This is a genomic window from Yinghuangia aomiensis (assembly GCF_039542225.1).
Lineage (GTDB): Bacteria > Actinomycetota > Actinomycetes > Streptomycetales > Streptomycetaceae > Yinghuangia > Yinghuangia aomiensis.
In genome coordinates this window covers 114916-171978 of the sequence record NZ_BAABHS010000013.1, presented here as the reverse complement: position 1 = coordinate 171978, position 57063 = coordinate 114916, and the positions used below count along the sequence as shown (strand labels likewise).

Here is a 57063-nt window from a genome sequence, read left to right as displayed (position 1 = left end):
GGAGAACGCCTCGGCCTGGTCGGCGGCGATACCGGCCGGACCGGCCGTGTAGACCTGCACCCCGCTCGGCAGCTTGTCGTCGGCGACTTTGCGGATCTCCTTGACGGCCTTGCTGAGGTCTTCCCAACCGCCGTCCTTCACCGCGATCGGGATGGCGATCTGCGCGGTGTTCTTGGCGTCGTTGTACTGCGGTTCACCGACGTTGCCGCTGACGCCCTTGACGTTCTTGAACGCCAGGAAGTCGTCGGTGATGGCCTGCTGGGCCGCGAGGTCCAGACCGGCCGGGTTGTAGTACACCTCGTTGGCGTACGCGATGGTGTCGTCGCGGAAGTCCTTCTGGATCTCGACGACCTTGGTCGACTCCGCGCTGCCCGGCAGCCAGGACGACATCTCGTTGCTCTGCGCACCGCTCAGCTTCCCGGCGAGCGGGAACATGGCAGCGATGACGACGACCCAGAAGCCGAGTACGACCCACTTACTTCGTCGTCCGCATGGCAGTGCGGACAACCTTTTCCAGCTCTTCATGTTTTGTAGCCCCCACAAACGCGATATGTCGCGAGCCTTCACGGACACGATGTATCGCGTCTGCGCAAGGTGTCAAGGAAACAATCAGGCGGTTGGACAGTGTGCCGGATTGGTTCAGACCATGGTCATGGAAACACGCCGAAGACGCATCGGCGACAGGTCGTCGATGCGCTGATTCCGGCGGTGGTCCGACGGACAATCCAACAGGTGGGCGACACCGCCGCGCCATCCTTTTTACGCGACCCCACCGACAACGGGGCCGCACCGCACTACGGTGCGCCCCGCCCGTAGTGCAGCGGCGACCACCCGGCCAGCCAGACGAAGCCGACCGCGAAAGCGACCAGCACAGCCGCCAACACCCTTCCGCGCAACCGGACTCCGGCCGCGATGAGGAGCGGGAAGGCAGTCCACACGAACCGCGGCTTGCTGCCCTGCGCGGATGCCGTGAACGACAGCAGCAGCACACCGAGTGTGAACACCGTGACGGCGGGCGGGAACTTCTCCTGCAGGAGCCAGACGACACCGACCACGGCCAGGACGAAGAAGATCGTGTGCACGGCGTTCTGCGCGGGCTCGGCACGGACGTCGGGGTCGAGCCACAGGACGCGCTTGACGGTGTCGACGCCCCAGTCGGTGTGCTGGTCCCAGCCCTGGTCCTGGGTCTTGAACCAGAACCGCGCGTCGTCGTATCTGACGGTCCCCCAGACCAGGTACGCGGCACCGCCGATCGGCGACAGCAGCGGCGCCCACAGCGACCGCCAGTCGCGTTCCCGGTGGATCGCGACGGCGGCGGCGACCGCGCATGCGGCGCACAGGGCGACCATGTTGGGGCGTACCGCCGTACCGGCACCGGCCAGGACTCCGGCGAGCAGCCATTGCCGTTTGACGAGCGCGAGCAGGCAGAACGCGGCGAGCAGCGCGGCCAGCGGCTCCGAATAGAGGTAGCCGAACACGAACGCGCCGGGGAACAGGCAGTACAGCAGCACCGCCCGGTCGGCGACCCGGCGCCCGCGCAGGTGGTCGGCGAGCTTCCACACCGCGAACGCACTGGCCGCGCCCAGCACGACGGACACGATCAGCGCGGCGAGCACGTACCGTCCGCCGAGCGGCACGGCGACCGCTTTGACCAGCATGGGGAGGAGCGGGAAGAAGGCCGTGTTGTTGGCCTTGACCGAGCCGTCGGCGGCCAGCGGCAGGTGGTCCGGGTAGCCGAACCGGGCGACGTCGAGGTAGTTCGACGCGTCCTTGAACACGAAGTGCAGCTGCCAGCCGTGGTACTTGCGCCGCTCGACGGACGGCACTTGCGCGACGTTGCGGTCGCCCAGCCAGGCCCAGACGCCGAGGGTGAGGATCCACGTCGACGCGTAGGCGAGGAGGGGGAAGGCCCAGGGGCGCGGGAGGCGGGAACTCAACGGGGGGCGGCTGTCGCGCTCGTCGCCTGTGCGCGGGTGCGGGTCGGCGGTGGCCGTGGTGGGGGCGTTCATCGTCGGGGCTCTCCGCGGTGAGCTGGTGACCGATATCGAGGACGATAGGGGCTTCGGCCGAAAATGGGGGGATGTCGGGTGCCGGCCGCGGAGCGCGGCAACCACCCGGCGTCAGCGCCGGGGTATGAAAAGGCTTGAGCCGCCCGCGCGGCGGACGAAGACCGAGCCGAAGGGGCCGTCGAGGCGGAGCCAGCCGCCGACGGCGTGCACGGAGGCGTCGGTGCCGGCGTCGACCGAGCCGAGGAAGCCGAGCGAGGCGGCGGCGTGGGCGGCGCGGAGGGGGAGGCCGGTGCCGGGGGCGCCGGGGAGGGTCTTGCTCCAGACGTCCTCGGCGATGCGGTCGAGGGCGGCGCGGGTGCGGTCCGGGGCGGGGAGGGCCTCGGTGCGGGCGCGGAAACGGCCGACGGCTTCGGCGACTTCGTGGACCAGCGCGGGGATCGGGAGGGAGGCCTCGCGGGACCAGCCGGCGCGGGGTGGGAGGAGGCCGGTCCACGGGGGGCCGGTGATCGCCTCGGGGAGGGCGATTTCGACGTCGCCGACAGGCGGGGTCTCCGCCCGCCGTGCCGTCGCCGCGTCGTCCGCCTTCGCGAGCGCGTCGAGCAGTTGTCCCGCCGACACCGTCGCGTCGACCTGCGCGGGTGCCGCGAGTGCGCTGGTGCGCAGTGCCAGGACGCCGGCTGTGCCGGTGCCGAACGGGACGCGGCCGAACGTGGCGAGCACGTCGCCCGCGGCGCGCAGGTGGACGGCTGCCGCGCGGTCGTAGCGCAGCAGGCGGACGAGGTATCCGGCCAGGTCGGCGATTCCGGATCCGTCGGCGAGGCGGAGTACGGGCGGCACGGTCATGCTGCGGTCAGGACTCCAGGAAGCGTTCGAGGTACGCGCGTTCCTCGGCGTTGAGCCGTCGCGGCCGCGTCTCCGTGAGGTCGTAGGGGACGAGGACCGACGTCGCGCGGGCGTACACCCCGTCGTCGTCGAGGACTTCGTAGCCCAGCTGGAACCGGGCCGCTTTTATCTCGGTCACCCACGTTTCGACGCGGACCGGTTCGGGGCGCCAGACCAGCGGGCGCCGGTAGTCGATCTCGTGCCGGGCGATCACGACGCCTTCGGCGAGCGTCTTGGCGCCCTCGCGCTGGCCCAGGGTGAACATCATGTCCACGCGGGCTTCTTCGAGGTAGCGCAGGTACTGCACGTTGTTGACGTGCCGGTAGGCGTCCATATCGGACCACCGCAGGGTGGCTTGGTACACGTGCCTGGCCACGTTCGGCCCTTTCTGTGGTGGCTCGGGTGGAGCCGGCCCGCGGGCCCCCGGCCGCGATCGGCCGGGGGAACCGCAGGGACTGCTGCCGGGTCAGCCGCGCGTCAGCTTCTTGTACGTCGCGCGGTGCGGGCGGGCGGCTTCGGCGCCGAGCCGCTCGACCTTGTTCTTCTCGTACGACTCGAAGTTGCCTTCGAACCAGAACCACTTCGACTCGCCTTCGTAGGCGAGGATGTGCGTCGCCACCCGGTCGAGGAACCACCGGTCGTGGGAGACGACCACGGCGCAGCCCGGGAACTCCAGGAGCGCGTTCTCCAGCGACGACAGCGTTTCGACGTCGAGGTCGTTGGTCGGTTCGTCGAGGAGCAGCAGGTTGCCGCCGATCTTGAGGGTGAGCGCGAGGTTGAGCCGGTTGCGCTCGCCGCCGGACAGGACACCGGCCGGCTTCTGCTGGTCGGGGCCCTTGAAGCCGAACGCGGACACGTAGGCGCGCGACGGCATTTCGACCTGGCCGACGTTGATGTAGTCGTGGCCGTCGGACACGACCTCCCACAGCGTCTTCTTCGGGTCGATGTTGGCGCGGCCCTGGTCGACGTAGGAGACCTTGACGGTGTCGCCGACCTTGACGTCGCCGGAGTCCGGCTGCTCCTGGCCGATGAGCATCTTGAAGAGGGTGGTCTTGCCGGCGCCGTTCGGGCCGATGACGCCGACGATGCCGTTGCGCGGCAGCGTGAACGACAGGTCGTCGACGAGGACCTTCTCGCCGAAGGCCTTGTTGAGGTTGTCGACCTCGATGACCACGTTGCCCAGGCGCGGGCCCGGCGGGATCTGGATCTCCTCGAAGTCCAGCTTCCGCATCTTCTCGGCTTCGGCCGCCATCTCCTCGTAGCGGGCGAGGCGCGCCTTGCTCTTGGCCTGGCGGCCCTTCGCGTTGGAGCGGACCCACTCGAGTTCTTCCTTGAGCCGCTTGGCGCGCTTGGCGTCCTTCTGGCCCTCGACCTTGAGGCGGGACTGCTTGGTCTCGAGGTAGGTCGAGTAGTTGCCTTCGTACGGGAAGGCGCGGCCGCGGTCCAGCTCGAGGATCCACTGGGCGACGTTGTCGAGGAAGTACCGGTCGTGGGTGACCGCCACGACGGTGCCGGCGTACTTCTCCAGGTGCTGCTCCAGCCACTGCACCGATTCGGCGTCGAGGTGGTTGGTGGGCTCGTCGAGGAGCAGCAGGTCGGGCGCTTCGAGGAGCAGCTTGCACAGCGCCACACGGCGCCGCTCGCCGCCGGAGAGGTTGGTCACCGCCCAGTCGCCCGGGGGGCAGCCGAGCGCGTCCATGGCCTGTTCGAGCTGGGCGTCGATGTCCCACGCGTTGGCGTGGTCCAGCTCCTCCTGGAGCTTGCCCATTTCGTCCATGAGCGCGTCGGAGTAGTCCGTCGCCATCAGCTCGGCGATCTCGTTGAACCGCCGGAGCTTGCCGAGGGTGGCCTCGGCGCCTTCCTGGACGTTCTCCAGGACGGTCTTCTCCTCGTTCAGCGGAGGCTCCTGAAGGAGCATGCCGACCGTGTATCCGGGCGACAGGAACGCGTCGCCGTTCGAGGGCTGCTCCAGACCCGCCATGATCTTGAGCACGGTCGACTTGCCCGCGCCGTTCGGGCCGACGACGCCGATCTTCGCGCCGGGCAGGAACGACAGGGTCACGTCGTCAAGAATCACCTTGTCGCCGTGAGCCTTGCGCGTCTTGCGCATCGTGTAAATGTACTCCGCCATGCTCCCGATCCTAGGGTCTGTGGTTGTCCGCTCCGGAACGAGTGTCCTACGCCGCGGGGCCGGACGACGATTCCGGTCGCGGGTCGGACGGCGGCACGACCGGCCACCGGACGGGACGGCGGGGACGGGCGGCTTCCCCCGACGTTCGGTAGTGGATGCCGAACGCGGAGTACGCGGACGGCTGTGGGCTGGGGCTATGCCTGCTGCGGGGTCTTGCGGGCACGTATGAAGGCGTCGATTTCGGCGAGCTGGGCCGGCGAGTAAGCGCTCTCGGGGACGGCGGCGATGCCGCCGCCGGGCATGCGGAACATGACGAAGCCGCAGGCGCGGAAGACGCTCTTCATGGTGGCCCAGGTGACGGTGCCGGTCATCTTGCCGGCCTGTTCGCAGGTGTAGCCGGTGTCGTCCATGACCACGTGCAGCTCACCGGATCTCACCATCGTGCGGGCGAGGAAGACCACGGCGAAGACCAACGTAAGGCAGATACCGACGAAGGTCGTGAGGGACATGCCCCAGTCGGTGAAGAACCTGGCCACGGCGCACAGGACGACGCCGGCCGGCAGGGCTGCCATGGGCGTGGCGACGAAGGCCAGCCCTGCCGCCCCCAGAGCCGTTCTCCACGTGTGTGTGTAGCGCGCAGTGATCATCATGCGCGGATCCTAGGTCTCGGGCCGAACCTCCCGGCGGGCTAGGCGGCTTGGGCTGATGCCTCGGCGGGTTCCGTGGGGTCGGCGAGGCGGATGGCGGTGGCTTCCGACGGGTTCTCCAGGTCGGGGTCGGGGCGGCGGGTGCGGGTGAAGACGGAGGTGCCGCGGGTGAGGTCGTGGCCGAGGGCGGTGGCTTCGACTTCGACGCTGGTATGGCGGCGGTCGTCGCGTTGCCAGGCGCGGGCGCGGAGTTTGCCGGTGACGACGACGGGGTCGCCCTTGTCGATGGAGCAGAGGGTGTGTTCGGCGAGGCGTCGCCAGGCGGCCACGGTGTAGAAGGTGGATTCGCCTTGGGTCCATTGGTTGGTGTCGCGGTCGTAGCGGCGCGGGGCGACGGCCATGCGGAAGGTGGCCAGCGGGATTCCGCTGAGGGTGGTGGCGGAGCGGACGTCGCTGACGACGTTGCCGACGAGGGTGACCTGGGTGTCGGACACGGCGGGCCTCCGGGAAAGGGGAAGAGGGTGTGGCGGGCGCGATGCGCTCACCATCCCGGAAGCGGCCGGAGCCCGGGGCCGGCTGCGCTCAGGCTGTGGACAACCCCGGCCTGTGGACAACGGAATCACCGGATCGAGGGATTGCGGGGCTCACACCGGGCGGCTTACGGAAGGCGGGCAGGGGCCCCCGCCGCGGTGCTCAGCGCACACACAGCGCCTCCCGGCCGAACCTCAGTGCACGTGCAACGCCTCCCGTGCCGCCACGAAGAACGCGTGCGCCTCGCGGTACCGTTCCAGCTCGACCGTCGCCGGGTCGACGAGGTACTCGTCCGCGACCCCGGCCACCCGGGCCCGCAGTTCGCGTTCCGCGGCGACCCGCCGGTCCCGGTCGGCTTCCGACCGCCACGCCTCCCCCGCGTACAGCGCGCCGAGGGCGAGCAGCACCCCGGCCGCGAGCGGGGCGAGCGCGGCGTACCAGCCGTCCACGCGCCCGATCGGTTCGATGTCGGCGAGGGCCAGCGCGATCCCCACAACGCCCAGCACGGTCAGTGCCACGCCGACCCACAGCGCCACGGCCGCCGCCTGCACCCGTGCCGGTACCGCGGCCGCGGGCCCGGCCGGGGTCGCGAGTTCCGCGCGGAGTGCTTCGGGCACCCGGCGTGCCCCGTGCGCGAGGGCTTCCCGTACGCCGGACGCCCACGGGCGCGGCAGGTCGCGGACGAGGCCGAAGGCGGCGTGCCGCACGGCCAGGTCGACTTCGTGGACGTGGATCGGATACACCGCGCCCCGCTCTCCGCCGCCCCCGCCGATCCCCGCCGCGCCCGCGATCCCGTCCACGAGGCGGTCCCGCACCGGCGGGTCGAAGGTCTCCGCCCCCGGGACCACGCCGGTGAAGACCCGGTCGAAGGACGCGGTGAGGTGGTCGAGGTCGGCGGACAGCCGCAGCAGCGCGGTGCGCCGCGACGCGGCGACGCCGGCGACCGCGTCCCGCAGCTCCCGCACGCCGTCGCCGGTGGCGGCCGAGGTGGCGATGAGCCGTACGTCGGCCAGCCCGTCGTCCGCGAGGATCCGCCGCAGGTCGGTGGTGACCTGCGCGACCGCGTCCGGGCCGGGCAGCCGGTCGGTCTGGTTGAGCACGACGGTCAGCACGTCGGCGTGTTGGGCGAGGGGCCGCAGGTAGGCGTGGTGCACGAGTGCGTCGGCGTACTTCTGCGGGTCGAGTACCCAGATGAGGTGGTCGGCCGCGGCGACGTAGCGGTCGACTTCCTCGCGGTGGCCGGTCTCGACCGAGTCGTGGTCGGGCAGGTCGATGAGGACGAGCCGGGACAGCACCGGGTCGCGGAGCGGTCCGGCGTCGTCGAGGACGCCGTGCCGCGGGATCCGCCGTCCGCGCGGGAATCCGAGCAGGTCGAGGAGCGGCCCGGCGCCGTCCGGGTCCCACGCGCACGAGACCGCGCCGGTGGTGGTGGGCCGCCGGACGCCTACCGGCGACAGGTCGAGTCCGACGAGGGCGTTGAACAGCGACGACTTGCCCGAACCGGTGGCTCCGGCGATGACGACGGCGCTGTGCCGCGGCGCGGTCCGCAGCCGGGCATCCGCGCGGTCCAGCAACGCCCTGACGGGGAGCAGGCGTTCGTCCGGCAATCGGCCCGCGGCGGCTTCCGTCATCCGGTCGAGCGCCGACAACCGGGCGAGCAGCCGGGTGGGTTCCTCCTCGGTGCCGTACGCGTGTCCGGGGTACGCGCCGACGAACCGGTCGTGCACCGTGTTCATCCGCTCCGCCCCAGTTCCTCGACGGCCTGGTCGAGCGCCTGCCCGGGATCGGTGCGCAGCGCGGCGACGGCCGCCGTGTGCCGTTCGCGTTCGGTATTCACGACGGTTTCCGCGCGGGCGCGCAGGTCCTCGGACGCGGGCGCGACCAGGCCCGCAAGGTCCGTCGCGCGCCCCGGCGCCCGTCCGCGGCTGCCGCGCGCCGCGGGCACGCCCGGGCCCAGCGCGGCCCGCGCGGCGTCGTCGGCGGGGCGGTCTTCGGGGGTCACCGCGGCGACGAGCAGCAGGGCGAGGGCGCGTCCGGTGTCGCCGGTGCCCTCGGGAAGCCCGTCGAGGACGGCGGTCCGCCAGGCTTCGGCCGCCGCGGCGGCGAGGGCGGCGGGACCAGGGCCCGCGGCGGCGAAGCCCGCGAGCGCCGGGCCGGAGGCTGGCACCCCGTCCGATGCCCGGCCCCCGGGGCGCAGCGCCTCACCCCCGGGCCGTCCCGCCCAGCAATCCGTCGTGTGCTCCGCGGCCCCTTCCACGACGTCCTGCACCAGCCGCCCCACCGACGTCACGACCGCGTCCTCGATCCGCCGCGCCCCGTCGGTAGGCAGCCCGGCGGCGGCCCAGCGTGCCCACGCGGCGGCCAGTTCGCCGCCGAAGACCGCGCCGCCGGCGAGTTCCGCGGCGACCTGCCGGACCGCGGCCGAGTACGTGCGGGTCACGCACGTCGCCAGCGCCCCCGCCGCGTCGTGCTGCCGCAGCGCGGCGCGTCCGACGACCCGGGCGCGCCGGGGCACGCTCCCGAGCGCGCCGCCGAGCGTGCGCCGGGCGACGGCGCCGCGCATTGTCGGATCGGTGGCCCGGTCGAACAGCCAGGCGCGCAGCGGCGCGATGACGTCGCGGGCGAGCAGTCCGTGCGCGAGGTCGGTCTCGGGCACCGGGAAGACGGGCGCGGCGCCGAGCCCGGCACCGCCCAGCAGGGCCGCGAAGTAGCTCTGCACTTCGGGGAGATCGCCGGCGGGCACGCGGTTGAGGACGACGGCGAGTTCGACGTCGCGCTCGCGCGCCACCCGCAGCAGGTGCCACGGGACGGCGTCGGCGTAGCGTTCCGCGGTGGTGGTGAACACCCAGATGTCGGCCGCGGCGATGTGCCGCACGGCCAGGTCGTCGCCGACGGCGGCCACCGACGCCGGATCCGGGACGTCGAGGAGCGCCATTCCGGCGGGCACCCGTTCGTCGATCTGCAGGACGAGCGCGGGTTCCGCGGCCTCCCCGCGCGGGCCCGGGGCGATCCGCCGCAGCCCGGGCAGCATGCGGGCGCCCGCGAACCAGTGCCGGTCGGCGGCCCGGCACACCAGGACGGGGACGTGGGTGGTCGGGCGGAGGACGCCGTGCGGGCTGACGACGCGGCGGGTCAGCGCGTTGACGAGGGTGGAGCGCCCGGTGCCGGTGGAGCCGACGAACGCGGCGACGAGCGGCGCATCCGGGTGCCGCAGGCGAGGGAGCACGTAGTCGTCGAGCTGGGCGACGAGTTCCCGCCGGGTACGCCGCGCTTCGTCGGCCCCCGGCAGGTCGAGCGGGAGCCGTACGCCGGCGGCCGCGTCCCGCACCCACGCCGCCGCACCCGGCAGTCCGCCGCTTCCCGGGATCACCGCGCCATCACCACGAAGGGAACAATCCCCCGATCCACGGGAAAATCACCCATCCGTTCCGGTGACGATCGCGCGAACAAAAGGGGTCGACGGGGTCGTGCGGGCGAGACGGCGGCGCCGGAGCCCGGGGCGACCGGACGGCGCGGGGCGCCGCCGGACGGTTCGGCCGCTTGGCGGGGCGATGGGCCGACAGGGCAGCGGACGGCGGGTGCATCGGCGGAGCGGCGGGTCGCGGGGCTGTGGATCGTGGGGCGCGGAGCGGTGGGGTGACGGGTTGGTCGGGCGATGGGGTGGTGGTGGGGCGGCGGGCCGGGTCGGCCAACGGAGCCTCGGCGCTCCCACGCCGGACGCCCCCCGAAGCCCGCACAAGCGAGCGCCACCAACCCTGCCTCCGAGCACCCCGAGCCCGAAGCGCCGTGAGCCCGGCGCACCGCAGACCCGGAGCGGCTTGGGCCCGAAGCCCTCGGGCCGCGGAGGCCTGAAGTACCCCGGGCCCGGCCCGAAGCGCCGTGGGCCCGAAGGCACCGCAGACCCGGATCGGCCCCGCGACCACCCGGACGCAGGGCCTCGAAAAGCGCCCAAGCCGCCCGCCCCGTCCTACAACTCCACCGCCGATCCCTCCCGCGCCGACCGCTGCGCGGCTTCGATCACCTCCAGGACGGTGATCGATTCCGTGAGCGGCACCGGCGGCGGGGTGCCGTCGTGGATCGCGGCGGCGATGCCGGTGTAGAAGTCCTGGTAGGCGCCGGGGAGCGTGGGCACGGGCACGGTTTCACCGGGGGTGCCGATGCGGCCCCACGCGCCCGGTTCCTCCGTGCCCCAGTCCGGGCCCGCGGCCGGGGTGCCCGCGCGGAGGGCGGCTTCCTGGACGTCGAGCCCGTACTTCACGTAGGCGGCTTTGCTGCCGAGGACGCGCAGGCGCGGCCCGAGGTCGGCGGCGACGGCGCTCGTCCACAAGTGGGAGCGTTCGCCGCCGGCGTGGGACAGCGCGATGAAGGTGTCGTCGTCGACGCCGACGCCCGGGCGGCGCCGTTCGAGTTCGGCGTAGACGGAGAGCGGCTTGCCGAACAGCGCGACGGCCTGGTCGATCAGATGGCTGCCGAGGTCGTAGAGGATGCCGCCGAGGGCCGCCGGGTCGGTGTCCTCTTTCCACGCGTCGAGGGCGGCTTCGGGGCGCCAGCGTTCGAAGCGGGATTCGAAGCGCAGGACGTCGCCGAGGTCGCCGCGGTCGATCAGGCCGCGCAGTGTCCGGAAGTCGCCGTCCCAGCGGCGGTTCTGGAAGACGCACAGCAGCCGGTCGCGGGCCGCGGCCAGCGCGGCGAGGTCGCGGCCGTCGGCGGCGGTGCCCGCGAACGGCTTGTCGACGACGACGTGCAGGCCGGCGTCGAGGGCTTCGCGGGCGAGCGGGGCGTGGAAGCGGTTGGGCACGGTGACCACGGCGAGGTCGAAGTCGGCGGCCCGGCCGAACAGCTCCGCCGCGGAGGCGACGACGTCGGTGTCCGGGTACCGGCGGCGGACCTCGGCGGCGCGCTCCGGGTTGCCGGTGACCACGGCGGCCAGGTCGAAGTCCGGCAGTGCGGCGAGGAACGGGGCGTGGAACGCGGCCCCGCCGAGTCCGTACCCTAGGAGTGCCGCGCGCAGCGGCTTGGTGGTGGTGCCCGTCATGTCCGTACGTCCTCGCCGTCTCGCCGGTGGCCTCGCGGCGGGCACGGCAATTGCCCGCCGAACCCATCTGTCCGATTTGCCGGGAACCATGCTCCCGTCTGATCACATTCTGGCCGCCAACTGCGTCTGATCAGGTAACGGTCGATGCGGCGCGGGCAGCACTACGGGGACGCGCCTCTATTGTGTTGTGCCGCGGCCGGATCCCGTGCATGATCCTCTCGCCCCGCCCCCGTAGCTCAGCGGACAGAGCAGGTGCCTTCTAAGCACTTGGTCGCAGGTTCGATTCCTGCCGGGGGCACACAGCACACACTGCACTCGGTGACACCCATGACGCGTGGCGTTGTTGCCGAGTTCCCGCCGGTCCGACAAATCTTTGCCAAGGCCTGTCCGGCCGTTGCCCGGCACGCCTACCCGTCGGCGCATATCAGGCGGATTGCCCGGTTCGGCCTAGGCTGGAAGAGGCCGCGTGGCGTTTGTCACGGCGCCCTGCTGTGACCGGAGAGCCCCGGCCGTTCCTCCGAAGGGACCGCCTCTCATGGACACCACCAACCTCAAAGCCCGCGATGTCATGCACGCCGGTGCCGAATGCGTGAAGGAAGACGCCTCGCTGCAGGACGCCGCCCGCATGATGCGGGACCTGGACGTCGGGTGTGTGCCGATCTGCGGCACCGACGAGCGGCTCAAGGGCCTGATCACCGACCGCGACATCATGCTGTACTGCTGCGCCGAAGGACACGACGCGGCAACCACGAAGGCCGGGGAACTGAGCGGCGAGCTGTACTGGTGCGACGCCGACGCCGACGTGACCGACGTGCTCGACATGATGGAGCGGCACCAGATCCGCCGTATACCGGTCATCGACACCGCGGACGGGCACAAGCTGTGCGGCATGATCACCGAAGCCGACCTGGCGCGGAACGTCACCGACCGGCAGATCGCCGAGTTCGTGGAGAAGGTGTACGCCACCGCCTGACCACCCGCCGCCCGCATGCCGGGCCGCTGCGCCGCAGGAACCCTCACAGGAACACCGGTTCGTTGTGCGCGCGTTCGCGTACCGCCCGCAGCCACACGCGGCGAATCATGCCGCTGGGGCCGCGGACCGCCAGCCAGTAGGGGCGGAACGCACGCCGGGCCCGTTCGTCGGTCGCCCACACGCGGGTTTCGGTGGACACCGTGGAGCCGCGCCGGTGGAAGTTCACCGCGATCTTCCAGTGCCCGGGGGCGGTGAAGCCGCGGAACCCGTCCGCGGGTTCCCCGGCCGGGAGCGGCGCGGCGCCGCGGAACCGGGTGCGGCTGAGGGTGCCGAGGACGAGTTCGTTGCCGAGCCGGTCGAGCACGGTGAACCCGCCGTCCGCCATGCTCGCGAGAATGCGTGCCTGCGCTTGCGGGGTGCCGCCGCGGCGTAGGCCCATGAGGGTGCGGAACACCGGCACCTCGTGCCAGGTGACGTCCGCGACGGCACGGAAGACCACGTCGGCGGGGGCGTCGATTTCGATGACGTGCCGCTCCCGGTAGTGCCATTCGGGGAGGATGTCGTCGAGGCGCATGGCGGGCGCTCACCCTTCTCGCCGTGGGGCGGCCGACGGTCGGCGCGCCGGGCCGGATTCCGTGATCCTTCCGCGCCGCGGGGCGCGGTGCGTCGCCCGTGCGGAGGGTTCCGGGGCTGCGCCGCGCGGGGTACCGGGGCGCGGGGTACGGCGCGAGAACTACGGCGCGGGCATGACGCGCCCCCGTCCGCCGGCCGGTCACGTGCCGCCGGGGCGGACGAAGCCGGTCTCGTAGGCGGCGATCACCAGTTGCGCCCGGTCGCGGACCGCGAGTTTGGCGAGCATGCGGCTCAGGTGCGTCTTGACGGTGTACTTGCTCATGCCGAGGTGCTGGGCGATCTCCTCGTTGGACAGTCCGGCGGCGACCGCGGCGAGGACTTCGCGTTCGCGGTCGGTCAGCGCGTCCAGGCGCGCGTCCGGGCGGGTGTCGGGCGCGGTCCCGTCGGCGGCGGGGGCGTCGGGCCGGACGTCGTTGCGCGCGAACATGGCGATGACCTGCCGGGTGATCGCGGGCGACAGCAGCGCGTCGCCGCGGGCGACCACGCGGATGGCTTGCACGAGTTCCTCAACCTCGGCGTCTTTGACGAGGAAACCGCTGGCGCCCGCGCGGAGCGCGCGGTACACGTTCGCGTCTTCGGCGTAGGTGGTGAGGATGACGACGCGGACTCCGGCGAGTTCGGGATCGCCGACGATGCGGCGGGTCGCGGTGAGGCCGTCGACGTCGGGCATGCGGATGTCCATGAGGAGGACGTCGGGGCGCCGCTCTCGGGCGAGTTCCACGGCGGCGCCGCCGTCCGCGGCCTCGCCGACCACCGCGAAGTCGGGTTCGGTGCCGAGCAGGGCGCGGAAGCCGGTGCGGACCAGCGCCTGGTCGTCGGCGAGCCCGATGCGGATGACCACAGCCTCCTCAGCCCCTTCGCCCCGATCCGGTCCGATCCGGTCCGATCCGGTCCGATCCGGTCCGATCCCGTCCGATCCCGTCCGGTCCCGTCCGATGCGGTTGGTGCAGTCCCGGGCAGTCCCGGGCAGCCCTCTGCGGTCCTGTGCAATCCGCAACCGCGGTCCGGTCACCCGGAGGCGGCGATCGGGAGGCGGGCGGAGACCCGGAACCCGGCGCGGTCCGGTCCGGCGGCTCCCGCGGCGACGGTGCCGCCGACCGCTTCGGCGCGCTCGCGCATGCCGGACAGGCCGTGCCCGGAGCCGGGGAGTCCGGCCGGTCCGCGGCCGTCGTCGACGACTTCGAGCAGCAGTTCGTTCTCACCGTACGCGACCTTCACCTGCGCGGTCGCACCTCGCCCGGCGTGCCGCAGCACGTTGGTGAGGGATTCCTGCACGATGCGGTAGGCGGCGTGGCCGGTGGGCGCGGCCAGCGGGACTTCGGTGCCGGAGCGTTCGAGGTCGACGGGGACGCCGGCTTTGCGGACGGCGGCTATCAGCGTGTCGAGGCGTTCCAGGCCGTCGGTTTCGGTGAGGCCGCTGTCCCGGAGCATGCCGACGGTGGCGCGGAGTTCGCCGAGGGCTTCGCGGCTGGCGGTGCGGATCGCGGTGAGGGAGTCGCGGACTTCGGGGTCGGGGTCGCCGAGCATGCGCAGGGTGGCGGCGGCTTGGACGGCGATGCCGGCCATGCTGTGCGCGACGACGTCGTGGAGTTCGCGGGCGATGCGGAGGCGTTCGTCGGCGACCCGGCGTTCCGCGTCGCGGATGGCCTGGGCGACGCGGGCCTCGTCGGCTTCGCGGCGGAACCGGACGAGTTCGCCGAAGAGCACGGGGCCGCCGAAGATCGCGAGGACGACGGCGTAGAAGACGGTGACGGTGCCGACGAACGTGGGTGCGGTGTCGAGGATGCGGGCGATGCGCGGCACCCACAGGCCGCAGGCGGCGGCGACGAACGCGAGCGCGGCGAGCGTGGTTTGGCGGCGGCGTCCGGCGACGGCGGTGCTGTAGAGGCACAGCATGACCGGCAGGACGATCGGGCCGACGGGGTAGCCGCGGGCCAGGTAGGCGGCGAGGATGCCGCTTTCCGCGACGAGGGCGGGCCGGGGCGTCCGGGTGCGGAGGGCGAGGGTCAGTGCGGCGCCGACGAGCAGCAGGTAGGCGAGCCAGTCGACTTCGGTGCCTTCGAGGCGTTTCGGGGGTCCGCCGCCGGTGTCGAGGACGTATACGGGCACGGACACGATGAACACGCCGACGAGTTGCACGGGGAGCATGGCCAGGGCGAGGGCGAAGTCCACGCCGGGCAGGCCGAAGACCCGTGCGGGCAGCCGGCCGGGGAGGCCGCGGACCGCTCGTATCGGGCGCACGGCGTCACCCTACGCGGCGCCCGGCCGCCGGGCGGGAACCGAGGCGGACGGCCGTTCCCCGGGCCGTTCCCCGGGCCGGTCGGCGGCCCGGGAAACGGCGGGTCAGCGGGCGTCCCAGGCGGCGAGGATGCGCCGTTCCTTGTCCGGGTCGATGCCTTGGCTGCCGGCATGGGTGGCGTAGCTCGGGAGTTCGGCGGGCAGTCCGGCGGCTTCGTACCAGGCCCAGGTGTCGGCGACGGTTTCCGGGACGGGGCGGCAGGTCATGCCCTCGGCGGCGGCTTTCGCGGAGTCGGAAAGCCACACGCCGGCGAGGTCGTCGGTGAGCGGTGCCCACAGGGGCAGTTCGGTCCACGGGGCGACGTCGTGGTCGAGGAGGAATTGGTCGTCGACCCAGACGAGTTCGGCGTCCGATCCGGCGGCTTGGACGCAGGCGCCGAGGAATTCGCCGACGGTGGTGTTGTCGGGTGTGCCGCCGGCCAGGTAGCGGCCGGTCTTTCCTGCCTCGACGGCGTCGAGGACGAACGCGGCGAGGTCGCGCACGTCGATGACCTGCATCGGCCGGTCGGGGGCGCCGGGGGCGAGGACGCGTCCGCTGGCGGCCATGCGGCGCAGCCACCATGGCAGGCGGCCCACATTCTCGTGGGGGCCGAGGATGAGGCCGGGTTGGACGACGAGGACGCGGCCGCCGAAGCCGGTTTCGACGGCGCGTTCGCAGCCGGCTTTGAGGGCGCCGTAGCTGCCGTCGCCCGCTTCGGCGTCGGGCGGGCACGGAAAGCGCGGGGAGTTCTCGTCGACGCGGGCCCCCGGCCAGTCCGGGTAGGCGGAGATGCTGGAGATGAACGCGTACGTGTCCGCGTGTCCGTCGAGGGCCCGGACGGCGTCGCCGACGACGCGCGGACTGAAGCCGCACACGTCGACGACGGCATCCCAGGTGCGGCCCTCGGCGAGCCGCGCGAGGTCGTCCTTGTCCGTCCGGTCGCCGCGGACGTTTTCCGTGCCGGGCACGTCGGTGCCCGTGCGGCCGCGGTTGAACGTCGTGACGGAGTGGCCGCGGGCGAGCGCCGTTTCGGCGAGGGCCCGGCCGACGAAGACCGAGCCGCCGATCACCAGAATGTCCATGTGCCGAGACTGCCCCCTCGGACGCCCTGGTTCCCGGGGTTCGCCTTCCCGCGAACGGATTACGCGGTCGGGGGAACGGACTGGACAGCCGGCCCGTGCGGCGTTCCGATGCCCGGGGGCGGCCGGTCGCGCGCCATGCGGGCAGGGCCTAGTGGTCGTCCCAGTGGTCGCCGTGGGCGGCGTGGCGGTGCCCGTCGTGGATGTAGTCGACGTGGTCGTCGTGCGGCACGGCGACGTGGCCGCAGCCCTCGCCGTGCGTGTGGTGGTGCCCGTCGTGGACCTGGTGGGCGCCGGTGGTGCATTCGTCGACGTGGCCGTCGTGCACCCGGTGGATGTGGCCGTCGTGCACGTAGTCGATGTGGTCGCCGTGCGGCACGGACACGTGGCCGCAGCCTTCGCCGTGCACGTGCTGGTGGTGGGTGTGCTCGCGGTGGTCGGCGGCGGTGGTCATGCGCGTGTCATCCCCTTGCCCGGTTGCTGGTTGTCCGCGTATCGATACCAACGGAACGATTCCACGGGGGCGGCGGACACGGGGCGGACCGCGGATCCGACGCGCCGGTCCGTTCCGCACCCGGGTGGCAGCGCGCGCGGTGCGTCAGACTTGCGGGCATGGAGATCACCCTCGACCCGCACTCCGCGACACCGCCGTTCGAGCAGGTCAGGGAGCAGATCGCGGAACAGGCGCGGGGCGGCGCGCTGCCGACCGGCACGAAGCTCCCGACGGTGCGCGCACTTGCCGCGGAACTCGGCCTCGCGGTCAACACGGTCGCGCGCGCCTACCGCGAGTTGGAGGCGGACGGCGTGGTCGAGACGCGGGGCCGCAACGGCACGTTCGTCGCCGCGGTCGGCGACACCGCGCACCGCGAGGCGGCCGCCGCGGCGGCCGAATTCGCGCGGAAGACCCGCCGGTTGGGGCTGGGCCACGATGCCGCGCTGGCGGCCGCGGTGACGGCGCTGCGGGCCGAGTTCGCGGAGGCGTAGCGAACCGGTTCCGGAGCGCTTGCACGGCGGTTTTCCGCAAAACCGCTATACGTGCGCCCCGGAGGCACGGATGATCGATGCATGTCCATGCCCCGTCAGATGCCGGCCCGGATCCATGGGGTGGAGTCCGCCGAACCCGGCGGACGCGAGCCGCGGGATCCCGCGGCCCCCCTCGACCCGTCCCGGACCTTGCCGTATGCCCTGGGCCTCGACGATTCGGACACCCCCTACGACGTGATCGACGCCCTCACGCTGGCCGAGTTCGTCTCGGGCCGCCAGCCGTGGGCGAGTACCGTGCGCCTCGACCGGATCCGCCCGGGCGCCAAGCTGGTGCCTCGCGGCGCGAAGGTGCTGCGTTCCGCGGAGGAGGACGACCGGCGGTCCACGCTGGCCGCGGGCGAAGGCTGGACGCTGCGTGCCGTGGTGTGGCGCAGCGGCGGCGGCGAGGTGACGGTGACCGCGGAAGACGCCAAGACCGGGCGCGCGGTGCTGAAGAAGGCGGTCAAGCACGCCAAGGCCGATCCGGAGCCGCAGGACGAGGCGGTGCCGATGGGCTTCTGGTACCACTCGGCGCGGCGCGGCCCGTACCGGACGACGCGGTCGATCGCCGCGGCGCCGTGGGATTCCATCCGGCGGAACTACGCGGGCGCGACGGCGTCCGCGTTCGACAAGCTCATGGCGGTGGGCCGGGACGACGTGGCGGGGCGGCTGATCCTGCTGCACGGTCCGCCGGGCACCGGCAAGACGACGGTGCTGCGGTCGCTGGCGCGCGAGTGGCGGGATTGGTGCCGGGTGGACTGCGTGTTGGATCCCGAGGCGCTGTTCGGCGACACCGGCTATCTGATGGATGTGGCGATCGGCCGGACCGGTGAGGAGGACGACGCCGAGCAGAACAAGTGGCGGCTGCTGGTGCTGGAGGACTGCGACGAGCTGATCCGCGGCGAGGCGAAGCGGTCGACGGGGCAGGCGCTGTCCCGGCTGCTGAACCTGACCGACGGGCTGCTCGGGCAGGGCCGGAACGTGCTGGTGGCGATCACCACGAACGAGTCGCTGGGTGCGCTGCATCCGGCGGTGGTGCGGCCGGGCCGGTGCCTGGCGCAGATCGAGGTGGGGCCGCTCGAGTACTCCGAGGCGTCCGCGTGGCTGGGCACGTCCCAGGGCGTGGGCGGGTCGGCGACGCTGGCCGAGCTGTACGCGCTGAAGAACGGCGGGTCGCCGGTGGAGGCGCACCGGCCGCCGATTGGCGACGGCATGTATCTCTGAGCCGACTCACGGCACGTGCGGCCGCGGTCCCGACCGGGAGGTCGGGCCGCGGCCGCTTGCCGTCGCCCCCTAGGCCAAAGGGTCAAAGGGGGCGGTGGGGGCGGTGGGGCCGAAGGGTCGGCGGGCTCAGAGGTCCAGGTCGACCACGACCGGGGCGTGGTCGGAGGTGCCCTTGCCGCGGCGGGCTTCGCGGTCGGCGTAGGCGTCGGTGACCGCGCCGGTGAAGCCGGCGTTGCCGAGCACCAGGTCGATGCGCATGCCCTTGTTCTTCTGGAAGCCGAGTTCGCGGTAGTCCCAGAACGTGAACGGCACGTCGTACTTGAGGGCGCGCGGCATGACCTCGGTCAGGCCGGTCTTCTCCAGCTCGGCCAGCGCGGTGCGTTCGGCGGCGCTGACGTGGGTGGCGCCGTCGAACAGCTTGATGTCCCACACATCCCGGTCGGTGGGGGCGACGTTGAAGTCGCCGAGCACCGCGAACGGGCGCTCGCCGGCCGCGTCGTCGGCGACGGCGGTCTTGAGGGCGGCGAGCCAGTCGAGCTTGTACTGGTAGTGCGCGTGGCCGACCTCGCGGCCGTTGGGCACGTAGACCGACCAGACGCGTACCGGGCCGCAGGTCGCGGAGATCGCGCGCGGCTCCTGGACGTCCTCGTAGGCGGGGCCGGCGTCGAGGCCGCGCACCACGTCGGTGATGCCGACCTTGGACAGGATGGCGACGCCGTTCCACCGGCCGTCGCCGTGCGCCTCGGTCTCGTAGCCCAGCTCGCGCACCGCCTCGTAGGGGAACGCGTCCGCGGCGCACTTCAGCTCCTGGAGGCACAGCACGTCGGGCGCGCTGCCTTCGAGCCATTCGAGGAGCCGCGGCAGCCGGGCCCCGACCGAGTTGATGTTCCAGGTGGCGACCCTCATGCGACCGTGACCGACCTTTCCGCTGGTGTCCGCTGCTGTCCACGCGTGTGCGTGCGTCCGACCGCCCTATTGTCCCCCGGCCCACCGACACCGTGGCGTCGGCACGCGCGCGGCAGACTGGGGCGCATGGACGCCATCACGGAGTTGACCGGAGCCTTGCGCGAATTCACCGCGGAGCGCGGGTGGGAGCCGTACCACTCGCCGAAGAACCTGGTCATGGCGTTGAGTGTGGAGGCCGCCGAGCTGGTGGAGATCTTCCAGTGGCTCACGCCGGAGCAGGCGGCGAACGTGATGGCCGATCCGGAGACGGCCGAGCACGTGCGCGAGGAGGTCGCCGACGTGTTCGCGTACTTGCTGAACGTGTGCGACAGCCTGGGCGTCGATCTCGCGCAGGCGCTGCGCGACAAGATGGTCAAGAACGCGGTGAAGCACCCGGTCCCGGAGCCGTAGAAAAGACAGACACCCTTACCTTGTTTCGGCCACCCCTTCGCCGCACAATGACCGGCATGGGCATCATCTTTGACGCAGACAACCATTATTACGAGGCGCTCGACGCGTTCACCCGCCACCTTGACCCGCGCCTCGGCGGCAGCGTCATCCAGTGGTGCGAGATCAACGGGCGCCAGTACCACGTGATCGGCGGCAAGGTGAACCACGCCGTGGTGAACCCGACGTTCGACCCGATCGCCAAAGCCGGCGCGATGGCCGAGTACTTCCGCGGCAACCCGGACGGCCGCAACCCGCTGGAGTTCCTCCGCGAACGCGAGCCGATCCGCCCGGAATACCGCGACCCGGCCGCGCGCGTGCAGGTGATGGACACCCAAGGCCTCGACAAGACCTGGCTGTTCCCGACCCTCGGGATGATCTACGAGGACGCGCTCAAGCACGACCCGAAGGCCGTCGGCCACCTGTTCCGCTCCTTCAACCGCTGGCTGGAGGAGGACTGGGGCTGGAATTACCAGGACCGGATCTTCGCCGCGCCGTACATCGCGCTGGCCGACCTGGACACCGCCCTCGCCGACCTGGACCGCGCGCTGGAGAACGGCTGCCGCGTGGTGTGCATGCGCCCGGCGGCGCCGACCACCGCCGACGGGCCCTTCACGCCGGGCGACCCGGTGTTCGATCCGTTCTGGGCCCGGGTAAACGAGGCCGGCATCCCGGTCGTCGTGCACGCGGGCGACAGCGGCTACTCGGCCAACGGCTACAGCCGCAAGCAGGGCCTGTCCACCGACTTCAAGGGGCACGGCAAGCCGTCGGTCACCATGCTGTGGACGATGGAGCGCCCGATCTACGACTTCCTCGCGTCGCTGATCCTCGACCGGGTCTTCCACCGCTTCCCCAACGTGCGCGTGGTGTCGGTGGAGAACGGCTCGGAGTTCCTCGGCGACCTGTTCCGCAAGCTGCGCTCGGTCAACCGCAAGGTGCCGGGCCTGTTCCCCGAGGACCCGGTCGAGACGTTCAAGCGCCACATCTGGATCAACCCGTTCTGGGAGGACGACGTCCACGAGACGGTCGAACTCATGGGCGCCGACCGGGTCGTCTTCGGCTCCGACTGGCCGCACATCGAGGCGCTGCCGAACCCCCTGGACTACGAGACCGAGGTCAAGGACTTCGACGCGGAAACCCGCGCCAAGATCATGGGCGGCAACGCGGAGGAACTCAACACACCGCGCCCGGCCTAGGGTCTGCCCCCGGCCGCGGCAGATCCGCGTTACGGCTGGTCCTTGTGCCGCTCGTGGTAGCGGGCGACGCGGGCCCGGTTGCCGCAGCCGGCCGAGCACCAGCCGCGCCGCGGATGGGTTTTGACGTAGAAGAGCACGCAGCCCGGCCCGCCGCAGGCGCGGAGCCGGGCGCGTTCGCCGCCGCCGAACAGCGCGATCGCGCCGGCGGCGAGGGTGGACAGCGCGGCCAGCCGATGCGGCGCGGCGACCTCGACCGCGGTCAGCGCCCCGCCCGGGCCGGCGGAGAGCCGCGGCACGCGCGGCGCGGCCGCGGCCGCGTCGTTGAGCACCGCGATCGCGTGCGGGTCGGGGTCGGCGCCGTCGACGACGGTGCGGGACAGGCTGCGGATCGCGTCGCGCAGCGCGGCGTATCGCGGCAGGTCGGCGGCGGCGAGTCCGGCCAGCGCGGCGTCGGCGACGCCGTCCGGGAAGGCCTCGGCATGTTCCGCGAGCCAGGCGGCGAGGGATTCGGGGGTCGCGAGCGCATCGCGGTGGCCGCCTTGCGTGCCGCGCACCGCGTACCACGTGTTCCCGAACTCGACCGGCAGCGGTTCGCCCAAGGCGGGGGCGCCGCTGCCGTCGGCGGCCGGGAGGATCGTCGCTTCCATAGGCTAATGGTAACCGGGCACTCCAACCATGTTTCCTGGTGGAACAGCGGTGCCGGGCGCACTCGGCGAGGGCTTCGGTCCTCCGCCAGAACGAGACATCCGCGGTACGGATACTCCACGCGTGGGATGCCCGCCCGCGGAGCCGTCTGCCAGGCTGACGGGGTGCTGCAACGCGGCGGGGGCCCGCGGCAGCCGGGGGTGGGCCATGGGAATTCCGGCAGGCCGGGCGGCCGTACGCGATTGCCGCGCTTCGGCGGCACCACCGCGCGCCGTCACGGGATCCAAACACCCCGCACGGTATGTTGTCGTGCATAGGGGGCATTCACGACTTGTCCCACCGATTCGTGGTCGCGTGCGCAACGCACCGTGACCACCGCGCTCCCCGGACTCAGGTACGCCCAACTCCCCCCTAGGCGTGCCACGTGTCCGGCCGATACGCCCCCCGTGGCGGTATCGGGTCCCGGGCGGCGGCTACCCCCCCCCCTGCCGCCGCCCGGGATGTGCTTTTCCGCTAGTGCCCGCCCTGCCCTGAGTCGCGTGGGCCGTGTGCCGGGCCCAGGTCCAGGTGTTCCGCCACTTCCGCGGCCGTCGCCGCCACCGAGCGGGTGCCGTCGACGGAGATCACCGGCATGCCGAGCCGGTGCGCCTGTTTGCGCACACGCGCATCCCACATCCCGTCCCGCACCAGGCGTTTCGCCAGGACCTCGTCGACGACGGGGCCGTGCCGGCCGAGCATGACGCCGTGCCGCCATTCCGCGGTCGGCAGCAGGAACACCGCCTGGCCGGGCCGGGACAGCAACGGCGCGACGTGGCGCGGCAGTACGCCGAAGTAGTCGACCAGGATGCGCCGGTCGGCGGGCAGGGCGAGCAGGTCCTGCACGAGGTGCGCGAGCGTCTCGCCGTGCACGCTCGGCGTCGCGTGGTAGGCCTGCCTGGCGGTCCGGCCCGCCCAGAAGCTGCCCGGCGGGAGCCGGGACAGCGCGAACAGGTTGGGGTGTTCGGGACCGGACCGGGCTATCCACCCCGGTTCGGCGGGGTCGCCGTGCACCACGGTGACATCGAAGAGTTCACCGAGCCGGTCGGCCACGGTGCTCTTGCCGGCGCCGGTGCCGCCCGCGATCCAGCGGACGTGCGCCAAGCGCTCGGCGAGCGTCGACTGCCGCGGGTGGGCAGCGTCGAAGCGTTCGGAAGTGGTCGTCATAGCGAGGTATTTCCCACTATGTCAGTACGGATATCCGCGCAGTTTCCCTCGTGTTCGTCCGCACTGCGCCACGATCCGGTCATGGCTTGCCCGCCAGCGCGATCAGGAACTCCTCGGTGCGGGCCAGAGATTCGGCGCGGTCCGTGCCGAGGCCGAGCGGGGCGGCGATCAGGTCGGTGCCGCCCGCGTCCGCGTAGGCCTTGAGACGGGCCGCGACGGTCTTCTCGTCGCCGATGAGCGCCACGTTCGCGGGCGCGCCCGCGTCGCCGAGCGTCAACACCCGCTGGTAGGCGGGGATGCTGTCGTACATCGCGAACATCCGTGCGGCCTTCTCCCGCGCCGCGTCCGCGTCGTCGACGATCGCGACGGGCAGCCCGACCACGACGCGCGGCGCCGGGCGGCCCGCGGCCTCCGCCGCCGCGGTGATGCGCGGGACGATGTGGTCGCCGACGGCGCGTTCGTCCGCCCAGTAGGTGATCGTGCCGTCCGCCAGCTCGCCCGCGAGCTTGAGCATCAGCGGCGCGAGGGCCGCGACCAGGATCGGGTACGGGCTGCCGCCGGGCACGTCGAGGAGCGCCTCGGTCGTGTACAACTCGCCGTGGTGGCTGATGCGTTCCATCCCGCCGCGCTGCGCGGCGCGGAGCACCTCGACGTATTCGCGGACGTGCGCGGCGGGCCGGTCGTACTTCAGCCCGTACATGCCTTCGATGACGCCGGGGTGCGACGGCCCGATCCCGAGCGTGAGCCGCCCGCCCGCCGCGGCCTGCGCGGTCATCGCCTGTTGCGCCATCGCCATCGGATGCCGCGGGTACGTCGGCACCACGGCGGTGCCCAGCTCGATGCGCGCGGTGGCCTGTCCGGCCAGCGCGACCCCGGTGAGCGCGTCGAGACTCCACGGCATATGCGGCAGCCAGCCGGCCGCGAAGCCGTTGTCCTCGGCCCACCGCGCCCGTTCGACCAGGTCGGCGATACTCGTACGCCCGCCGCTCACGTCCCCGATGAACACGCCGATCCGCATACGCAGCCCTTTCCGCGTGGATCTCCGCCGCTGGAAATCCGGTATCGGAGTGGTACCAGGGCTGCTTGGATCACGCCATGGTGAAGCGGCTTTTGGACCGGGTCCTGGTGGTGGATGTCGAGGCGACGTGCTGGGACGGTCCGGTGCCGGACGGGCAGGCCAACGACATCATCGAGATCGGCCTCACGGAACTCGACGTGGCGACCGGCGAGCGGATCGCCAAGCACGGTGTGCTGGTCCGGCCGGAGCGGTCCACGGTGAGCGCCTTCTGCACGGGCCTGACCACGCTCACCCAGCAGGACGTGGAAGGCGGCATGCCGTTCTCGGACGCGTGCGCGCTGCTGCGCGGCGAGTTCGGCAGCCATCAGCGGGTGTGGGCGAGCTGGGGCGACTACGACCGGCAGCAGTTCGACCGGCAGTGCCGCGACCTGGGGGTCGCCTACCCGTTCGGCACCCGGCACCTCAACGTGAAGACGCTGTTCTCGCTCGCGCACGCCCTCCCCCGCGAACTCGGCATGGCCGCCGCGCTGGAACATGCCGGACTGCCGCTGGAGGGGACCCACCACCGCGGCGCGGACGACGCGTGGAACATCGCGGCCCTGCTGGCCGGGGTGCTGGGCCGGGGCCGCTGACGGCGCAGGCGGCAAGGCGGGGGCGCGGAACCGGACCCCGGCCGCCCCGGAAAAATGCCCTGCTTCAGGCGCCGGGCTCCCGGGTACCGGGCGGAGACGAGTACGGCCGGACAGGCCGTGCGCGGCGGCGACCACGATTCGGGGAGGGGTACGGGCATGGCGGCGGCACATACCGAGGAGGCTCCCGACGGTCCCGCCGACCTGGTCCTGCTCGGCACGGCGGCGACCATGGACACCGCCCGGCCGGACGCCTCCGCGGTGGCGGTGCGCGGCACCCGGATCGTCGCCGTGGGCGGGCCGGCGGAGGCCGCGCGGTGGACCGGACCCGGCACCCGCACGGTGCACCTGGGCGACCGCTGCCTGCTGCCCGGCTTCGTCGAGGCGCACGGGCACGCCATCACCGAGGCCCGGCTGTTCGGCACCGACCTGGTCGACATCCGCCCGATGACGGTGCCGACGGCGGACGAGGTCGTCGCGGTGATCCGCAAGACGGTCACCGCGCGAGGCACCGACGGGGCGGCGTTCATCGGCTGGGATCCCCTCGGCCACGGCGCGGACCTGCCCGAGCCGACGCGGGCGTGGCTGGACGCGATGGCGCCGGACACTCCGCTGGTGATCCTCACGCAGGCCGTCCATCTGGCGTTCTTCAACAGCGCCGCCGCGGACCGTGCGGGACTCGGCCGCGGGACCCCGGACCCGCCCGGTGCGCGGTTCGGCAGGCTTGCCGACGGCACCCCGGACGGGACCGCGCACGGCGGGGCGGCGATCCGGTTCCTGTTCGCGGGCCGTGAGGACCCGCGCGAGCAGTTCACCGCCGCGGCGCTGCGCGAAATGGCCCGCCTCAGCCAGGTCGGCGTGACGACGGCCAGCGAGATGGCGTGCATGCCCGAATGGCGGCGCGCCCTCCTCGACATGGCGCGCGCCGGTCTGCCGCAGCGGGTGCGGCTGCGGCTCTACTCGCCGAGCGAGACGACCCCGACGCAGGGCCGGCGGCCGGGCGAAGGCACCGATCTGACCCGGGAGATCGGGGTCAAGGTGTGGGTGGACGGGTCGCCGTTCGTCGGCTCGATCGCCGCGTCGTTCCCCTACCTGGACACGCCGCTGACCCGTCGCCTGGGCTTCGGCACGCGGCCGCGCGGCAAGGCGAACTACTCGTGGGACGCCCTCGCCGAGATCGTCGAGGCCTACGTGCCGCTCGGCTGGCAAGTGGCCTGCCACGCGCACGGGGACCTGGCGATCGACATGGTCCTCGACGCGTACGAGAGCGTCCTGTCCCGCTATCCGCGCCGCGACCACCGGCTGCGCCTCGAACACGCCGGGGCGATGCGGAACGACCAGTTCGCCCGGGCCGCGGCGCTCGGGGTGACGGCGAGCATCTTCATCGACCACGTCTACTACTGGGGCGACGTGCTCACCGACGACCTGTTCGGTCCCACCTACGGGTCGCGCTGGGCGGCCGCCCGGTCCGCCGTCGACGCGGGCATGCGCATCTCCCTGCACAACGATCCCCCGGCGACGCCCGAAAACCCTCTGCACAACATCACCGTCGCCACCACGCGCCGCTCGCGCACCGGGCGGCTGCTGGCCCCCGAGGAGTGCCTGACGGTCGATCAGGCACTGCGCGCGCAGACCATCGACGCGGCCTACCAGCTGTTCTGCGACGACATCACCGGCTCGCTGACCCCCGGCAAGTACGCCGACTTGGTGGTGCTGTCCGCCGACCCGCGCCGCGTCGCCCCCGAACGGATCGAGGACATCGACGTGCTGGCCACGTTCCTGGCGGGCCGTCAGGTGTTCGGCGAGGCACTCGTCTAGCGGGCACCGGCCCGACGCGGCCGACCGCTCAGCACTTCGGGATCGGCACGGCCCCGTGGTCCGCTCGGGCGGCGAGCGCCGCGCCCACGATGCCCGCGTCGTTGTGCAGCGCGGCCGGGACGATCTCCGCGCGCACATGCTTGATGTGCGGCAGGAACTTCTCGGCTTTCTTGCTGACCCCTCCCCCGATGATGAACAGCGACGGCGAGAACAACATCTCCAGGTGCCGCAGGTAGTGCTGCACGCGGTGCGCCCAGTGGTCCCAGCTGAGGCCGTGCTCTTCGCGGACGTTCCCCGCCGCGTGGTGCTCGGCCTCGTGGCCGTTCAGCTCCAGGTGCCCGAACTCGGTGTTGGGCACCAGCACTCCGTCGTGGAACAGCGCGCTGCCGATGCCGGTGCCGAACGTCAGCACGAGCACCGTGCCGCGCCGGTCCCGCCCGGCGCCGAACCGCATCTCGGCGATCCCGGCCGCGTCCGCGTCGTTGACGACGGTCACCGGTGCGTGGAGCGCTTCGGAGAACCGGCGGCGCGCGTCCAGGTCGACCCAGCCTTTGTCCACGTTGGCGGCGGTGTGCGTGACCCCGTCGAGCACCACGCCCGGGAACGTGATCCCGACCGGGCCGCGCCACGAGAACCGGGCGACGACGTCGCACACCACGTCGACGACCGCGTCCGGCGCGGACGGCTGCGGCGTGAGCTGCCGGACCCGGTCGTGCAGCAGGCGGCCGGCCGCGGTGTCCACGGGTGCGCCTTTGATCCCCGTGCCGCCGATGTCGATGCCCAGGCAGGTTTCCACCCGTTCATAGTCGGCGGTCGTGCGGGGATATGCCACGGGGCGCGCCGCCCGGCGCCCGCCGGTCAGCCGGGCAGGTCCGGCAGGTCGGCGGCGTGCAGCGTGCGCAGGTCGTCGTGGCCCGCGTCCGGCATGCGGGCCAGCCGCGACGCGTGGTTCTCGATCATCGTCTCGAACGTGCGCCGCGCTTCCCGGGCGTTGCCGAAGCCGCTGCCGCGCGGCAGGCGCCGGAAGTAGGTGAGCAGCGACGCCTCGGCGGCGTCGGACAGCGCGTACTCGTGTTCGGCGACCTGTTTGCCGGTGATCTCGACCAGGTCCTCCGCCGAGTAGTCCTGGAAGGTGATGGTGCGGGAGAACCGCGATCCGAAGCCGGGGTTCGAGGCGAGGAACCGGTCCATCTCGTCGGTGTAGCCCGCGACGATCACCACGACGTCGTCGCGGTGGTCCTCCATGAGCTTCACCAGCGTGTCGATGGCTTCCCGGCCGAAGTCGCGGGACGGGTCCGGCGGCGCGAGGCTGTACGCCTCGTCGACGAACAGCACGCCGCCGCGCGCCCGGTCGAAGACCTCTTTGGTGCGCGGCGCGGTCGAGCCGATGTGCTCGCCGACCAGGTCGACGCGCGACACCTCGACGAGGTGCCCCTTGCGCAGCACGCCGAGCGCCGCGGCGATCTCCCCGTACAGCCGCGCCACGGTGGTCTTGCCGGTCCCGGGCGAGCCGGTGAAGACCAAGTGGCGGCGCAGCGTGGGCGCCTTGAGGCCGGCTTCCTCGCGTCGCCGGCCGACGGAGATCAGGTCGATGAGGTTGCGGACTTCCCGCTTGACCGACTCCAAGCCGACCAACGCGTCCAGTTCGCCGAGGAGTTCCTCGGCGTCGCGGCCGGAGGCCGGGATCTCGTCGTCGCCGCCGGGGCTGCTGCCCTCGCGGGCGCCGGGCAGGGTGAGGCGTTCCGTGAGCAGCGCGACGCCGGCCTGCTTGGACTCGGGCTTGAGGGTGGCGGGGGTGTCGCTGTCGCCGGGGCCGTCGCCTTGCGACGTGCATTCGGCGGCCAGCGGTCCGGCGTCGGCGAATTCGAAGCCGCCCTTGGCGTTGCCTCGGGTGCGGCAGCGGGTGAACGACGGCTGGCAGCCTTCCCGGACGTGCACGCCGTAGCCGCGGCCGTGCGCGACCTCGCAGTCCTCGAAGTCGCCGCGGCCGCCGCCGGAGACCCTGATGCCTTCGCCGTCGGCGCGTTCCACGGTGACCCGGCGCACGGTCGGTCCGGCCGCGCCGGTGACCGAGACGCCGTCGGTGACGTCTTCGATGACGCAGTCGGCGACGATGCCGCCGCAGTCGCCTTCGGTGAACCAGATGCCGGTGGTGCCCTTGCGGATGCGGCAGCCGTTGACCGACACGACGGCGCCTTGGCCGACCGAGATGCCGGTCTCCTCGACGTCGTGGATCTCGCAGTTCTGCATCGACAGGCCGGTGCCCACGCCGCCCGCCTTGACCGCGTCGAGGACGTCGTGGATGCGGCAGTCGCCGAGGGCGGCGTCCGCGCCGTCGCCGACCCACACCGCGGGGTGGCCGCCGGTGGAGTCGTGGAACTCGCAGTCGATGACCGACGCGCGGGCGCCGCGGTCCATCAGCGACAGGCCGTTGCGGCCGAAGCTGCGCAGCGTGCAGCCGCTGAGGGTGACTTCGGAGTGGCCGTGCACGTCGACGCCGCTGCGGCCGGTGTCGCGCAGGTGGCAGGCGACCAGGTTGGCGGTGGCGCCGCGGTCGATGCTGACGCCGTTGGCTTCCGCGTCCCGGATCCGGCAGTCCTCGAGGGTGAACGCGGCGAGGTCGTCGACCTGCACGCCGGTGCCCTTGACCGCGGTGATCTCGGTGCGGACGGCGCTGCCGCCGCTGGACTGGCCGCCGACCGAGACGCCGGCCCAGCCGACGCGTTCGATCTTGCAGTCGGTCATCGACGGGGTCGCGCCGCCCGCCACGCACACGCCGCCGCCGCCGACGTCGTGGATGTGGCAGGAGACGAGTTCGGGCATGGACTGGTCGCCGGCGAAGACCGCGGGCTCGGTGTCGGAGCCGTCGTGGATCTCGCAGTCGGTCACGGAGCCGGCGGTGCCGGGGCCGCTGAAGCGCATGCCGTGGCCGGACACGTCGCGGACCCGGCAGCCGACGATCGCGGGGCGGGCGCCGTCGCGGACGTCGATGCCTTCGCGGCCGGTGCCGGAGATGTCGCAGTCCTCGTAGGTGCCGCGCGCGAGGCCGGTGATCCCGAGGCCTATCCCGGCGGGGTTGCCGATCCGGCAACGGCGCAGGATCGGGTCGGACGAGCCGCGCACCTCGACCCCGACGACCGACGAGGCGCGGACGGTCAGCTCCTCCAGTATCGGCGCGCACCCCTCCACGACGACCGCGGAGGCGAGCACGCCGGCGCCGCCGTCGAGGGTCAGCCCGTGCACGGCGGCGTCCGCGGCTACGGTGAGCGCGACGCCCGCGACGGCTTCCACGACGACTGTGCCGGGGCCGTCCGCGCAGGTGAGGGTGACCGGGACGGACACCACGACGTCCTCGTAGTACGTCCCGGCCGCGACGACGACCGAGTCGCCCGGGGCGGCGGCGGCGACCGCCTGGCCGATGGTGGCGTACTCGCCCGAACGCCGCCGCCAGCGGGTGCTCTGCACCACCTGAAGAACCCGACCCGCCATGGCGCGTCTGCCACCAACCCCTCGACGATCCCGTGCTCCGGTCCCGCGGTCCTCGTGCGGACCGCCGTGGCCGCGCTCCGGCGGGGATCCGGCGGGCATGGCCACCAGCACCGTACAGTCCAACGACGCGGGGTCACGCCGAGGTCACGGTAACCGGCGCGCGAAACGCGGCGGGATGGTAGGGAGTTGCCGGAATGCCCGCGCGGGAAAGTCCTCGGGGCATCGCCCGATTGCCGAGTGGCGCAGGGTCAGCGGCCGCCGGCGTTCGCGTCGTCGCCGGTCAGGGGCGCGCCGGAGGATTGCGGCGCGGCCGGGGCTTCGGAGGGGCCGGCCGTCGCCGAGGTGCCCGCGGACTGCTCCGGGGTGGCGATCGCGGCGGACTCGTCGCGGAGCCGGGCGAACAGCACGTCGGCCTCGGGGCGGACCAGCGCGACGCGGTTGGGGTCGGGGTCGTAGGCGGTGATCGGCGTGGTCTCGAACTTCACCGCGCTCTCCGGCAGGCCCTTGAGGCTGTTGAGCAGGTCGTACAGGTCGCTCAACGAGCCGAGGCCTGGATCGGTGGTGATGGCTTTGGTCGCGGCGTCGAGGATGCCGTAGAGCCGCGTCGGGCTGGTGAGCAGGCTCTCGGTCTTGACCTTGTGGACCATCGCGGTCATGAAGAGCTGCTGGCGTTCGATGCGCTGGATGTCGCTGCCGTCGCCGATGCTCTTGCGGGCCCGCACGAAGCCGAGGGCCTGCTCGCCGTTGAGGACGACGTCGCCGGCCGGGAGGTCGAGCTTGGCGGCCTTGTCGTCGATCGGCTTGTCCAGGTGGATCGGCACGCCGCCGAGGGCGTCGACGAGCTTCTTGAAGCCGGTGAAGTCGACGGTGATCTGGTGGTCGACGCGGACTCCGGTCAGCTGTTCGACGGTCTTGACGGTGCAGGCGGTGCCGCCGGTCTCCATCGCGCTGTTGAACATACCGAAATACGCACCGGACTGGGTGCCGTCGGCCTTGGGGCAGGCCGGCACGTCCACCATGAGGTCGCGCGGGAAGCTGACGCCGAGGGCGGCTTTGCGGCCCTCGGGTATGTGCAGCAGGACCGTCGTGTCGGAGCGCTGCGTGTTGCCGAGTTCCGAGTCGCCGTACTCGGCGTTCGCCCCGGCGCGGCTGTCCGTGCCGACGAGCAGGATGTTGAGCGCCTTGGTGGCGGGCGGCCGGCCCTGGTCGCCGAGCTTGGCCGCGAAGTCGTCGGTCTTGATGTTGCCGTTGAGGCGGTCGTACGCCCACCAGGCGAGCCCGCCGATGGCCAGCATCACCAGGACCATGCCCGCGGCGGCCCCGATCAGGATGCGCTTGCGGCGCCGCCGCCGGGACTCCCGCCGCCGGTCCGCCCGCACACCGCTCGGACCGCCCGTGGACCCTTCGGGTCCCTCGGGCGGCACGGGGCTGGACTGCGGAGTTTCCGGCACGTATTTCGCTTTCGTCGGCCCCCGACGGCACGTTTTCTCACTGTGCCATCAATCGTATAAAGCCGCGATATGAGGTCGATAAGGGCTCTCACCAGGCAAAACGCACCGGAGAAGAGGTGCGGGCGGGTGGGTTTGGGAGCTGCGCGGCCGACCGGATACGACAAAGGGCAGGCGCGTGTGCGCCTGCCTTTTGTCGTGGGTCCGGGGCTTCAGTTGCCGCCGGTCGTCCTGCCTGCCTTGGGGCTCGTGCGGGTGCCCAGGACGCCCAGGACCACGTCGACCAGGCGTCCCAGGCGTTCGAGTTCCGTCGGGTGGAAGTTCGGGCCGTCCGTCCGCACCACGAAGAGGGTCAGCCAGGACGGGCCGATGGGCGCCGCGGCGCCGTAGGTGCCGGGGGTGTCGAGTTCCAGTGCGAGGGGGCGCAGGGGCGACACGAGGGGCAGGTGGGGCACCGCGGGGGCCTGCCAGCTGGAGTGGACGACGGCGCGGGACTTGGTGCCGCGGGTGGCGACCGCCCAGGCGGCGTGGAAGAGCGCGGGTGCGGCGTCGACCAGGGTGGCGACCGCGCGGCCCGGGTCCCGGGAGACCTGGCCGAGGACGTCGAGTTCGGGCGAGGCGCCGGGCACCTCGCCCGCCGCCCAGCAGCCTTCGACGCGCACGCCCTGCAGTGATTCCAGGCCCTCGACCAGCCGGGCCACCGGGCGCTCGCCCGGCCAGGACACGGTGAACTCGTCGACGGCGCGGCCGGTCAGGCGCTCCAGCACGGTCATCTGGAGGACGTCGGCCCCGGCGGTGCCGAGGCTCTGCGTGACCCGGGCGAGGGAGCCGGGCCGGTCGGGCAGCGAGACGCGCAGGCGGAACAGCATGGGAGACCGCCTCCTTGGGGAGTACGCGGGGCCGACGCTCCGACGGGCGGAACGCGCCGGTCCGGGTGATGATGATCTGTTCCGATCATGGACCCCGTCCCGGTCCGATCCGATCATCGACCCGGCACGTTTCGCTCGTGTTGCCGAGTGATGACACCGGCGTGAGCCGTACGGTGCGACCCCCGGCGCGGCCATGAGCGTTTGCCAACGCCGCGGAAACGTTCACGCGACGCGGCGGCAACACCCCTCGATCAAGATCCTCGGCGATCGCCTCGGCCGGACCGTCACCCCTGTCCGGACCGGCCCGGCGGAGAGAGAGGGTTGCATGGAGCACTCGGCACCGTTCGCCGAAACGTCGCGGCGCGGGTTCCTGCGCACCGTCGGCGTCGCCGGCGGCGCGGGCGTCCTGTACTCGGCGATGGGCGCGATGGGTCTCGCGCCCGTGCCCACCGCGGACGCCGCGTCGTACCGCGCGCCGCAGGAGTCGGACTTCGCGCTCAGCGGGCGCGGCGGCAAGAAGGTGGTGATCCTCGGCGGCGGTATCGCGGGGCTGGCCACCGCGTACGAGCTGGGCAAGGCCGGCTACGACTGCCGGATCCTGGAGGCCAAGAACCGCCCCGGCGGCCGCAACTGGACGGCGCGCGGCGGGACCACCGAGACCGATCTGGACGGCAACACCCAGCAGGCCCGGTTCTCCGACGGCCAGTACATGAACTGCGGTCCGGGCCGTCTGCCGCAGTCCCACGTCACGCTCGACTACTGCCGGGAACTCGGCGTCGAACTGCAGGCGTTCGTCAACCAGAACGCCGACGCGTACATCTACCACCAGAACAGCGCGGCGCTCGCGGGCAAGCCGATGCGCTGGCGCACCGCCAAGGCCGACGTCTACGGCTACGTGTCCGAGCTGCTCGCCAAGGCCACCGACCAAGGCGCCCTCGACGCGGCGCTCACCAAGGACGACAAAGACCGCCTGATCTCCTTCCTGCAGAGCTTCGGCGCCATCAAGGGCAAGGCCGACGGGTTCGCCTACGCGGGCACCGACCGGCGCGGCTACACCGTCGAACCGGGCGCCGCCGACAACGCGGGCGTGGTCCTCGGCCCGGTGCCGTCGCTGTCCGATGTGCTGGCCAGCGGCGTCGGCCAGCGCTTCTCCTTCGAACTGGGCTACGACCAGGCGATGATGATGTTCCAGCCGGTCGGCGGCATGGACGCGATACCGCGGGCCTTGGAGAAGGCGATACGCCGCGGCACGATCCAGTACGAGGCGGCCGCCACCGCGGTCGCGAACGTCCCGGGCGGCGTCGAGGTCACCTGGCGCGACAAGCACGGCCGCGAACACGTCGAGCGCGCGGACTTCTGCGTCGTCGCGACACCGCCGCACATCGCCGCACGGCTGCGGCACAACCTCGGCGACCCGGTCACCAACGCGCTCAAGACCCCGACGCCGCTCGCCGTCGGCAAGATCGGCCTGGAGTACAAGCGCCGCTGGTGGGAGCTGGAGGACCGGATGTACGGCGGCGTCGTGCCGACCGACACCGACCTGGCCAACATGTGGTTCCCGTCGTACGGCTACCAGGGCCGCCGCGGCACCGTCATCGGCTACTACAACACCGGCGCGAACGCCGAGGCCTACGGCAAGCTCCCGCACGCCCAGCGGGCCGAGCGCGCGGTGGCGCAGGGCGTGAAGATCTTCGGCGACCGCTACCGCAGCGAGCTGGCGGCGTCGTTCAGCGTCGCGTGGCACCGCACCCCGTTCCTGGAGGGCGGCTGGGTGGGCTGGCGGGACCAGAACGGGCCCGAGTACAAGCTGCTGAACCAGCCCCAAGGCAACGTCTACTTCGCGGGCGACTGGCTGAGCCACGTCATCGCGTGGCAGCACGGCGCGTTCACGTCGGCGCGCAAGGTCGTGACGGACATCCACACGCGGGTGATGGCGGCATGAGCGGAGTACGGACGATGTCCCACGAGGGATCGCAGACCGGCTCGCGCTCCGGGCCGGACACCGGGCCGCACAAGCGGTCGCACAAGCGGAAGGCCTGGATCGCCCTCGGCACCGCGGCCGCGCTGGCGCTCGCGGGCGGCACGGCCGCCGACGCGCACGACAACCGGATCGGCGACAAGGAGGTCCGGGTCGCGCTGCCGGCCGGGCAGTCCAACCCGTCGATCGCGACCGGCGTCGGCACCGGCGCGGAGGTGGCGATCTACCAGAGCAGCGGGCTCGGTCCGGGCGCGCTGAACCCGAACGCGCCCGCGGGCTCGCCCGAGAAGTACACCGATCCGGCGCTCACCGCGGGCGCGGAAGGCGTGACGGTGACGGAGGCGCAGGCCCTGGTCGTGCTCAAGGCGATCCAGGACAACCTCAAGGCCGCGGGGCTGACCCCCGCGGACGTCATCACCATGAAGTGCTACCTGATGAAGCCGCCGGGCGCGGCGACGGCCGACTACGCCGGATGGAACCGGGCGTACCGGCAGTTCTTCGCGAACATCGATCTGACGAGCAAGCAGGTCGTGCCGGTGCCGATGGGCACGTCGCCCGCGAAGGCGCCGATCCTGGCGAACAACGCGCGGCCGGCGCGGGCCACGATGGAGGTCGCGTCGCTGGCGGTGCCGGGCTGGCTGGTCGAGGTCGAGGTGACCGCGGCGTATCCGGCGAAGGGCAAACGCTAGAGGCCGCGGGCGGGAGTTGCGGGGCGCGCGGCGGTCGGCCGTGCCCCGCGACTCCCGCTTCACCCGTTTCATCCGTTTGTCCACCGGGGAACCGGTTACCCCTTCTCGGAGTCCCGATGGCGATCCGAGGAGGCCGGGCCGGTGGCAGTGCGCGGTGTGGAGATCGTCGCCGAGGGAGTCGCCGTCCGCGGGCCCGCGGGCATCGTGGTGACCGATATCGACGTCGATGCCCGCCCCGGGACGCTCACCGTGCTCGCCGGGCCGTCCGGGTCGGGCCGCACCTCGCTGATGCTGGCGCTCGGCGCCCGGTTCAAGGTGCGGCGCGGCCGGATCACCGTGGACGGCGTGGCGCTGCCGAAGGGCGGGAAAGCGGCGCGCGACCGGATCAGCGTGGCGCGGGCGAATCCGGTGGTCGGGCTGGAGGAGCGGCTGACCGTCGGGGAACTCGTCGCGGAGCGTCGGGCCATCGGCGGGCCGTACGTGTCCGACACTTCACTGGCCGACGCGTTCGACCTGGTCGACCTGCCGTACACGCCGGACACGCTCGCCGGGGACCTGTCGTGTGTCGAGCAGCTGCTGCTCGCCCTTGCGCTGGCCGCCGCGGAGCGCACCGGCGGGATCCTCGTCGACGACGTGGACGACGGCATCGCGGGCACCGACCTCGACCGGGCCTGGTTCGCCGTCCGGTCCGTCGCCCGCGCCGGCGCCACGGTGATCGCCACCGCGACCACTCCCCCGCCGCCCGGTCCGTCCGCGGCCGACCTGGTGCTGCGGCTGCCCGGCCACGACGTGCACGCCGCCGCGCGGGATGCCGCGCGGAAGGGCGGCGTCCGGTGAACTTCCTCCGGCTCACCCGCCTCGAACTGCGGCGCTTCCGCGGCTTCCCGTTGCCGCGCCTGGTCCCGGTCGTGATCGCGCTGGTGCCGCTGCTGTACGGCTCGCTCTACCTGTGGTCGAACTGGGACCCCTACGGCCGCTTCCGCGACGTGCCCGTGGCGATCGTCAACGAGGACCGCCCGGTCACCGTCGACGGCCAGACCGTCGCCGCCGGGCAGCAGCTCACGCGGACGATCCTGGCGTCGGGGACGTTCAAGTGGCGCGAGACCACGGCGGCCAAGGCCCTGGACGGGTTGCAGGACCGCGACTACTACTTCACCGTCACGGTGCCGCCGGACTTCAGTGCCGGACTCGCCTCGACCGGGACGCCCCAGGCCCGGCAGGCCATGCTCACGATGACGCTCGACGACGCCAACGGCTTCATCATCGGCAAGGCCGCCGAAAGCGCGAAGGCCTCGCTCCAGGGCGCGATCACGCAGGCCGTGCAGTCCACGCTGGCACAGCAGGCGTTCGGCCGGCTGGGCACGCTGCAGCAGCAGCTCGGGCAGGCCGCCGCCGGGGCACGGCAGTTGGACGCGGGCATCGGCGTCGCCCCCGACGACCAGCTCAAAGCGGGCGCCGGACAGCTCGCGACCGGTCTCGACGGGCTCGCCGCCGCGGTGCCGGTGCCCGCGAACCCCGGGCAGACCACGACGTCGCTGACCACGCCGGTCACCATCGCGGAGCACAACCTGCACCCGGCGAAGGTGTACGGGCGCGGCATGGCGCCGTTCTTCTTCGCCATCGCGCTGTGGGTGTTCGGGCTCATCGCCTTCCTGGTGATCAGGCCGCTCAACACGCGTGCGCTGTCCGGCCGGTCGGGCGCGGTCACGGTGGCGCTGGCGGGCTGGCTGCCCGCGGCGCTGCTCGGCGTCGTCGGCGCGTGGGTGCTGTACGGGGTCGTCGACCTCGGCCTCGGCCTGGACCCGGAGGACGTGGGCCGGACGCTGGGGCTGCTCGCGCTGGGCGCGGCCGCGTTCGTGGCGATCGACCACGTGCTCAACACCGCGTTCGGCGTGGTCGGCGACGTGGTGTCGCTGATCCTGCTGATGCTGCAACTCACGTCGTGCGGCGGGCTCTATCCGATCGAGACCACGCCGCTGCCGTTCCGGGCACTGCATCCGATCCTGCCGATGACGTACCTCGTCGACGGGCTGCGGGTGACGATCTCGGGCGGCGAGTCGTGGGTGCTGACCCGGGCCTGCCTGGTCCTGGGCGGATATCTGCTGGTGGCACTGGCGTTGTCGGTGCTGGTGGTGACACGCAGGAGGGTGTGGACCATGGCACGGCTCAAACCTGTCGTCCAGCTGTAGCAGACCTGGGCTCCAGCCCTCGTCGGCGCCGCGTACCGTCGTCCTATGCAGGGCGCCGGCCCGGTTCTCGCGGAGAATCGGTCGGGGGGCGCGGGCCGCACGTCGAGGGAGGGCGCTCGGGATGGCCGAGGGACGCATAGAGATGCTGAACGAGAAGGCGGAGGCCGCTTTGCGGGAGTTGGGTCCCGACCACCCGGGAACGCTGGACGCGCGCGCCGAATGGGCGCGGGCACTCGGTGAGGAAGGGCGTACGGCGGAGGCGGCGGAGGCGTTCGGCGAACTGGTCGCGGAGTACACGCGGCTGCTCGGCGCACAGCACCCCGACGCCCTGCTGGCACGCCACAACCAGGCGTTCTGCCTCGGGGTGTCCGGCAACGCGGTCACCGCCGAAGCGCTCGCCCGCGACGTCGCCGCCGACTACGTCACGCTGCTCGGCGCCGACGACCCCGAGACGCTCAACGCGCGTGCCGCGTGGGCGCGCTGGATCGGCGAGACGGGCGACGCGGGCGCGGCCGTGCGGATACTGGCGCCGGTCGTGGACAGCTGCGTCGACGTGCTCGGACCGGTGCACGCGGACACCCTGGCCAACCGGCACCTGCACGCGCACTGGGTCGGCCGCTCGGGCGACGTGGCGGGCGCGGCAAGCCTGTTCGCGGACATCGCCGGGGAGAGCGAGCAGGTGCTGGGCGCGGAGCACCCGGACACGCTGACCGCCCGGCACGACCATGCCGTGTGGACGGGCGAGTCCGGCGACGCCGCCCGGGCCCGCGACGTGCTGCGCAGCCTGGTGCCGGATGCGGTGCGCGCCCTCGGCGCGGGGCATCCGGACACGCTGGTCATGCGGCACAACCTGGCGCATTGGACCGGCGAGGCGGGCGACGCGGGCACCGCGCGGGCGCTGCTGGAGTCGCTGAGCGCGGACAGCGAGCGCATCCTGGGCGCCGAGCACCCGGAAGCGGTCAACAGCCGCCGCGCGCTGGACTGGTGGACGTGGGGTCCGAAGGCCGGCGGCAAGCCCGATGCGGAGGACGCGGGCGGCCCGAAGGGCCCGGGCGGTCCGGACGGCGGCAAGTCCGCGGCGAAGACGAAGGACAAGTCCGCGAGCAAGGCGAAGAACGCGGCCGAGGCGCAGACCGGCGACCGGGCCGACGACCGGACGAAGGACCAGACGGAGGACCAGGCCGGGGCGAACGCGGCCTGACCCGGTCCGACGTGCGGCGGCGTCGTCCGCGCCGCCGCTCGCCGGCAGGTCCACCGGACCCTAGTCCCGCTCGGGGACCGGCTCCGCGAGGCGGTCGAGGTCGAACTCGCCGTCGCGCACGCCGAGTACGAAGGCCGTCCACTCGCCTTCGGTGAACCGCAGGACCGGGCCTTCCGGATGGGCCGAGTTGCGCATAGCGACCGCGCCGCCGCCGATCTCGGCGGTCTGCACGACGCCTTCGCCGGTGGTGTCCTCGCCGTAGCTGATCCACTCGGCGCCGCTGATGTCGCGTGCGTACAGCTCGGCCTTCTCGGCCTCCATCTCCTCCTGCGTGGCCATCGCGTGTTCCCCTCTGCTCGCTGTGCCGGCCGGGTCGTTCGCTGGCCAACGTACGGCACAACGCGATCGCGCGGACACGGTACGTGCCAACACGGCAGCGGGCGCGTGCGCCGGGTCGGCTTCGCCGGTACGTTCCGCCGTCCCGCCGCACGCGCCCGAACCCGCGGCCCCACCCCCGGAGCCGCGGGCGTCGACCCGCCGGGTCAGCCCGTCAGAGCACGACCTCGGCGGCGATCCGCAGGTCGCCCGCATTGCGGCCGACCATGACGGCATAAGTGCCCGGCACGACCGTCCAGCCCTCGGCCGCCTCGTCCCAACGGGCGAGCGTGGCCGCGTCGACGGTCACCGTGGCGACGGCCTTGGCGCCCGCGGCGGCCTCGACCGACGCGAACCCGACCAGGCGCAGCGGCTCGGGCGCGCCGAACAGCCTGCCGTCGGCGGGCTCCAGGTAGACCTGCACGACCTCGCGGCCGTCCCGGCCGCCGGTGTTGGCGACGGTCACCTCGACGGTCAGACCGTGCGCGGCGTCGCCGGACACGGTGGCGCCTTCGTAGGCCCAGTCGGTGTAGCCGAGGCCGTAGCCGAACGGGTAGGCGGGGGTGAGGCCGCGGGCCGCCCAGAGGCGGTAGCCGATCGCGGAGCCTTCGGCGTAGTCGTGTCCGCCGTCGACGACCTCGGTGGACAGCACCGGGACGTCGGCCTCGTCGGCCGGGTAGGTGGTGGGCATGCGCCCGCCGGGCTCGACGGCGCCGGTCAGCACGTCGGCGAGCGCCGCGCCGCCTTCCTGCCCCGGCAGCCACGCCCACACCAGCGCGGCGACGTCGTGCCGCCACGGCATGATCACCGGCGAGCCGGCGTTGACCACGACGATGGTGTTCGGGTTGGCGGCGGCGACGCGCGCGACGAGTTCGTCGGTGCGGCCGGGCAGCGCCAGGTCGGTGCGGTCGAAGCCCTCGGACTCGATGTCGTCGGTGGTGCCGACGACGACGATCGCGACGTCGGCCGCGGCGGCGTCGGCGACCGCGGCGGCGATCTCGTCGTCCTCGGCCAGGCGCGGGCCCTCCCAGCCCAGGCCGGTGGCGGCGAACCCGGCCTCGCCGAGGGTGTAGCGCATCTCGACCTCGACCGGCACGCCCGCCGCGGCGGCCACCTCGAAGCGCTTGATCGGCGGCCTGAGCAGCTCCTCGATGGTGTCGTTGCTCTCCGACACGAGCGCGAACTCGCTGCGGACGCCGTCCAGGGTCAGGACGAACTCCCCGGCGCCGCGCACGTCGAGCAGGTGGGTGCCGTCGACGGCCGGGGTGAGGCGGGCGCGGGCGGTGAGGGCGGCGGTGCCCTGCGGGAGCGTGCCCGGCCAGAAGACCAGGTTGGAGCCGAGGCGGTGGTCGGTGCCGAGCGAGCTGCCGTCGGCGGCGTGGAACTCGACGCCGAGGCCGGCCTCGCCGGTGGCCGGGTCGACGGACGCGTCGAGCGGCAGGTCGGCGAGCGCGCGGTGGGTGAACGCGCCCTGCCGGAACGTCAGTTCGACGTCCGGGCCGAACGCGGCGCGCAGGCCCTCGGGGATGCCGACGACGTGGTCGGGGTTGACGTGGGCGCTGCCGCCGCCCTGCGAGGACAGGCGCCCGGCGTTCGGGCCGACGACGGCGACGCGGGCGAGCTTGGCCGGGTCGACGGGCAGCACGCCGCGGTTCTCCAACAGCACCATGGCGCGGGCGGCGATCGCCCGGACCTGCGCGTCGGCGTCGGCGGGCAGGGTGACGTCGCCGCGCGGGGCGGTGTCGCCGAGGACGCCGACGCGGGCGGCGAGGCGCAGGATGCGCAGCACCTTGTCGTCGAGGACGGCTTCGTCGACGCGGCCGGCGGTGACCGCCTCGACCAGCGCTTCGCCCCAGAACTCGTTGGGCGCGGGCATCGCGAGGTCGGTGCCGCCGTCGGCGGCGGCCTCGGTGGAGCGGACGGCCAGCCAGTCGGAGACCACGACGCCGTCGAAGCCCCACTCGCCCTTGAGGACGCCGTTCTGGAGGCGCGCGTTCTCGGTCATGGACCGGCCGTTGGTCGCGTTGTAGGCCGACATGACCAGCCAGACCCGGGCCTCCTGGACGGCGGCGCGGAACGGCGCCAGGTAGACCTCGCGCAGGGCGCGCTCGCCGATGCGGGAGTCGTAGCTCATCCGCTCGTTCTCGGAGTCGTTGGCGACGTAGTGCTTCATCGTCGCCGCGACGCCCGCGGACTGCACGCCTTCCACGAAGCCGACGCCGATCTCGGCGGTGAGCAGCGGGTCTTCCGAGTAGCACTCGAAGTGCCGGCCGCCGAGCGGGGTGCGGTGCATGTTGACGGTCGGCGCGAGGAGGACGTGGATGTCCTTCTCACGGGCCTGCGCGCCCATGAGGTAGCCGATCTTGCGGGCGACCTCGGGGTCCCACGCGGCGGCCTGGGCCGTCGGGGAAGGGAACAGCAGCGAGGTGTCGCGCTCGTCCCACAGCACGCCGCGGACGCCGACCGGACCGTCCGACATGCGGAGCTTGCGCAGGCCGATCTGCGGCATCTCGGGGAGCGACCAGAAGTCCTCGCCGACGACCAGGCGGACCTTGTCCGCCAGGGACAGCCGGGCCACCAGGCCGCGCAGCTCGTCCTCGCCGATCCCGGTGTCCGGGGTGGGGGTGCGGGTCGTCATGGCGTCTCCACTGTCGCTCGCCGAAAATCCTGCGCGTCCCGGGAAAGGTAACCCCAAAAACCTAGTGAACGGTAGTTTTGTTATTCCCACGTGATTCACACCATGTCCGCGCCCCCGCAGGGCACGGCAGGATGGGCACATGGAAGCCACAGAGACGGCAGACCGCACGGCCGGCGGCCGGGGCCGGCGGCAGGGTTACGCCACCGGCGACGCCCGGCGGGCCCGGATCCTCAACATCGCCCTCCAGGAGTTCGGCGAGAACGGGTACCGCGGCACGTCGCTCGCCCGCATCGCGGAACGCGCCGAGCTGACCCAGGCCGGCCTCCTGCACCACTTCCGCAGCAAGCAGGACCTGCTCACCGCGGTCCTCGACCTGCGCGACCGGATGGACGGCGAACGCCTCGACCTGGCGGACCACGCCGACGGCGCGGAGGGCGCGCTGGCGGCGCTGGTCGACCTCGTCGCCCACAACGCGCGGCAGCCCGGCCTCGTGCAGCTGTTCACCGTGCTCACCGGCGAGGCGGTCACCACCGACCACCCCGCGCACGGCTGGGCGCAGGAGCGCTACCGCGTGCTGACGACCTCGCTGACCACGTCGTTCCGCAACGGCGTCGAGTCCGGGGAGATCCGCCCGGACGTCGACCCGGCGGTGTGCGCCCGCCAGGTCCTGGCGATGATGGACGGCCTCCAGCTGCAGTGGCTGCTGGAGCCGGAAGACGTCGACATGGCCGCGGTGTTCGGCGATTACGTGCGCGGCTTCCTGGCGCAGATCCGGGCCTGAGCCCGGCCCGCTCCGCGGCCTACTCCGCGGGCGCCGTCTCCGGCGCGGTCAGCTCGGTCAGCACCGCGGCCAGGTCCCAGCCGGACAGGCTGGCGATCGCCTCGCGGAACGTGGTGAGCGCGAACAGGTCGCCGCGCGCGGTCATCCGCCCGTCGACCAGCGCTTCCCGCGGCAGCGACCGGTCGTTGTCGAGCAGCAGGCTGCGCGCCGTCGGATAGTCCATGTGGATCATCAGGTCCGGTCCGGGCAGCAGCCCGGGCCGCACCAGCACACGGCCGTGGAACACGTCCAGGTGCAGTTCGGCCGGGTCGCTGCGGCCCGGCACGTCGCTCACCACGATGTCCACCACGGCCGGGTGCGGGGTGCGCTTCTCCGGGTCCGGCGTGATCAGCCGGCTCAGCCGGGAGACCGCGGCGATCCACTCCTCGGACATGAACGGGTACCGCTCGAGCGCCGGGGCTTCCGGCTCGGCCGGCACCTCGGGCTCCACGGAGTTCTCCGCCTCCATCGCCCGGCCCACCGACTCGCCGAGCTGACGGGTCGCCAGCCGCCGTATGGCACGTGCGAGTTCACTGTCCACCGCGCGCTGCGCGAGCGGCCGCAGGCGGCGGATCAGCTCGGCCATCTCCGGGGCCTCCTCATCCGGCCCGGCTTCGTCGAGGTAGTGCTGCCACAGGTGCGCTTCGGTGAGCTGCATGAACGTCCCGGCGACGCGCTCCATGTCGGACCGCAGCGCCCGCAGGTAGTCCAGCAGCGCGTGCACCGGCACGCCCGCCGCGTGCAGTTCGGCGCTCACCGCGAGTTCGCGCGGACTCGGCACCCGGAACACGGTCAGCGTGTCGTCCTCGGGCTCCAGCAGCCCGAACTGCACCGCGCCGGCGATCGTCACCGGATCGGACAAACCGCCGAACATCGAGGTCAGTTCGGCACGTGTCATCCGGCCGGGTTCCTCGTCGGTCCACGGCCCGGTGACCTCGGCGACCAGGCCGAGGACACCGCCCAGGCTGCGGCCGTTGTCCCACGCGTCGAGCAGTTCCTTGATGCTGACCAGGCTGTAGCCGCGTTCGAGGAGCTGGCCGATCAGGCGCAGCCGGGCCAGGTGGCTGCCGTCGTACAGCGACACGCGTCCGGCCCGGCGCGGGCGGGGCAGCAGCCCGCGGTCCTGGTACGCGCGGACGTTGCGCACCGTCGTCCCGCCCTCGCGCGCCAGGTCCTCGATCCGGTAGTCGCCCAACCTCGTGCCTCGCGATCTCTCTGGCTGCACCGACCTTGTGCGGTTACTGCGGTCGGTCAGCAACGTAATGCAGGTTCGCGTGAACCTCGATCACGAAGGCGAAGCGAAATCCGCGAGGATTTTCCGTGAATGCCGACGAAACGGTCAATTCGTCCGCAGTGCGGCGGTCACGGGATCACCACGACGGGGCGTTTGGCGTGCTTCACGAGCCGGCAGGACACCGAGCCGAAGAGCCGGCTCACCAGGCCCGAGGACCCGCCGACCACGATCGCGTCGGCGGCGAATTCCTTCGCGACGTCCTCGATCTCGTGGCAGATGTCGCCGCCGCGCTCCACGAGGATCCAAGGCACGTCGCTCAGGTGGTCGGCGCACGCCAGTTCGAGGCCGAGCGCTTCGGAGCGGTTGTCGGGTACGTCGATGAAGACCGGGGGCTCGCACCCGGCCCACACGGTGGCCGGGATCCGGTTCGCGACGTGCACGATCACCAGCCCGCCACCCATGCGGCGGGCCATGCCCGCCGCGTACGCCAGCGCACGTTCACTTGCCCCCGAACCGTCGAACCCGACCACCACCGGGTGTTGGAACGCCGGGTCCCGGGGGCGCCGGGAGTCGGGACGGAGCAACGGGGTGCCGTCCGGGAAGTCACTGAAGCCGAAGTCGAAAGCAGCCATGGCAATCGGGGCGTCTTTGCTGAGGAGGGGCGCCGCAGGCCCCTTGAGATCAAATGAAAGAGCCTATGCGTACAGATTACGTCTTGCGGTCGGAATCGGACAGGCTGTGCGGTACGTGAGCACGCACCTTAGTCGCCCTTCGCGCCGTGCGGGAGCCCCCGAGGCCTCGCAGACGGCCATGTGGGTGAACGCCGGGAGGTCCCGCGGCGATGTCCGCAGCGGATGACTCCGCTGACCGGATACCGGCGTCGCGCGGAGCGGACAGCGCTCCCCCGCCCGCGCTCCGTTTCCGCCGGTCTCCCGCCGCCGCGCCGCCGGGCGCGCCGTGTCCGCCGGGTGGCGCGCGGGCACCCGGCTGCCCGCCGCCCGTTACCCGCGGGCGCGACCGGGCGTTGCACAGGGCGACACCGCGTGTCCGGGCGGCCACGTCGACCGGGGCGGCGATCCCCGTCGAGGACGCCGACCCCGCGTCGACGGGGTACGCCCGAAATTCCCCCACACCGCACATAAAGCCGCATAGATCTCATTCATGAAATGCGGCGGTGTATCGGGGCATTACCTTCCCAAGCATCGAGGCCGGTGGTGTGACCGCCGTCACAAACAGGCATATCTACATAACGTCACGTGGAGAACACCATGCATAGACAAGGCCAGAAAGAGTAAGTTCCGATCTTGGGTGACTTGAGTGGCGTGTGTGAACTACTGAGACTCGCCATCAACGACCCCTCCCATCTCGCGGGACGGATCCGGCGGGGCGCGGAGGGCTGAAGAGGGGGCGATCGGAGCCATGAGCAGGACCGACGGTCGACACGCAGGTCGGCACGTCCGGATCGGCACCGCGGAAAGCGGGCGCGAGGACGCGGCGGAAGGGCCCGGAGCGGGCGCCGAGGACGCGGCTGCCGCGTCCGGCGGCCCGGACACCGGGATACCCGCCGGCATACCCGCGGCCCGCGGCGCGGAGCCGCCTGCGGGTCCGGCCCCCGACGCGGACGCCGCGGACGCGGCGCAGCTCCCGGGACCGCGTGCGCAGGGGGAAGCCGACACGGAAGGCTCCGACACTCCCGACGCCGGAACCGGCACTGCCGGTTCCGCGGCAGCCGGGGACTCCGGGAACGCCGGGGACACGGGGGACGCGGGGGACACAGAGAAGGCCGATTCCGACGAGGCGTTCGGCTTCGCCGCGGAGGCGGACGCCGGACTCGACGCCGAGGACCCGGACGAAGCCGACGAGTCCGTCGAGGACGACGGAGCCGACGAGGACGCCCCGCTCTCCGCCGGACATGTCGCGCGGACCGTCGGGGCGGACTCCCCCGACGACTACGACGACGAGTACGACGAAGACGGGCGGCTCGTCCGCGCGGACGCCGCACCCGGTGCGTACGGCGAATGGCCGGCCCGGCTGGTCGGCCGGCGCCGGGCCGAGACCATCGCGGTCCTGCTGTTCGCCGAGACGCCGATCCTGGAGAGCTCGATCCCGATCTCGGTGTTCGGCGTCGACCGACGGGACGCCGGAGTCCCCAACTACCGATTACTGGTATGTGCCGCCGAGCCGGGTCCGCTCCGCACCACGGGCGGTGTCGAACTCATCGCCCCGCACGGCCTCGACGGGCTGCACCGGGCGGGCACCGTGATCGTCCCGGCGTGGCACTCGCCGTCCCGCAAGCCGCCGGCCCCGGTGCTGGAGGCGCTGCGCCGTGCGCACCGCGAAGGCGCGCGCGTGGTGGGCCTGTGCGGCGGGGCGTTCGTGCTCGCCGCGGCGGGGCTGCTGGACGACCGTCCGGCGACGACGCACTGGATGTACGCGCCGGCGCTGGCCAAGTCGTTCCCGAAGGTGCGGGTCGATCCGCGCGAGCTGTACGTGGACGACGGCGACGTGCTCACGTCGGCGGGCACCGCGGCGGGCATCGACCTGTGCCTGCACCTGGTGCGCATCGACCACGGTGCGGACGCGGCCAACGCGCTGGCCCGGCGGCTGGTGGTCCCGGCCCACCGAGTGGGCGGGCAGGCCGCGTACATGGACCTGTCGCTGCCCGAGGAGATCAGCGGCGACCCGCTGGCCACGGTGATCTCGTGGGCGTTGGAGAACCTGCAGGAGAAGTTCGACATCGAGGTGCTGGCGACGCGGGCGTACATGAGCCGCCGGACGTTCGACCGGCGCTTCCGGTCGCTCACCGGGTCGGCGCCGCTGCAGTGGCTGCTGACCCAGCGGGTGCTGCAGGCGCAGCGGATGCTGGAGACCACCGACCTGCAGGTCGAGGAGATCGCGCGGCGGTGCGGTTTCCGGTCGCCGGTGGCGCTGCGCGGGCACTTCCGCAAGCAGCTCGGCATTCCGCCGGCCGCGTACCGGGAGGCGTTCCGCACCCGGGACCCGGATGCGGAGGACGCCGAGCCGGCGCGCGCGTCGTAGGACGGGGCGGGCCGCGGGCCGGGCCTTCGGGGCCGGTCCGCGGCGCCGCCGCGGTGTCGTCGCACCGGGGTCGCACCGGTGTCGCAGCCTTCCCCGGCAGGTTTCCGCGGCACGGCCTAGGCTGATCGGCTATGAATGACCGCTTGGTCTGGATCGACTGCGAGATGACCGGACTCGACTTGTCCCGGGACGCGCTCATCGAGGTGGCCGCTTTGGTGACCGACTCGGAGCTGAACGTCCTCGGGGACGGAGTCGACGTCGTGATCCGCCCGCCCGCCGAGGCGGTGGAAGGCATGCCCGACGTGGTGCGGGCCATGCACACCGCCTCGGGGCTGCTCGACGTCCTCGACGAGGGGGTGACGATGGCGGAGGCGGAGGAGCTGGTGATGGGCTACATCCGGGCGCACGTACCGGAGGGCCGCAAGGCGCCGCTGTGCGGCAACTCCGTCGCCACCGACCGCGGGTTCCTGGCCCGGGACATGCCCGGCCTGGAGTCGTACCTGCACTACCGGATCGTCGACGTGTCGTCGATCAAGGAGCTGTCGCGGCGCTGGTACCCGCGCGTGTACTTCCAGTCGCCGCCGAAGACCGGCAACCACCGGGCGCTGGCCGACATCAAGGACAGCATCACCGAGCTGAAGTACTACCGGGACACCGTCTTCGTCCCGATGCCCGGCCCGGACACCGAGACCGCGAAGGCCGCGGCCGCGAAGTACACCGCTCCGCAACTGCCGCTGCCGTAGTCCCCACTCGGTCCGCCCGGCCCCTCCGGGGGCCTTCCCGCGGCCGGACGCGGCGCCGGGTGACGGGTCGCGAACCCGCGACTCGGCGGCGCTGCCGGCCCGGGAACAACCCGGGAGCGAGCACCCCTCAATCCCCTGTACACTCTTTCTCGCTGCTCCGGTCGGGCAACCGGCCGAGTCGCGTGGTGGGTGTAGCTCAGTTGGTAGAGCACCTGGTTGTGGTCCAGGACGTCGCGGGTTCGAGTCCCGTCACTCACCCCACGCATGCGAAGGCCCCGGTCGCGGAAACGCGGACGGGGCCTTCGTCGTTGGCGCCCGGACACGCCCTAGTCGGCCGGGGCCCGCTTGGCGCCGAGGAGGCGGGTGTAGCGGGGGCGGGCGGCGAAGTCGGCCTGGGTCCAGACGACCGGGCGGGCGGCTTCCTCGCAGAGGTGGAGGATGCGGTCGGCGGCGAGGTGGACGGCCACGTGGGCGGCGTAGCCGTCGGGGCGCCCGGGGAGCGGACCGGCGTCGTAGAGGAGCAGGTCGAGGGGGCGCGGGTCGGTGACGGTGGTCACGGCGGTTTCGTCGGCCCACAGGTCGGATGAGCGGAGCGGGGGGACGCGGCGGCCGAAGTGGGCGAGGACGGCGTACGCGTATACCTGGCAGTTCGCGCCTTCGGAGACGTCGCCGGGGGTCGTGCGCTCCGGGTCGCGGGCGTAGACGTAGGGGACGTTGCGCAGGTGGGTCGGGAGGAAGAGCAGGTCGGGGTCGGCGGGGCCGCGGAGGAGGGCGCCGGCGCGGACGGTGAGGGTGGTGCCGTCCCAGGCGAGGCAGGCCAGGTCGGGCACGACGAGGTCGGCGTCGGAGTCGAGGGCGCGCTTGCCGATGCCGACGACGTGGCCCGCACCGGCGGCGCGGGCGGCCCGGATGCCGGCCGCCGTGTCTTCGAAGACGGTCGTGTGGGCGGGGGCGAGGCCGAGGCGGGCGGCGGCCGCGAGGTAGCAGTCGGGGGCGGGTTTGCCGGTCGCGACGGTGTCGCCGGAGACCAGGACGTCGGGCAGCGGGAGCGCGGCGCCGCCGAGTCTGGCGGTGGCCAGGACGGTCGTCGCCGAGGTGACCACGGCCCAGGGCCGCTCCCCCAGGCCGGCGAGCAGCGCGGCGGCGCCCGGTATCGGCCGGGTGTGGACGGCGTCGGCGGTTTCGATGGCGTCGATGCGGGCGACCGCGGCGGCGATCCCGGCGTCGTCCCGGTCGGGCAGGAAGTGCCGTGCGGTTTCGGTGGATCGGCGGCCGTGGATGGCGGGCAGCACGTCGGCGGGGTCGAGTCCGTGTTCGGCGGCCCACTGGGCCCAGCCCCGTTCGCCCGCGGCGACCGAGTCGACCAGGACGCCGTCGCAGTCGAAGAGCAGGGCCTTGGTCGGGATGCGGAGGACGTCGGGCGAGACGGGACCGTGCGGCATTCGCTGCTCCGTGATCGTGCGCGGGACGACGGAACGATCACGCTACTCATCGGCGGAGGCGTCCGCCCCGGGAATACCCGTCGCGGAACCCGCCTTGCGCCAGGGCGGGTTCCGCAACGGATCAGCCTGCGGACAGGTCGGTGTGCCGGGGGGCGTCGCCGGACTGCACGCGCTGCCACGTGCGGCGGTAGAGGGCGGCGGCGGGTTCGGCGGGGACGAGCGCGCGGCGGGCGGGCAGGTTGCGGTCGGTCAGGCCGTACAGCGGCAACTTCCAGACCTCCAACGGCAGATGCGGGGCCTTGGCGGCCTCCCACTCGCCGGGGAGGAACAGCGAGCGTCCGGCGCGGGCCCGACGGGCTTCGACGACCCAGCCGCTGCCCGCCAGCGCGGCCCGGGCGGCCTTCGCGCGGGCGGGCTTCCACCCGGTCCACAACGCGGTGTTGCGGTCGGTGGGGTCGGGCATGGCGAGGAGCATGAGGAACAGCGTCGCGGCGTCCTCGGCGAGGCCCAGTTCGGCGCCGACCTCGGCGACCAGGTCGGGGACGGAGCGGGACGGGTCTTGCGGCCACCACGTCCCGTCCCGGTCCCGGCTGCCCGCGACCGGGTCGCCGGGGTCGCCCAGGAGTGCGGCGAACGCCGGGTCGGAGACGCGGCCCAGGGTGATGCGCCGGGGCAGTCCCGGGTCGAGCTTCGGCTCGGTGGCGAAGGCCAGGTCCAGGTAGGGATCGTGCCCGGCGCCGTCCAGGAGGTCGGTGCGGACGAGCGGCGATGCGACGATGCCCGGGTGGGTGTCCCAGTCCAGCCGCTTCACGACGAGGGAGCCGTAGCGCTCCCAGCCGTCTCCGGTTTCGGTGGGCTCCCCCGCGGCTTTGCGGTAGGCGCCGAAGTGTGCGAGGACGTCGAGGTCGAGCAGCATCCCGGGGGCGGCGAGCCTTTCGCGGATCCGTGCCAGCGCGGTCGGCAGCGAGGAGCGCAGCGGGTCGCCTGCCGGCAGGCGGTGGGCGAGCCACTGCGCGGCGGTGACGGTCACGTCGAGGATGCCGCCGTGGAACGCGGGCGTCCGGGCGTCGGCCGGAATGGGCCGCCCGTCCTCCAGCGTCCACGTGTGGTCCCCGGTCAGCTCGGGGCACGCGTCCGGGTCCAGCACGGCCCGCACCGCGGCGGCGGGGCCGCGGGAGATCAAGTCCGCGTCGCTTGCCCAGCGCATGCGGCCGGCCCTGGTCCACAGCAGGTTGGGCAGCGCGGCATTCGCCTCGACGAGGAGCGCGTCCGGGATCGGCCGCAGACGCCCGACGCGGGCGTTCCAGACTTCGGCCGCCGCGGCCGCGTCCACGCCGTCGGTCCACAGCCGGGCCGGGTCGGCGGGCAGTAGTGCCGCGACCAGTTCGCCGCGCGGGTCGGGAGCCGCCAGGCGCCGGATCTCGCCGCGGGCGGCTTCGGCTTCGGAGGCCTTGAGCCCGAGGACGGCGCGGAGTCCGGCGGACGGGAACACCGGGCTGGACAATTCCGGAAGTCCGGCCGTGACGAGGTGGGCCACGGCCCGGCCGACGCCGGTCGCTTCGGCGAAGACATCGGCGGCTGCCGGATTCCACGGCAGTTGTCCGTGGTGCGCCCAGGCGTCGAGGAAGTCGCCGAGCCGGGCGAACCACCGGGTGTCGATCGGTGCCGCGTCGGTGACGGTGTAGCCGTCCGGGAGCGCGAAGCCGCCGGACGGGTCGCGCATCAGCGCGGTCATGTCCAGCCCGTACTCCCGGCGGTTCCGGGTGTAGAGGGGAATATTCGCGTCGCCGACGAACAGGAAAGCCCCGCCGCCGAGCCCCAGGATGCCGCGTACCTCGTCGTCGTAGGCGTTGTCGCCGTGCCACTCGGCACGTTGCAGGGTCTCCCGGTCCACGTGCAGGCGGAGGCGCCGCCAGCTGCCCGGGTTCTCGGTGCCCAGCCGGAAGGCGTCGAGGAGCGTGAGCACGGCCCGGAGCGCCTCCTGTTCCGCGGGCGGCGTGACGGGTGATGCGGCCTTGAACGCGATGGCCGCGGCGTGCAGGACGATTCCCTCGACGCTGATCTCGGCGCGGCGAAGTCCTTCCTGGCCGAAGTGCAGGCGCCGCGGGTCGTCGGCGGCCTGGTCGGATGCCGCGCGCCGTGCGGTGGATTGGGCGTGCAGTGCGCGGAGTTGCCTGAATCCCCAGGCCCGGCCCTGGTGCTGGGCGGCCCGGGCGGGCTCGGGTGCTTCGCCGATGGCATGCGGCGCGAGTCCGAGCCCGTCGAGAGCGCAGCGGAGCAGTTGGTCGCCCGGGTCCGTCTTCGGGTCTCCCGGTATGTCGAGCGGCGCGTCCGGTGGCTCGGGGGCGGTGATGCGCGCGGCCACCGCGTCGAGGACCGTGCGGCGCTCGGCGGCGAACCGGACCACGCCGGCGATGCCCGCGGTCAGGACGGGGTCGGTGACCGCGGGGAGCAGGGTGCGGATTGCCGAGGCCAAGTCCTCGGCGGCTGCGGCCGTGAGCAGTGCCGCGGCGGTCTCGTCGTCGATCGCGCGCAGTGCGGCCGAGCCCTCCGCATCGCGGATGCGCATCAGGTGCCAGAACGGCGTCGGCGGCAGGACCGGATTGCCGGCCCGAAAGGCGTCGAAGGTGCCGGCCGTGACCACCCCGTCCGGGTCCGCGATGTCGACCCGGTCGTGCTTGTCGCGGAGCAGCGCCCGCGGCCGGTCGTCGCCGGGCAGCGTCAGCGCCGCGAAGGGGTGGGCGGGGAAGGAACGCTCGGTCGCATCGCCCGGCACGGTCACGACCCGTCCCGCGAGGTCTTCGCCGCGCAGCATGCCGCCCGGTTGCGCGGTGACCCGCCAGCCGAGCAACCCGTCGACGGGGACGCCGACCGGGCCCGGCTCGACGCCGGGCGCGGGCCGCACCCAGCTGTGGAGGCCGTCGAGACCGTCGGCCGCCAGGAAGGCGGGTTGGTCGCGCTCGCCGCGCAGCCCGGTCACGGGGTCGTGGCGGAACCACGCGGACGCCTGGTCGTCCCAGGCCCAGAAGCGCGTGCCGTCGCCGCTCACCGCGCCCTCGTCGGGGATGTCGGAGGCGTCCGCGGCGAGGATCCCGCGGCCGGTGAAGCGGCGGCCGTCGGCCAGCGGCAGGGAGATGTCGTCGATCCGCGGATCGCGATCGTCGTCCAAGCCGCGCAGCGGCACGGGCTGGGCAGGGGTACCGGGTGATTCGTCCGGCCGGTACCAGTAGCCGCGGAAGCCGCCGCCGAACTCCTTCCAGTACACGAGCAGCGCGCCGTCCACGTACCGGAACCCGGTCCGCCACGAGCGGTCTTCCGGCACGCGCGCGGTGTGCCGCAGCACGACGCCCTCGGGGCCCAGCACCCGCACGTCGTTGTCCGCGGCCACGATCAGGTAGGGCCAGGCCTCGCCGACGATCGGCCGCATCTTCTCGCGCCCGCGCGCGAGTTCCTCGAACTCCGGCCAGCACAGTTCGTCGGTGAGTCCGGTGCGGAGCGTGCGGGCCAGTTCCGGGGCGAGATCGGCCTTCGTCGCGTCGATGACCGCATCGGGGGCCAGGGCGGCGATGTCGCGCGGGAGCCAGGCCAGGCTCTGCTGCGCGCCGGGATGGCTCGGCAGACCGGCCGGGGCGGAGGTGCGGGAGAGTTCGCGGATCCAGTCGGCGAGCAGGTCGCGGCCGCCCGGGGTGGCGGCGACCGTGCGGGCGGTCCTGGGGTGTTCGCTGTCGTCGTACCAGCCGCGGGCGCCGTTGTGGAACGCCCGGGCCAACGCGGGCGATGCGGCGAGCGCACGCAGGTCGCGCCGCTCGGGGCCGCGGGCCCAGCGGTCGAGTTCGAGGCGGTGCCCGCGCGGATCGGGGTCGGATACGGGGATGTCGAGGGAGAGCAGGAGGTCGATCAGGTCGACGTCCATGGCGAGGTGCCAGGTCACCTCGAATGTGCGTCCGGTTGCCGCGAGTTCGCCGCGCATCCGGTCGGCGATCCGGGGCAGCAGGGTGTGCAGGCCGGGCATGCGCGGGTCGTCGCCGCCGGAACTCCAGCCGTCCAGGATGCGGGCGAGCCACCCGGCGGTGCCGTCGGACGGGCGTTCCGCATCGGTGACGTCGGCCCCGTCGCCGAGTCCGGCGGTGGCGCCGCAGTCCTCCAGAAGCGCGATCCAGATCGCGCTCAGCGCCCGGGCCTGGTCGAACGTCATGTCGCGCTGATGCCATTTCGGGGCGACGTCCAGCAGTCCGCCGCGGAGGGCGGGATCGCGCCGCGCGGCGGCGACCACGGCGGCCCGGTGCGCGGTCCACCAGCCGGCGGGGGCACGGACGACGACGGGCATCCGCAGGATCTCCGCGACGTATTCCCGTTCCCGTTCGTCCTTGTCGCCCGCGCCGCGCGCCAGCTTGCGGATGGCCGAGGCCATCTGGACGGACGGCGGCATCCCGGCCTCGGTGCGGCGCACGCACAGCCGGGCGAACCGCGTGAAGGCTTCGTCGGCGGGGAAGCGGCTCGACAGGTCCTTGGAGTATTCCGCGACGGCCTTGGCGGGCAGCGCATCGGCGACCACGAACTCCAGGAAGATCGCGTCGACGTGGTCGTCGTCCACCGGCAGCCCGTGTTCGGCTTCGGCCTGGCGCGCGGCGGCGAGCAGTTGCGCGGCGAACGCCTGGTGCCGGGTGGACAGGAAGGCACGGGCGGCGTGCTCGTGGAAGCCCGGCAGCAGGTGCGGGGCGGAGCGGGTCAGCTCGGCGGCGATGCCCTGGTAGGTGCCGAGGGCCTTCTTGGGCTGGGACCAGGCGCGGCGGCGGGCGGTCTTGAGGTCGTCCGGGAGTCCTGGCAGAAGGCGCAGCAATTGCGCCGTGTCGCCGGGGTGTTCCCGACGTACCCAGTCCAGGAAGTCGCTCTTCTCCCGCGCACCCATATGACCGCACCTCTCCACCCGACTGCTGGAAATCCCGCTGCCGCCAACGGCGTTGTGCGGGATTCGAGCGAGGCTAACCGGGGCGGAGGACAACCACGCGGCGCGGCAAGGCCGTTCTGCGCTGTGCGGACAACGGCGGCCTCAACCGGATGCCGGGGCCGCCGCAGGCCGTGTTCAGCGCCCCAGGATGCCGTTCCAGATGTCCGCGGCGAAGCGGTTCATCGGGCGCAGGACGCGGGTGTTGAGCCAGCGGGCCGGGCGGGCGACCGCATAATGCCAGACGACGCCGAGGGCGTGCAGGACCGGGCGCAGGACCGTGCGGTAGACGGCGCGGCAGGGGATGACGACGGTGACGCGGACGATGGCGGTCGCCACGCGCCAGCCGTAGCGCAGCGTGGCCTTGAGGGCGCGCCACAGCGGGTGCAGGATCCAGCGCCACAGCAGCCGGAGCGGCCACACGACGCACCAGTTGAGCACGAACACGACCGCGCAGAGCACGACTTTGGCGATCGGTTTGAGGACCCACCGCCACAGCCACCGGCCGGCCGGGACGAGGACGCGGTGCCACAGGAATTCCTCGACGGCTTTGCGCACCGGCTTGAGGATCCAGTCGACGACGAACGCGACGATCGGGGTGAGGATGAGCCCCCACAGGAGGTGCCGGAGCAGCCAGCCCCACAGGAAGTCCTTGAGGACGATCCAGAGCGGCCGCAGCACCCACCGGTGCAGGAACCGGCCGACGGGCCGCATCAGCCGCATCCAGAAGAACACCAGGGCGGCCAGCAGGATGCGGCAGACCAGCTTCACGCCTTCCCACAGCAGCCGCAGCGGGATGAGCACGATGATGGCGATGATGCGGGCGATCCACTGCCCGATCGACGTGCGCGGGGCGGGTCCGCCGCCCGGAGTGCTGGGTATCTCGGCCGACATCTGCCGCTCCTCTTCGGGGTGTTGACGCGAAGGTACGGCCCGGCACCCGGGCACGGACAGGGTGCGGATACTCAGATTCCGCATGGAGCTACGGGTGCGTGCCCGGTCGAGCGCCCGATGGGTGTTCAGGCTTTCGGGTGAACGCCTGCCGCCGCTCGGGCCGAACGCCGGGGCGCGGGCCCTGAAGCGGCCTAGCCTGGCGCCATGCCACGTGACGGACTGCTGCGGATCGGGACGCGTTCGTCCCCCATGGCCATGGCCCAGGCCGAGCAGGTGGCGGGGCTGCTGCGCGCCGAGTGGCTGGTGCGCGAAGTGCGGGTCGTGCCGTACACGACGTCGGGCGACCGGTGGACGGGCGATCTCGCCGAGGCGGGCGGCAAGGGCTCGTTCGTCAAGGAGATCGACCGGGCGCTGCTGGCGGACGAGGTCGACGTGGTCGTGCATTGCCTGAAGGACATCCCGGGCGACGAGCCGATGCCGGACGGGCTGGAGATCGTGGCGTACCTGCCGCGCGACGAGGTCCGCGACTGCCTGGTGACGGCGTCGGGGGCCAAGCTGAAGGATCTGCCGTCCGGCGCCCGGGTGGGGACGAGTTCGGTCCGGCGCAAAGCCCAACTGCTGGCGCTGCGGCGGGATCTGACGGTGGTGCCGATGCGCGGCAACGCCAACTCGCGGCTGGCCCGGCTCGATGCGGGCGAATGCGATGCGCTGATGCTGGCCGCGGCCGGTCTGGAGCGCATCCGGATGGCGGAGCGGATCACCGAACTGTTCGCCACCACGTCGGTCGTCCCGGCGATCGGTGCGGGCGTGCCGGCACTGCAGTGCCGCACGGACGACGCCGACAGCGCGGAGGCCGCCGCGGGCCTCGACGACCCGGCCACGCGCGCCTGTGCGGTCGCCGAGCGCGCGCTGCTGACGACCCTGCGGGGGCACTGCAACAGCCCGATCGCGGGCCACTGCGTGCCGAAGGACGACGGCCTGACGCTGCACGCCGCGGTCTACCGTCCAGGCGGCGACATCGTCCTGGAGGCCTTCGAGAACGGCCTGTTCCCGATGGCCGAGTGGATCGGCGAGGCGGCCGGGCAGACGCTGCTCGACCAAGGTGCCCGCGAGCTGATCGACGCGATTCCGCACTGAGGGCCGGGCCCGCACCGCAGGGTCGGGCCGCACCGCAGGGCCGTCCGCGCCGTAGCATCCGACGATGCGTCAAGTGTGGGCTGCGTGGGGGGATGTACTCGTCGCATGGACGGTCGCGCTACCGGTGCTGGCCGGTGCCGAGGTCGCCTCGTTCCGGCGGCGGGTGCGGCGGGGGATGCCGCGGGCGGAGGCGAAGCGGTTCACGGTGGCCGAAGCCGCCCTCCTGGGCGGGACGGTGCCGTGGGTCTGGATGATCCTCACCCCCGTGTCCGGCGAACGCGCGGTGAGCTGGGTGCCGTTGCGGGACCTCGTCGCGGTGCTGGGCAGTGATCCGACCACAGTGGTCGTGCAAGTCGGCGCGAATCTGGTGGCGTTCGTGCCGCTCGGCTTCTTCCTGCCGCGCCGCACCGGGCTGGGCCCGGTGCGGGTGACGCTCGTCGGCATGGCGTTGTCGGCGTCGCTCGAGGTCGCGCAGTATGTGCTCGCGCTCGGCCGGGTGTCGTCGGTGGACGACGTCGTGGTGAACACCGCAGGGGCGGCGCTCGGTGGCTGGCTGTCGGTGCTGTGGGCCGGCCGGACTACTGCTTCTTCGGCCGGCTCGCCCCGTCGTCGGAGCCCCCGCCCTTCCGGAGGCGGCGCAGATACTCCCGGGTCCAGCCCGTCGTCTTCACCACATCCGACTGCTTGACGCCCGCGGCGAGCGCGGCCACCGCGGCGGCCTTCAAGGCCTGCCGCGCCTCCTCGTGCGCCTTCTCGGTCCGTCGGTACGCCTTGGCGGCTTTTCCCAGCTCATCGGCCGCGTCGCTCTGTTCCACCCCGTCAGGATGTCACAAGGATCGGCCAAGCACGTAGGCCAACAGAGTTGACATCGGCGCGCAAACGATGGAATATTGCGGTCGAAGCCAAGGTGAACGTCAGGTTAACGAGACCTGGCCGGTGCGGAACATGAGGCGTGTCCCCGCAGCGGTTGCCGAGCACCCGGAGGGGGCCACGCCATGAAGAAGACGTACGAGACCCGTGCCGTTCCCGCGATGTGCCGCCTGTGCGGTGACCCGTACCTCGCGTCGCTGCATCCGCGCCCGCTGGTCGAGGTGCCCGCCGGCGGCGACCCGATGGGCGGCCGGCTGACCGTGTTCGACGGCGTGACCTACATGGTCGAGCGGCACACCCCGTGCCCCGAGGCGCGCCTGCCCTACTGACGCACCCGCACCGCGCCGCCGGGCCGACCGGAACGGCGCACCGGGATCATCGGCCGTCCACGTCCGCAAGGACCTGGGCGGCCATTCCCATGGTCGCCCAGTCCGCGCGGCCGCCGTCCAGGAGTTCGCCGAACGTCGTGGTCTCGACCCACGTGCGCTCGGTGTCACCGCTGCCGTGCGGGCCGGGGGCGGCGGTCAGCCGGGCGAGTTCGCCGGCGGTGACCTCCGCGGAGAAGACGTGGCCGCGGTGCACGGACATGGTGGCGGCGAGCTGGCGCACCCCGTGCGCACGCAGCCGCTCGGGGGCGAGGGCGAGGCCGGTCTCCTCCGCGAGTTCCGCGCGGGCCGCCCGCGCCGGATCGGTGAAGCCGCCGGAGCCGCCCGGAAA

Annotated in this window: 49 protein-coding genes and 2 tRNA genes (2 of these 51 cut by a window edge); 20 read left to right on the top strand and 31 right to left on the bottom strand. The window is 72.8% G+C overall.

Features of this window, described 5'->3' with window-relative positions:
• The 10 genes from ABEA93_RS19635 to ABEA93_RS19590 form a co-directional block, all read right to left on the bottom strand.
• Positions 1-507, bottom strand: the 5' portion of a protein-coding gene (locus ABEA93_RS19635) for an MMPL family transporter (RefSeq protein WP_345676923.1). It extends 1614 nt beyond the left edge of the window; 507 of the gene's 2121 nt are visible here — the first part of the coding sequence; its start codon is at positions 505-507; its stop codon lies beyond the left edge, outside the window.
• 287 nt (positions 508-794) lie between these two features.
• On the bottom strand, positions 795-2009 hold the full coding sequence (locus ABEA93_RS19630) for a glycosyltransferase family 39 protein (RefSeq protein ID WP_345676922.1): 1215 nt from the start codon (positions 2007-2009) through the stop codon (positions 795-797).
• A gap of 111 nt (positions 2010-2120) precedes the next feature.
• Positions 2121-2852: a DUF8185 domain-containing protein gene (locus tag ABEA93_RS19625; protein WP_345676920.1), complete on the bottom strand. Its 732-nt coding sequence runs from the start codon at positions 2850-2852 to the stop codon at positions 2121-2123.
• A 7-nt stretch (positions 2853-2859) separates the two neighbouring features.
• On the bottom strand, positions 2860-3267 hold the full coding sequence (locus ABEA93_RS19620; protein ID WP_345676919.1) for an acyl-CoA thioesterase: 408 nt from the start codon (positions 3265-3267) through the stop codon (positions 2860-2862).
• A gap of 90 nt (positions 3268-3357) precedes the next feature.
• On the bottom strand, positions 3358-5022 hold the full coding sequence (gene ettA, locus ABEA93_RS19615; protein ID WP_345676918.1) for an energy-dependent translational throttle protein EttA: 1665 nt from the start codon (positions 5020-5022) through the stop codon (positions 3358-3360).
• Positions 5023-5216: 194 nt separating this feature from the next.
• The gene (locus tag ABEA93_RS19610; RefSeq protein ID WP_345676917.1) at positions 5217-5672 is read right to left on the bottom strand and encodes a hypothetical protein; all 456 of its coding nucleotides are present in this window, start codon (positions 5670-5672) and stop codon (positions 5217-5219) included.
• A gap of 38 nt (positions 5673-5710) precedes the next feature.
• Positions 5711-6163, bottom strand: a complete 453-nt coding sequence (gene ssb, locus ABEA93_RS19605) for a single-stranded DNA-binding protein (RefSeq protein WP_345676916.1) — start codon at positions 6161-6163, stop codon at positions 5711-5713.
• A 231-nt stretch (positions 6164-6394) separates the two neighbouring features.
• On the bottom strand, positions 6395-7936 hold the full coding sequence (locus tag ABEA93_RS19600) for a GTPase (RefSeq protein ID WP_345676915.1): 1542 nt from the start codon (positions 7934-7936) through the stop codon (positions 6395-6397).
• A complete protein-coding gene (locus tag ABEA93_RS19595) occupies positions 7933-9570 on the bottom strand; it encodes a GTPase domain-containing protein (protein ID WP_345676914.1) in 1638 nt (545 codons plus the stop codon). The genes ABEA93_RS19600 and ABEA93_RS19595 overlap by 4 nt, the downstream gene beginning before the upstream one ends.
• Before the next feature lie 597 nt (positions 9571-10167).
• On the bottom strand, positions 10168-11235 hold the full coding sequence (locus ABEA93_RS19590) for a Gfo/Idh/MocA family protein (protein WP_345676913.1): 1068 nt from the start codon (positions 11233-11235) through the stop codon (positions 10168-10170).
• A 225-nt stretch (positions 11236-11460) separates the two neighbouring features.
• Here ABEA93_RS19590 and ABEA93_RS19585 point away from each other — a divergent pair.
• Together ABEA93_RS19585 and ABEA93_RS19580 are read left to right on the top strand one after the other, a co-directional pair.
• Positions 11461-11533, top strand: a tRNA-Arg gene (locus ABEA93_RS19585).
• Positions 11534-11770: 237 nt separating this feature from the next.
• A complete protein-coding gene (locus tag ABEA93_RS19580) occupies positions 11771-12208 on the top strand; it encodes a CBS domain-containing protein (RefSeq protein ID WP_345676912.1) in 438 nt (145 codons plus the stop codon).
• A 43-nt stretch (positions 12209-12251) separates the two neighbouring features.
• Here ABEA93_RS19580 and ABEA93_RS19575 read toward each other — a convergent pair whose 3' ends face one another.
• The 5 genes from ABEA93_RS19575 to ABEA93_RS19555 form a co-directional block, all read right to left on the bottom strand.
• Positions 12252-12782 (bottom strand): hypothetical protein, encoded by a 531-nt coding sequence (locus tag ABEA93_RS19575; protein WP_345676911.1) that lies wholly within the window; start codon positions 12780-12782, stop codon positions 12252-12254.
• A gap of 198 nt (positions 12783-12980) precedes the next feature.
• The gene (locus ABEA93_RS19570; protein ID WP_345676910.1) at positions 12981-13682 is read right to left on the bottom strand and encodes a response regulator; all 702 of its coding nucleotides are present in this window, start codon (positions 13680-13682) and stop codon (positions 12981-12983) included.
• Positions 13683-13849: 167 nt separating this feature from the next.
• Positions 13850-15082: a sensor histidine kinase gene (locus tag ABEA93_RS19565; RefSeq protein WP_345676909.1), complete on the bottom strand. Its 1233-nt coding sequence runs from the start codon at positions 15080-15082 to the stop codon at positions 13850-13852.
• Positions 15083-15184: 102 nt separating this feature from the next.
• Positions 15185-16201, bottom strand: a complete 1017-nt coding sequence (locus ABEA93_RS19560) for an NAD-dependent epimerase/dehydratase family protein (RefSeq protein ID WP_345676908.1) — start codon at positions 16199-16201, stop codon at positions 15185-15187.
• Between the two features lie 148 nt (positions 16202-16349).
• Positions 16350-16652, bottom strand: a complete 303-nt coding sequence (locus ABEA93_RS19555; RefSeq protein ID WP_345676907.1) for a hypothetical protein — start codon at positions 16650-16652, stop codon at positions 16350-16352.
• Between the two features lie 158 nt (positions 16653-16810).
• Here ABEA93_RS19555 and ABEA93_RS19550 point away from each other — a divergent pair, with 158 nt between their 5' ends.
• Together ABEA93_RS19550 and ABEA93_RS19545 are read left to right on the top strand one after the other, a co-directional pair.
• Complete coding sequence (locus ABEA93_RS19550; RefSeq protein ID WP_345676905.1) at positions 16811-17182, top strand: GntR family transcriptional regulator; 372 nt, start codon at positions 16811-16813, stop codon at positions 17180-17182.
• An 87-nt stretch (positions 17183-17269) separates the two neighbouring features.
• Complete coding sequence (locus ABEA93_RS19545) at positions 17270-18445, top strand: DUF5925 domain-containing protein (RefSeq protein ID WP_425585011.1); 1176 nt, start codon at positions 17270-17272, stop codon at positions 18443-18445.
• Between the two features lie 126 nt (positions 18446-18571).
• On the opposite strand, the gene ABEA93_RS19540 is transcribed toward ABEA93_RS19545, so the two are convergent.
• The gene (locus tag ABEA93_RS19540) at positions 18572-19351 is read right to left on the bottom strand and encodes an exodeoxyribonuclease III (protein ID WP_345676903.1); all 780 of its coding nucleotides are present in this window, start codon (positions 19349-19351) and stop codon (positions 18572-18574) included.
• 126 nt (positions 19352-19477) lie between these two features.
• Between ABEA93_RS19540 and ABEA93_RS19535 the strand changes: the two genes are divergently transcribed.
• Together ABEA93_RS19535 and ABEA93_RS19530 are read left to right on the top strand one after the other, a co-directional pair.
• The gene (locus ABEA93_RS19535; protein ID WP_345676902.1) at positions 19478-19801 is read left to right on the top strand and encodes a nucleotide pyrophosphohydrolase; all 324 of its coding nucleotides are present in this window, start codon (positions 19478-19480) and stop codon (positions 19799-19801) included.
• A gap of 56 nt (positions 19802-19857) precedes the next feature.
• Entirely contained in the window at positions 19858-21033 is a 1176-nt protein-coding gene (locus tag ABEA93_RS19530) for an amidohydrolase family protein (RefSeq protein WP_345676901.1), read from the top strand.
• Positions 21034-21062: 29 nt separating this feature from the next.
• Here ABEA93_RS19530 and ABEA93_RS19525 read toward each other — a convergent pair whose 3' ends face one another.
• The 3 genes from ABEA93_RS19525 to ABEA93_RS19515 form a co-directional block, all read right to left on the bottom strand.
• On the bottom strand, positions 21063-21680 hold the full coding sequence (locus ABEA93_RS19525; protein WP_345676900.1) for a CGNR zinc finger domain-containing protein: 618 nt from the start codon (positions 21678-21680) through the stop codon (positions 21063-21065).
• Positions 21681-22191: 511 nt separating this feature from the next.
• Complete coding sequence (locus tag ABEA93_RS19520) at positions 22192-22881, bottom strand: hypothetical protein (protein ID WP_345676899.1); 690 nt, start codon at positions 22879-22881, stop codon at positions 22192-22194.
• Positions 22882-22960: 79 nt separating this feature from the next.
• Positions 22961-23899, bottom strand: coding sequence for a TIGR03564 family F420-dependent LLM class oxidoreductase (locus ABEA93_RS19515; protein WP_345676898.1), 939 nt, complete (start codon positions 23897-23899; stop codon positions 22961-22963).
• Positions 23900-23976: 77 nt separating this feature from the next.
• Between ABEA93_RS19515 and ABEA93_RS19510 the strand changes: the two genes are divergently transcribed.
• Both ABEA93_RS19510 and ABEA93_RS19505 read left to right on the top strand, forming a co-directional pair.
• Positions 23977-24531 (top strand): 3'-5' exonuclease, encoded by a 555-nt coding sequence (locus ABEA93_RS19510; RefSeq protein WP_345676897.1) that lies wholly within the window; start codon positions 23977-23979, stop codon positions 24529-24531.
• A 156-nt stretch (positions 24532-24687) separates the two neighbouring features.
• Positions 24688-26346 carry an amidohydrolase gene (locus ABEA93_RS19505; RefSeq protein WP_345676896.1) on the top strand — a complete coding sequence of 553 codons (1659 nt, stop codon included), beginning with the start codon at positions 24688-24690 and terminating at the stop codon, positions 26344-26346.
• Positions 26347-26374: 28 nt separating this feature from the next.
• Here ABEA93_RS19505 and ppgK read toward each other — a convergent pair whose 3' ends face one another.
• From ppgK to ABEA93_RS19485, 4 genes are all read right to left on the bottom strand, one after another.
• Positions 26375-27178, bottom strand: coding sequence for a polyphosphate--glucose phosphotransferase (gene ppgK, locus ABEA93_RS19500; protein ID WP_345676895.1), 804 nt, complete (start codon positions 27176-27178; stop codon positions 26375-26377).
• A gap of 26 nt (positions 27179-27204) precedes the next feature.
• A complete protein-coding gene (locus ABEA93_RS19495; RefSeq protein WP_345676894.1) occupies positions 27205-29814 on the bottom strand; it encodes a right-handed parallel beta-helix repeat-containing protein in 2610 nt (869 codons plus the stop codon).
• A gap of 269 nt (positions 29815-30083) precedes the next feature.
• Positions 30084-31286: an LCP family protein gene (locus tag ABEA93_RS19490; RefSeq protein WP_345676893.1), complete on the bottom strand. Its 1203-nt coding sequence runs from the start codon at positions 31284-31286 to the stop codon at positions 30084-30086.
• A 209-nt stretch (positions 31287-31495) separates the two neighbouring features.
• Positions 31496-32152, bottom strand: a complete 657-nt coding sequence (locus ABEA93_RS19485; protein WP_345676892.1) for an ACT domain-containing protein — start codon at positions 32150-32152, stop codon at positions 31496-31498.
• A 325-nt stretch (positions 32153-32477) separates the two neighbouring features.
• Between ABEA93_RS19485 and ABEA93_RS19480 the strand changes: the two genes are divergently transcribed.
• The 5 genes from ABEA93_RS19480 (at position 32478) to ABEA93_RS19460 (ending at position 38209) form a co-directional block, all read left to right on the top strand.
• Positions 32478-34094: a flavin monoamine oxidase family protein gene (locus ABEA93_RS19480; RefSeq protein WP_345676891.1), complete on the top strand. Its 1617-nt coding sequence runs from the start codon at positions 32478-32480 to the stop codon at positions 34092-34094.
• Between the two features lie 14 nt (positions 34095-34108).
• Complete coding sequence (locus tag ABEA93_RS19475) at positions 34109-34819, top strand: Rid family hydrolase (protein ID WP_345676890.1); 711 nt, start codon at positions 34109-34111, stop codon at positions 34817-34819.
• Between the two features lie 141 nt (positions 34820-34960).
• Positions 34961-35656 (top strand): ATP-binding cassette domain-containing protein, encoded by a 696-nt coding sequence (locus ABEA93_RS19470; protein WP_345676889.1) that lies wholly within the window; start codon positions 34961-34963, stop codon positions 35654-35656.
• On the top strand, positions 35653-37008 hold the full coding sequence (locus ABEA93_RS19465) for a YhgE/Pip domain-containing protein (protein ID WP_345676888.1): 1356 nt from the start codon (positions 35653-35655) through the stop codon (positions 37006-37008). The genes ABEA93_RS19470 and ABEA93_RS19465 overlap by 4 nt, the downstream gene beginning before the upstream one ends.
• Positions 37009-37129: 121 nt before the next feature.
• Positions 37130-38209: a tetratricopeptide repeat protein gene (locus ABEA93_RS19460; protein WP_345676887.1), complete on the top strand. Its 1080-nt coding sequence runs from the start codon at positions 37130-37132 to the stop codon at positions 38207-38209.
• 60 nt (positions 38210-38269) lie between these two features.
• Here the strand turns inward: ABEA93_RS19460 and ABEA93_RS19455 are convergent, their stop codons facing one another.
• Both ABEA93_RS19455 and ABEA93_RS19450 read right to left on the bottom strand, forming a co-directional pair.
• Entirely contained in the window at positions 38270-38548 is a 279-nt protein-coding gene (locus ABEA93_RS19455; RefSeq protein WP_345676886.1) for a DUF397 domain-containing protein, read from the bottom strand.
• Between the two features lie 211 nt (positions 38549-38759).
• A complete protein-coding gene (locus tag ABEA93_RS19450) occupies positions 38760-41222 on the bottom strand; it encodes a beta-glucosidase (RefSeq protein WP_345676885.1) in 2463 nt (820 codons plus the stop codon).
• A 139-nt stretch (positions 41223-41361) separates the two neighbouring features.
• Between ABEA93_RS19450 and ABEA93_RS19445 the strand changes: the two genes are divergently transcribed.
• Positions 41362-42003, top strand: coding sequence for a TetR/AcrR family transcriptional regulator (locus ABEA93_RS19445; protein WP_345676884.1), 642 nt, complete (start codon positions 41362-41364; stop codon positions 42001-42003).
• Between the two features lie 19 nt (positions 42004-42022).
• Here ABEA93_RS19445 and ABEA93_RS19440 read toward each other — a convergent pair whose 3' ends face one another.
• Positions 42023-43237, bottom strand: coding sequence for a MerR family transcriptional regulator (locus ABEA93_RS19440; RefSeq protein ID WP_345676883.1), 1215 nt, complete (start codon positions 43235-43237; stop codon positions 42023-42025).
• Between the two features lie 167 nt (positions 43238-43404).
• On the bottom strand, positions 43405-43908 hold the full coding sequence (locus ABEA93_RS19435) for a universal stress protein (RefSeq protein ID WP_345676882.1): 504 nt from the start codon (positions 43906-43908) through the stop codon (positions 43405-43407).
• 1399 nt (positions 43909-45307) lie between these two features.
• On the opposite strand from ABEA93_RS19435, the gene ABEA93_RS19430 reads away from it, so the two are divergent.
• From ABEA93_RS19430 to ABEA93_RS19420, 3 genes are all read left to right on the top strand, one after another.
• Positions 45308-46315, top strand: coding sequence for a GlxA family transcriptional regulator (locus ABEA93_RS19430; protein WP_345676997.1), 1008 nt, complete (start codon positions 45308-45310; stop codon positions 46313-46315).
• A gap of 131 nt (positions 46316-46446) precedes the next feature.
• Entirely contained in the window at positions 46447-47058 is a 612-nt protein-coding gene (gene orn / locus ABEA93_RS19425) for an oligoribonuclease (protein WP_345676881.1), read from the top strand.
• Positions 47059-47243: 185 nt separating this feature from the next.
• Positions 47244-47319, top strand: a tRNA-His gene (locus tag ABEA93_RS19420).
• 65 nt (positions 47320-47384) lie between these two features.
• Here ABEA93_RS19420 and ABEA93_RS19415 read toward each other — a convergent pair.
• The 3 genes from ABEA93_RS19415 to ABEA93_RS19405 form a co-directional block, all read right to left on the bottom strand.
• Complete coding sequence (locus ABEA93_RS19415) at positions 47385-48500, bottom strand: HAD-IA family hydrolase (RefSeq protein WP_345676880.1); 1116 nt, start codon at positions 48498-48500, stop codon at positions 47385-47387.
• A 121-nt stretch (positions 48501-48621) separates the two neighbouring features.
• Positions 48622-53409: a DNA-binding protein gene (locus ABEA93_RS19410; RefSeq protein WP_345676879.1), complete on the bottom strand. Its 4788-nt coding sequence runs from the start codon at positions 53407-53409 to the stop codon at positions 48622-48624.
• A 174-nt stretch (positions 53410-53583) separates the two neighbouring features.
• Positions 53584-54339 carry a hypothetical protein gene (locus ABEA93_RS19405; RefSeq protein ID WP_345676878.1) on the bottom strand — a complete coding sequence of 252 codons (756 nt, stop codon included), beginning with the start codon at positions 54337-54339 and terminating at the stop codon, positions 53584-53586.
• Positions 54340-54543: 204 nt separating this feature from the next.
• On the opposite strand from ABEA93_RS19405, the gene hemC reads away from it, so the two are divergent.
• The 3 genes from hemC (at position 54544) to ABEA93_RS19390 (ending at position 56675) form a co-directional block, all read left to right on the top strand.
• Positions 54544-55476 carry a hydroxymethylbilane synthase gene (gene hemC, locus ABEA93_RS19400; protein ID WP_345676877.1) on the top strand — a complete coding sequence of 311 codons (933 nt, stop codon included), beginning with the start codon at positions 54544-54546 and terminating at the stop codon, positions 55474-55476.
• A gap of 64 nt (positions 55477-55540) precedes the next feature.
• On the top strand, positions 55541-56164 hold the full coding sequence (locus ABEA93_RS19395; protein ID WP_345676876.1) for a VanZ family protein: 624 nt from the start codon (positions 55541-55543) through the stop codon (positions 56162-56164).
• A gap of 307 nt (positions 56165-56471) precedes the next feature.
• Positions 56472-56675, top strand: coding sequence for a hypothetical protein (locus tag ABEA93_RS19390; protein WP_345676875.1), 204 nt, complete (start codon positions 56472-56474; stop codon positions 56673-56675).
• A 46-nt stretch (positions 56676-56721) separates the two neighbouring features.
• On the opposite strand, the gene ABEA93_RS19385 is transcribed toward ABEA93_RS19390, so the two are convergent.
• Positions 56722-57063: the 3' portion of a nucleoside 2-deoxyribosyltransferase domain-containing protein gene (locus tag ABEA93_RS19385; protein ID WP_345676874.1), read on the bottom strand. 861 nt of this gene lie beyond the right edge of the window; 342 of the gene's 1203 nt are visible here — the last part of the coding sequence; its start codon lies off the right edge, out of view — the gene reads right to left on this strand; it ends in the stop codon at positions 56722-56724.

What these genes read in the sequence shown, in the direction of transcription:
- ettA (WP_345676918.1), bottom strand. Translation starts at nt 5,022, where the DNA reads ATGGCGGAGTACATTTACACGATGCGCAAGACGCGCAAGGCTCACGGC.
- ABEA93_RS19460 (WP_345676887.1), top strand. Translation starts at nt 37,130, where the DNA reads ATGGCCGAGGGACGCATAGAGATGCTGAACGAGAAGGCGGAGGCCGCT.
- ABEA93_RS19410 (WP_345676879.1), bottom strand. Translation starts at nt 53,409, where the DNA reads ATGGGTGCGCGGGAGAAGAGCGACTTCCTGGACTGGGTACGTCGGGAA.
- ABEA93_RS19545 (WP_425585011.1), top strand. Translation starts at nt 17,270, where the DNA reads ATGCCCCGTCAGATGCCGGCCCGGATCCATGGGGTGGAGTCCGCCGAA.
- orn (WP_345676881.1), top strand. Translation starts at nt 46,447, where the DNA reads ATGAATGACCGCTTGGTCTGGATCGACTGCGAGATGACCGGACTCGAC.
- hemC (WP_345676877.1), top strand. Translation starts at nt 54,544, where the DNA reads ATGCCACGTGACGGACTGCTGCGGATCGGGACGCGTTCGTCCCCCATG.
- ABEA93_RS19590 (WP_345676913.1), bottom strand. Translation starts at nt 11,235, where the DNA reads ATGACGGGCACCACCACCAAGCCGCTGCGCGCGGCACTCCTAGGGTAC.
- ABEA93_RS19445 (WP_345676884.1), top strand. Translation starts at nt 41,362, where the DNA reads ATGGAAGCCACAGAGACGGCAGACCGCACGGCCGGCGGCCGGGGCCGG.
- ABEA93_RS19505 (WP_345676896.1), top strand. Translation starts at nt 24,688, where the DNA reads ATGGCGGCGGCACATACCGAGGAGGCTCCCGACGGTCCCGCCGACCTG.
- ABEA93_RS19530 (WP_345676901.1), top strand. Translation starts at nt 19,858, where the DNA reads ATGGGCATCATCTTTGACGCAGACAACCATTATTACGAGGCGCTCGAC.
- ABEA93_RS19600 (WP_345676915.1), bottom strand. Translation starts at nt 7,936, where the DNA reads ATGAACACGGTGCACGACCGGTTCGTCGGCGCGTACCCCGGACACGCG.
- ABEA93_RS19455 (WP_345676886.1), bottom strand. Translation starts at nt 38,548, where the DNA reads ATGGCCACGCAGGAGGAGATGGAGGCCGAGAAGGCCGAGCTGTACGCA.
- ABEA93_RS19485 (WP_345676892.1), bottom strand. Translation starts at nt 32,152, where the DNA reads ATGCTGTTCCGCCTGCGCGTCTCGCTGCCCGACCGGCCCGGCTCCCTC.
- ABEA93_RS19550 (WP_345676905.1), top strand. Translation starts at nt 16,811, where the DNA reads ATGGAGATCACCCTCGACCCGCACTCCGCGACACCGCCGTTCGAGCAG.
- ABEA93_RS19525 (WP_345676900.1), bottom strand. Translation starts at nt 21,680, where the DNA reads ATGGAAGCGACGATCCTCCCGGCCGCCGACGGCAGCGGCGCCCCCGCC.
- ABEA93_RS19610 (WP_345676917.1), bottom strand. Translation starts at nt 5,672, where the DNA reads ATGATGATCACTGCGCGCTACACACACACGTGGAGAACGGCTCTGGGG.
- ABEA93_RS19435 (WP_345676882.1), bottom strand. Translation starts at nt 43,908, where the DNA reads ATGGCTGCTTTCGACTTCGGCTTCAGTGACTTCCCGGACGGCACCCCG.
- ABEA93_RS19625 (WP_345676920.1), bottom strand. Translation starts at nt 2,852, where the DNA reads ATGACCGTGCCGCCCGTACTCCGCCTCGCCGACGGATCCGGAATCGCC.
- ABEA93_RS19630 (WP_345676922.1), bottom strand. Translation starts at nt 2,009, where the DNA reads ATGAACGCCCCCACCACGGCCACCGCCGACCCGCACCCGCGCACAGGC.
- ABEA93_RS19415 (WP_345676880.1), bottom strand. Translation starts at nt 48,500, where the DNA reads ATGCCGCACGGTCCCGTCTCGCCCGACGTCCTCCGCATCCCGACCAAG.
- ABEA93_RS19575 (WP_345676911.1), bottom strand. Translation starts at nt 12,782, where the DNA reads ATGCGCCTCGACGACATCCTCCCCGAATGGCACTACCGGGAGCGGCAC.
- ABEA93_RS19510 (WP_345676897.1), top strand. Translation starts at nt 23,977, where the DNA reads ATGGTGAAGCGGCTTTTGGACCGGGTCCTGGTGGTGGATGTCGAGGCG.
- ABEA93_RS19540 (WP_345676903.1), bottom strand. Translation starts at nt 19,351, where the DNA reads ATGAGGGTCGCCACCTGGAACATCAACTCGGTCGGGGCCCGGCTGCCG.
- ABEA93_RS19480 (WP_345676891.1), top strand. Translation starts at nt 32,478, where the DNA reads ATGGAGCACTCGGCACCGTTCGCCGAAACGTCGCGGCGCGGGTTCCTG.
- ABEA93_RS19520 (WP_345676899.1), bottom strand. Translation starts at nt 22,881, where the DNA reads ATGACGACCACTTCCGAACGCTTCGACGCTGCCCACCCGCGGCAGTCG.
- ABEA93_RS19555 (WP_345676907.1), bottom strand. Translation starts at nt 16,652, where the DNA reads ATGACCACCGCCGCCGACCACCGCGAGCACACCCACCACCAGCACGTG.
- ABEA93_RS19450 (WP_345676885.1), bottom strand. Translation starts at nt 41,222, where the DNA reads ATGACGACCCGCACCCCCACCCCGGACACCGGGATCGGCGAGGACGAG.
- ABEA93_RS19535 (WP_345676902.1), top strand. Translation starts at nt 19,478, where the DNA reads ATGGACGCCATCACGGAGTTGACCGGAGCCTTGCGCGAATTCACCGCG.
- ABEA93_RS19475 (WP_345676890.1), top strand. Translation starts at nt 34,109, where the DNA reads ATGTCCCACGAGGGATCGCAGACCGGCTCGCGCTCCGGGCCGGACACC.
- ABEA93_RS19395 (WP_345676876.1), top strand. Translation starts at nt 55,541, where the DNA reads ATGCGTCAAGTGTGGGCTGCGTGGGGGGATGTACTCGTCGCATGGACG.
- ABEA93_RS19560 (WP_345676908.1), bottom strand. Translation starts at nt 16,201, where the DNA reads ATGGACATTCTGGTGATCGGCGGCTCGGTCTTCGTCGGCCGGGCCCTC.
- ABEA93_RS19405 (WP_345676878.1), bottom strand. Translation starts at nt 54,339, where the DNA reads ATGTCGGCCGAGATACCCAGCACTCCGGGCGGCGGACCCGCCCCGCGC.
- ABEA93_RS19580 (WP_345676912.1), top strand. Translation starts at nt 11,771, where the DNA reads ATGGACACCACCAACCTCAAAGCCCGCGATGTCATGCACGCCGGTGCC.
- ABEA93_RS19390 (WP_345676875.1), top strand. Translation starts at nt 56,472, where the DNA reads ATGAAGAAGACGTACGAGACCCGTGCCGTTCCCGCGATGTGCCGCCTG.
- ABEA93_RS19515 (WP_345676898.1), bottom strand. Translation starts at nt 23,899, where the DNA reads ATGCGGATCGGCGTGTTCATCGGGGACGTGAGCGGCGGGCGTACGAGT.